The organism is Paraburkholderia sp. UCT70 (genome assembly GCF_050434085.1).
GTDB lineage: Bacteria > Pseudomonadota > Gammaproteobacteria > Burkholderiales > Burkholderiaceae > Paraburkholderia > Paraburkholderia tuberum.
The window spans coordinates 171,872-229,205 of the sequence record NZ_JBNPVZ010000004.1 but is presented as its reverse complement, the minus strand read 5'-3'; the positions used below and the strand labels follow the sequence as shown (position 1 = coordinate 229,205).

Annotated in this window: 48 protein-coding genes, 2 tRNA genes, 3 rRNA genes, 6 pseudogenes and 1 other annotated feature (2 of these 60 cut by a window edge); of the genes and pseudogenes, 21 read left to right on the top strand and 38 right to left on the bottom strand. The window is 61.3% G+C overall.

The window, feature by feature from the left end:
* A protein-coding gene (locus tag OKW41_RS26670) for an iron transporter (RefSeq protein ID WP_429454306.1) crosses the window boundary here: on the bottom strand, positions 1-483 show its 5' portion. It extends 66 nt beyond the left edge of the window; only the first 483 of its 549 coding nucleotides appear in the window; the start codon lies at positions 481-483; its stop codon lies off the left edge, out of view.
* Between the two features lie 336 nt (positions 484-819).
* Positions 820-2,913 carry an excinuclease ABC subunit UvrB gene (gene uvrB / locus OKW41_RS26665; protein ID WP_429574488.1) on the bottom strand — a complete coding sequence of 698 codons (2,094 nt, stop codon included), beginning with the start codon at positions 2,911-2,913 and terminating at the stop codon, positions 820-822.
* Between the two features lie 510 nt (positions 2,914-3,423).
* Between uvrB and OKW41_RS26660 the strand changes: the two genes are divergently transcribed.
* Positions 3,424-4,623: an amino acid aminotransferase gene (locus OKW41_RS26660; protein ID WP_429574487.1), complete on the top strand. Its 1,200-nt coding sequence runs from the start codon at positions 3,424-3,426 to the stop codon at positions 4,621-4,623.
* A 153-nt stretch (positions 4,624-4,776) separates the two neighbouring features.
* On the opposite strand, the gene OKW41_RS26655 is transcribed toward OKW41_RS26660, so the two are convergent.
* A complete protein-coding gene (locus tag OKW41_RS26655) occupies positions 4,777-6,009 on the bottom strand; it encodes a patatin-like phospholipase family protein (protein WP_429574486.1) in 1,233 nt (410 codons plus the stop codon).
* A gap of 10 nt (positions 6,010-6,019) precedes the next feature.
* On the bottom strand, positions 6,020-6,817 hold the full coding sequence (locus OKW41_RS26650; protein ID WP_429574485.1) for a 3-hydroxybutyrate dehydrogenase: 798 nt from the start codon (positions 6,815-6,817) through the stop codon (positions 6,020-6,022).
* Between the two features lie 235 nt (positions 6,818-7,052).
* Between OKW41_RS26650 and OKW41_RS26645 the strand changes: the two genes are divergently transcribed.
* Both OKW41_RS26645 and OKW41_RS26640 read left to right on the top strand, forming a co-directional pair.
* Positions 7,053-8,024 (top strand): potassium channel beta subunit family protein, encoded by a 972-nt coding sequence (locus OKW41_RS26645; protein ID WP_429574484.1) that lies wholly within the window; start codon positions 7,053-7,055, stop codon positions 8,022-8,024.
* A 119-nt stretch (positions 8,025-8,143) separates the two neighbouring features.
* The gene (locus tag OKW41_RS26640) at positions 8,144-8,989 is read left to right on the top strand and encodes a 23S rRNA (adenine(2030)-N(6))-methyltransferase RlmJ (protein ID WP_184032566.1); all 846 of its coding nucleotides are present in this window, start codon (positions 8,144-8,146) and stop codon (positions 8,987-8,989) included.
* A 72-nt stretch (positions 8,990-9,061) separates the two neighbouring features.
* On the opposite strand, the gene OKW41_RS26635 is transcribed toward OKW41_RS26640, so the two are convergent.
* Together OKW41_RS26635 and OKW41_RS26630 are read right to left on the bottom strand one after the other, a co-directional pair.
* The gene (locus tag OKW41_RS26635; protein ID WP_429361808.1) at positions 9,062-10,102 is read right to left on the bottom strand and encodes an ABC transporter substrate-binding protein; all 1,041 of its coding nucleotides are present in this window, start codon (positions 10,100-10,102) and stop codon (positions 9,062-9,064) included.
* Positions 10,103-10,323: 221 nt separating this feature from the next.
* Positions 10,324-10,635, bottom strand: coding sequence for a hypothetical protein (locus OKW41_RS26630; RefSeq protein WP_429574483.1), 312 nt, complete (start codon positions 10,633-10,635; stop codon positions 10,324-10,326).
* A 37-nt stretch (positions 10,636-10,672) separates the two neighbouring features.
* On the opposite strand from OKW41_RS26630, the gene OKW41_RS26625 reads away from it, so the two are divergent.
* Positions 10,673-10,936: a hypothetical protein gene (locus tag OKW41_RS26625; RefSeq protein WP_429574482.1), complete on the top strand. Its 264-nt coding sequence runs from the start codon at positions 10,673-10,675 to the stop codon at positions 10,934-10,936.
* Here OKW41_RS26625 and OKW41_RS26620 read toward each other — a convergent pair.
* Together OKW41_RS26620 and cueR are read right to left on the bottom strand one after the other, a co-directional pair.
* Positions 10,924-11,070, bottom strand: coding sequence for a DUF3563 family protein (locus OKW41_RS26620; RefSeq protein WP_429454292.1), 147 nt, complete (start codon positions 11,068-11,070; stop codon positions 10,924-10,926). The two genes, OKW41_RS26625 and OKW41_RS26620, sit on opposite strands and share 13 nt — an antisense overlap.
* Positions 11,071-11,364: 294 nt before the next feature.
* Positions 11,365-11,787, bottom strand: coding sequence for a Cu(I)-responsive transcriptional regulator (gene cueR / locus OKW41_RS26615; RefSeq protein WP_018418651.1), 423 nt, complete (start codon positions 11,785-11,787; stop codon positions 11,365-11,367).
* Between the two features lie 134 nt (positions 11,788-11,921).
* On the opposite strand from cueR, the gene OKW41_RS26610 reads away from it, so the two are divergent.
* Both OKW41_RS26610 and OKW41_RS26605 read left to right on the top strand, forming a co-directional pair.
* A complete protein-coding gene (locus tag OKW41_RS26610; RefSeq protein ID WP_429574481.1) occupies positions 11,922-12,125 on the top strand; it encodes a heavy-metal-associated domain-containing protein in 204 nt (67 codons plus the stop codon).
* 11 nt (positions 12,126-12,136) lie between these two features.
* Positions 12,137-13,060 (top strand): dTDP-4-dehydrorhamnose reductase family protein, encoded by a 924-nt coding sequence (locus OKW41_RS26605; protein ID WP_429574480.1) that lies wholly within the window; start codon positions 12,137-12,139, stop codon positions 13,058-13,060.
* Positions 13,061-13,119: 59 nt separating this feature from the next.
* On the opposite strand, the pseudogene OKW41_RS26600 reads toward OKW41_RS26605, so the two are convergent.
* The 3 genes and pseudogenes from OKW41_RS26600 to OKW41_RS26590 form a co-directional block, all read right to left on the bottom strand.
* A pseudogene (locus OKW41_RS26600) lies at positions 13,120-13,290 on the bottom strand (transposase domain-containing protein); the annotation flags it as partial.
* Positions 13,291-13,438: 148 nt separating this feature from the next.
* On the bottom strand, positions 13,439-14,818 hold the full coding sequence (locus OKW41_RS26595; protein WP_429443705.1) for an IS4 family transposase: 1,380 nt from the start codon (positions 14,816-14,818) through the stop codon (positions 13,439-13,441).
* A 139-nt stretch (positions 14,819-14,957) separates the two neighbouring features.
* A protein-coding gene (locus tag OKW41_RS26590; protein ID WP_429574479.1) for an IS3 family transposase occupies positions 14,958-16,195 on the bottom strand; the annotation gives its coding sequence in 2 pieces (ribosomal slippage) (positions 14,958-15,892 and positions 15,892-16,195; 1,239 coding nt in all).
* Positions 15,789-15,905 (bottom strand) — a sequence feature (AL1L pseudoknot). It overlaps the preceding gene by 117 nt.
* A gap of 47 nt (positions 16,196-16,242) precedes the next feature.
* On the opposite strand from OKW41_RS26590, the pseudogene OKW41_RS26585 reads away from it, so the two are divergent.
* A pseudogene (locus tag OKW41_RS26585) lies at positions 16,243-16,497 on the top strand (transposase); the annotation flags it as partial.
* A 334-nt stretch (positions 16,498-16,831) separates the two neighbouring features.
* Here OKW41_RS26585 and OKW41_RS26580 read toward each other — a convergent pair.
* Positions 16,832-17,925: pseudogene (locus OKW41_RS26580) on the bottom strand (IS110 family transposase).
* 78 nt (positions 17,926-18,003) lie between these two features.
* Here OKW41_RS26580 and OKW41_RS26575 point away from each other — a divergent pair.
* Positions 18,004-18,237, top strand: a pseudogene (locus OKW41_RS26575) (IS3 family transposase); the annotation flags it as partial.
* A 70-nt stretch (positions 18,238-18,307) separates the two neighbouring features.
* On the opposite strand, the pseudogene OKW41_RS26570 reads toward OKW41_RS26575, so the two are convergent.
* Positions 18,308-18,547: pseudogene (locus OKW41_RS26570) on the bottom strand (transposase domain-containing protein); the annotation flags it as partial.
* An 88-nt stretch (positions 18,548-18,635) separates the two neighbouring features.
* Here OKW41_RS26570 and OKW41_RS26565 point away from each other — a divergent pair.
* Positions 18,636-19,681: pseudogene (locus tag OKW41_RS26565) on the top strand (IS3 family transposase); the annotation flags it as partial.
* A 27-nt stretch (positions 19,682-19,708) separates the two neighbouring features.
* Here OKW41_RS26565 and OKW41_RS26560 read toward each other — a convergent pair.
* The 8 genes from OKW41_RS26560 to OKW41_RS26525 form a co-directional block, all read right to left on the bottom strand.
* Positions 19,709-21,778: a recombinase family protein gene (locus OKW41_RS26560; RefSeq protein ID WP_429574478.1), complete on the bottom strand. Its 2,070-nt coding sequence runs from the start codon at positions 21,776-21,778 to the stop codon at positions 19,709-19,711.
* Positions 21,771-21,962, bottom strand: coding sequence for a hypothetical protein (locus tag OKW41_RS26555; protein ID WP_187639681.1), 192 nt, complete (start codon positions 21,960-21,962; stop codon positions 21,771-21,773). The genes OKW41_RS26560 and OKW41_RS26555 overlap by 8 nt, the downstream gene beginning before the upstream one ends.
* A gap of 740 nt (positions 21,963-22,702) precedes the next feature.
* Positions 22,703-22,816, bottom strand: a 5S ribosomal RNA gene (gene rrf, locus OKW41_RS26550).
* 252 nt (positions 22,817-23,068) lie between these two features.
* Positions 23,069-25,950 (bottom strand): 23S ribosomal RNA (locus tag OKW41_RS26545).
* A 366-nt stretch (positions 25,951-26,316) separates the two neighbouring features.
* Positions 26,317-26,392: transfer RNA gene (locus OKW41_RS26540), tRNA-Ala, on the bottom strand.
* A 53-nt stretch (positions 26,393-26,445) separates the two neighbouring features.
* A tRNA-Ile gene (locus OKW41_RS26535) sits at positions 26,446-26,522 on the bottom strand.
* Positions 26,523-26,601: 79 nt separating this feature from the next.
* Positions 26,602-28,132, bottom strand: a 16S ribosomal RNA gene (locus tag OKW41_RS26530).
* Together the 16S, 23S and 5S rRNA genes with 2 tRNA genes alongside form the textbook arrangement of a ribosomal RNA operon.
* 470 nt (positions 28,133-28,602) lie before the next feature.
* Positions 28,603-29,718: an AI-2E family transporter gene (locus OKW41_RS26525; protein ID WP_429574477.1), complete on the bottom strand. Its 1,116-nt coding sequence runs from the start codon at positions 29,716-29,718 to the stop codon at positions 28,603-28,605.
* Positions 29,719-29,990: 272 nt separating this feature from the next.
* On the opposite strand from OKW41_RS26525, the gene OKW41_RS26520 reads away from it, so the two are divergent.
* The 4 genes from OKW41_RS26520 to OKW41_RS26505 all read left to right on the top strand — a co-directional run bounded on the left by OKW41_RS26520 (position 29,991) and on the right by OKW41_RS26505 (position 33,887).
* Complete coding sequence (locus tag OKW41_RS26520) at positions 29,991-31,205, top strand: DUF2863 family protein (RefSeq protein ID WP_429452032.1); 1,215 nt, start codon at positions 29,991-29,993, stop codon at positions 31,203-31,205.
* Positions 31,206-31,418: 213 nt separating this feature from the next.
* A complete protein-coding gene (locus OKW41_RS26515) occupies positions 31,419-32,300 on the top strand; it encodes a LuxR C-terminal-related transcriptional regulator (protein WP_429452033.1) in 882 nt (293 codons plus the stop codon).
* 120 nt (positions 32,301-32,420) lie between these two features.
* Complete coding sequence (locus tag OKW41_RS26510) at positions 32,421-33,095, top strand: energy-coupling factor ABC transporter permease (protein ID WP_429576483.1); 675 nt, start codon at positions 32,421-32,423, stop codon at positions 33,093-33,095.
* Positions 33,096-33,269: 174 nt separating this feature from the next.
* A complete protein-coding gene (locus OKW41_RS26505; protein WP_429574476.1) occupies positions 33,270-33,887 on the top strand; it encodes a BspC domain-containing protein in 618 nt (205 codons plus the stop codon).
* Between the two features lie 111 nt (positions 33,888-33,998).
* Here the strand turns inward: OKW41_RS26505 and OKW41_RS26500 are convergent, their stop codons facing one another.
* Entirely contained in the window at positions 33,999-35,165 is a 1,167-nt protein-coding gene (locus tag OKW41_RS26500) for a M14 family metallopeptidase (protein ID WP_429574475.1), read from the bottom strand.
* 52 nt (positions 35,166-35,217) lie between these two features.
* Positions 35,218-36,000 carry a peroxide stress protein YaaA gene (gene yaaA / locus OKW41_RS26495; protein WP_184072133.1) on the bottom strand — a complete coding sequence of 261 codons (783 nt, stop codon included), beginning with the start codon at positions 35,998-36,000 and terminating at the stop codon, positions 35,218-35,220.
* A gap of 57 nt (positions 36,001-36,057) precedes the next feature.
* Here yaaA and OKW41_RS26490 point away from each other — a divergent pair, with 57 nt between their 5' ends.
* Together OKW41_RS26490 and OKW41_RS26485 are read left to right on the top strand one after the other, a co-directional pair.
* Positions 36,058-36,564: a putative toxin-antitoxin system toxin component, PIN family gene (locus OKW41_RS26490; protein ID WP_429574474.1), complete on the top strand. Its 507-nt coding sequence runs from the start codon at positions 36,058-36,060 to the stop codon at positions 36,562-36,564.
* A gap of 185 nt (positions 36,565-36,749) precedes the next feature.
* Positions 36,750-37,922 carry a pyridoxal phosphate-dependent aminotransferase gene (locus OKW41_RS26485; RefSeq protein WP_429574473.1) on the top strand — a complete coding sequence of 391 codons (1,173 nt, stop codon included), beginning with the start codon at positions 36,750-36,752 and terminating at the stop codon, positions 37,920-37,922.
* A 109-nt stretch (positions 37,923-38,031) separates the two neighbouring features.
* Here the strand turns inward: OKW41_RS26485 and OKW41_RS26480 are convergent, their stop codons facing one another.
* Entirely contained in the window at positions 38,032-38,679 is a 648-nt protein-coding gene (locus OKW41_RS26480) for a glutathione S-transferase family protein (RefSeq protein WP_429574472.1), read from the bottom strand.
* Positions 38,680-38,806: 127 nt separating this feature from the next.
* On the opposite strand from OKW41_RS26480, the gene OKW41_RS26475 reads away from it, so the two are divergent.
* The 6 genes from OKW41_RS26475 (at position 38,807) to OKW41_RS26450 (ending at position 45,159) form a co-directional block, all read left to right on the top strand.
* Positions 38,807-40,363, top strand: coding sequence for a 3-hydroxyacyl-CoA dehydrogenase (locus OKW41_RS26475; protein WP_429574471.1), 1,557 nt, complete (start codon positions 38,807-38,809; stop codon positions 40,361-40,363).
* A complete protein-coding gene (locus OKW41_RS26470; protein ID WP_429452048.1) occupies positions 40,360-41,148 on the top strand; it encodes an oxepin-CoA hydrolase, alternative type in 789 nt (262 codons plus the stop codon). Before OKW41_RS26475 ends, OKW41_RS26470 begins: the two co-directional genes overlap by 4 nt.
* A gap of 21 nt (positions 41,149-41,169) precedes the next feature.
* On the top strand, positions 41,170-41,886 hold the full coding sequence (locus OKW41_RS26465; RefSeq protein WP_429452050.1) for a histidine phosphatase family protein: 717 nt from the start codon (positions 41,170-41,172) through the stop codon (positions 41,884-41,886).
* Positions 41,887-41,906: 20 nt separating this feature from the next.
* Positions 41,907-43,013 (top strand): phosphotransferase, encoded by a 1,107-nt coding sequence (locus tag OKW41_RS26460; RefSeq protein WP_429574470.1) that lies wholly within the window; start codon positions 41,907-41,909, stop codon positions 43,011-43,013.
* 57 nt (positions 43,014-43,070) lie between these two features.
* Positions 43,071-44,330, top strand: a complete 1,260-nt coding sequence (locus OKW41_RS26455) for an acyl-CoA dehydrogenase family protein (protein WP_429452054.1) — start codon at positions 43,071-43,073, stop codon at positions 44,328-44,330.
* Positions 44,331-44,457: 127 nt separating this feature from the next.
* Positions 44,458-45,159, top strand: coding sequence for a glutathione binding-like protein (locus OKW41_RS26450; protein WP_018420032.1), 702 nt, complete (start codon positions 44,458-44,460; stop codon positions 45,157-45,159).
* 98 nt (positions 45,160-45,257) lie between these two features.
* Here the strand turns inward: OKW41_RS26450 and OKW41_RS26445 are convergent, their stop codons facing one another.
* The 14 genes from OKW41_RS26445 to OKW41_RS26380 all read right to left on the bottom strand — a co-directional run.
* Positions 45,258-45,734, bottom strand: a complete 477-nt coding sequence (locus OKW41_RS26445) for a MaoC family dehydratase (protein WP_429574469.1) — start codon at positions 45,732-45,734, stop codon at positions 45,258-45,260.
* Positions 45,731-46,189 carry a MaoC family dehydratase gene (locus tag OKW41_RS26440; RefSeq protein ID WP_090803790.1) on the bottom strand — a complete coding sequence of 153 codons (459 nt, stop codon included), beginning with the start codon at positions 46,187-46,189 and terminating at the stop codon, positions 45,731-45,733. The genes OKW41_RS26445 and OKW41_RS26440 overlap by 4 nt, the downstream gene beginning before the upstream one ends.
* 33 nt (positions 46,190-46,222) lie before the next feature.
* Positions 46,223-47,350 (bottom strand): acyl-CoA dehydrogenase family protein, encoded by a 1,128-nt coding sequence (locus OKW41_RS26435; protein WP_429574468.1) that lies wholly within the window; start codon positions 47,348-47,350, stop codon positions 46,223-46,225.
* A 10-nt stretch (positions 47,351-47,360) separates the two neighbouring features.
* Positions 47,361-48,557 (bottom strand): acyl-CoA dehydrogenase family protein, encoded by a 1,197-nt coding sequence (locus OKW41_RS26430; RefSeq protein WP_429574467.1) that lies wholly within the window; start codon positions 48,555-48,557, stop codon positions 47,361-47,363.
* A gap of 49 nt (positions 48,558-48,606) precedes the next feature.
* Positions 48,607-49,032: a DUF1178 family protein gene (locus OKW41_RS26425; protein ID WP_429574466.1), complete on the bottom strand. Its 426-nt coding sequence runs from the start codon at positions 49,030-49,032 to the stop codon at positions 48,607-48,609.
* A 216-nt stretch (positions 49,033-49,248) separates the two neighbouring features.
* Entirely contained in the window at positions 49,249-49,773 is a 525-nt protein-coding gene (locus OKW41_RS26420; protein WP_429574465.1) for a helix-turn-helix transcriptional regulator, read from the bottom strand.
* A 74-nt stretch (positions 49,774-49,847) separates the two neighbouring features.
* On the bottom strand, positions 49,848-50,093 hold the full coding sequence (locus tag OKW41_RS26415) for a hypothetical protein (RefSeq protein WP_429454550.1): 246 nt from the start codon (positions 50,091-50,093) through the stop codon (positions 49,848-49,850).
* A gap of 305 nt (positions 50,094-50,398) precedes the next feature.
* Positions 50,399-50,989, bottom strand: coding sequence for an NUDIX domain-containing protein (locus OKW41_RS26410; protein ID WP_429452070.1), 591 nt, complete (start codon positions 50,987-50,989; stop codon positions 50,399-50,401).
* Between the two features lie 45 nt (positions 50,990-51,034).
* On the bottom strand, positions 51,035-51,331 hold the full coding sequence (locus tag OKW41_RS26405) for a DUF2818 family protein (protein WP_429452072.1): 297 nt from the start codon (positions 51,329-51,331) through the stop codon (positions 51,035-51,037).
* Positions 51,331-52,803, bottom strand: coding sequence for an NADH-quinone oxidoreductase subunit NuoN (gene nuoN, locus OKW41_RS26400; protein ID WP_035470481.1), 1,473 nt, complete (start codon positions 52,801-52,803; stop codon positions 51,331-51,333). The genes OKW41_RS26405 and nuoN overlap by 1 nt, the downstream gene beginning before the upstream one ends.
* 24 nt (positions 52,804-52,827) lie before the next feature.
* Positions 52,828-54,318 carry an NADH-quinone oxidoreductase subunit M gene (locus tag OKW41_RS26395; protein ID WP_090803779.1) on the bottom strand — a complete coding sequence of 497 codons (1,491 nt, stop codon included), beginning with the start codon at positions 54,316-54,318 and terminating at the stop codon, positions 52,828-52,830.
* Positions 54,319-54,332: 14 nt separating this feature from the next.
* The gene (nuoL, locus tag OKW41_RS26390; protein WP_429452074.1) at positions 54,333-56,378 is read right to left on the bottom strand and encodes an NADH-quinone oxidoreductase subunit L; all 2,046 of its coding nucleotides are present in this window, start codon (positions 56,376-56,378) and stop codon (positions 54,333-54,335) included.
* Between the two features lie 17 nt (positions 56,379-56,395).
* Complete coding sequence (gene nuoK, locus OKW41_RS26385; protein WP_006052894.1) at positions 56,396-56,701, bottom strand: NADH-quinone oxidoreductase subunit NuoK; 306 nt, start codon at positions 56,699-56,701, stop codon at positions 56,396-56,398.
* A 20-nt stretch (positions 56,702-56,721) separates the two neighbouring features.
* A protein-coding gene (locus OKW41_RS26380; protein ID WP_184010205.1) for an NADH-quinone oxidoreductase subunit J crosses the window boundary here: on the bottom strand, positions 56,722-57,334 show its 3' portion. Its footprint extends 80 nt past the window's final position; 613 of the gene's 693 nt are visible here — the last part of the coding sequence; its start codon lies off the right edge, out of view; its stop codon occupies positions 56,722-56,724.

Sequence of the window (57,334 nt, the reverse complement as noted above, 5' to 3'; positions counted from 1 at the left end):
CCACGGACCCACGCCGGTTTCCTTGTCGACGTGACGACCGAACGCCATGTGGCCCATTTGCATCGGCGGTTCGACGATCAGCTTCAGGTGATACTTGCCCGGGCCTTGCAGCTTGACGTTGTCGCCGTAGTGCGGACCATCGTTCGCGACCATCGGCATCAGGTCGCCCTTCAACGGCTGGTTCGAGCCGGCCTTCGTCAGTTCGTAGCGCACCTGCAGATACGGCATCCAGTCGCCTTCGGCGAAACCGGTCGGATTGTTCTTGACCGCGTGGATGTCGGACTCGAGGTGAATGTCCGAATCCGACGCCTTGCGCATCATGCCTTCAGGTTCCATCGTGATCGGCTGCAGGTAGACCGCGCCGATTTCCATGCCGCCCTGGATCTGCTGCTTGCCGATCGGATATTCGGCGGCCGAGACCGACAGCGCCGCGACAGCAGCTACCGCTGCCGCGCCACCGCGCACAAAGGAAGAAATCCGCATTGAAGCTCCTGTTTCTATCAGACTGGATCGATTTCATTGAAACACTGCGGTCGCAAGTCAGGTGTAAATTTAAATGCGAACCATTCTCAATATTGAACGAGTTTATCATCGATCGCTGATGAGAACAAACCTGTCAGTACGCTCTGCCTGATGTCAGCAGGGTCTTAAGGCTCGCTTAAGAAACCTTCGTGCGGCGGGGAAACAGGGACGGAATTCGTCACGGCCAAGTTGGCCGCGCCGACGGCTGCAGCGGGAGCTTAAGCGCCGGCCGATGTGAACAGGCGCGGCGATGGCCGCGCCCTTTCGTGGTGGACAAAAGCGGTGGAGGGACGCTAGCTATTCGACGCCCGACACGTGGTCGCCGACGTTCGCGCCGAACACGCGCTGACGCAGCAGCGCTAGCTGGTCGCGGGTCTGCGCGGCCTTCTCGAATTCGAGATTCTTCGCGTGCTCCATCATCTGCTTTTCGAGACGCTTGATCTCCTTGGCGAGCTGCTTCTCGGACATGTCCTCGAACTTCGCACGGGCTTGCTGTTCCTTCAACTCGGCACGCGCTTCGTCGATGTTGTACACGCCATCGATGATGTCGCGAATCCGTTTCACGACGCCGCGCGGCGTAATGCCGTGCGCGGCGTTGAACGCGATCTGCTTCGTACGGCGCCGCTCGGTTTCGTCGATCGCGCGACGCATCGAGTCCGTGATGTTGTCTCCGTACAGAATCGCCTTGCCGTTCACGTTACGCGCCGCCCGGCCGATGGTCTGGATCAGCGAACGCTCGGCGCGCAGGAAGCCTTCCTTGTCCGCGTCGAGAATCGCGACGAGCGACACCTCGGGAATATCGAGCCCCTCGCGCAGCAGGTTGATCCCGACCAGCACGTCGAACGCGCCGAGACGCAGATCGCGGATGATTTCGACGCGCTCGACCGTGTCGATGTCGCTATGCAGATAGCGCACTTTGATGCCGTGGTCGGCCAGGAACTCGGTGAGCTGCTCGGCCATCCGCTTGGTCAGCGTCGTGACCAGCACGCGGTCGCCGGCCTTGATGCGCTCGTTGATCTCGCCAAGCACGTCGTCGACCTGGCTGCGCGCCGGCCGCACCTCGATTTCAGGGTCGACGAGGCCGGTCGGACGCACAAGCTGTTCGGCGACCTGCCCCGCGGTCCTCTTCTCGTAATCGGCGGGCGTCGCCGACACGAACACGACCTGGCGCATCTTGCGCTCGAACTCGTTGAACTTGAGCGGCCGGTTGTCGAGCGCCGACGGCAGCCGGAAGCCGTAGTCGACGAGGTTTTCCTTGCGCGCGCGGTCGCCGTTGTACATGCCGTTCAGCTGGCCAATCAGCACGTGCGATTCGTCGAGCATCATGATCGCGTCGGCCGGCAGGTAATCGACGAGCGTCGGCGGCGGCTCGCCCGGCGCCGCGCCCGAGAAGTGCCGCGAATAGTTCTCGATGCCCTTGCAGAAACCGAGCTCCTGCAGCATTTCGAGGTCAAAGCGGGTGCGCTGCTCGAGGCGCTGCGCCTCGACGAGCTTGCCTTGGCTATAGAAGAATTCGAGGCGCTCGCGCAGCTCGGCCTTGATCGTTTCGACGGCGCGCAGCACGGTATCGCGCGGCGTCACGTAGTGCGACGACGGATACACGGTAAAGCGCGGAATTTTCTGTCGCACGCGGCCGGTGAGCGGATCGAATAGCTGCAGGGTTTCGATTTCGTCGTCGAACAGCTCGACGCGCACCGCCATCTCGGCGTGCTCGGCCGGGAAGATATCGATCGTGTCGCCGCGCACGCGGAACGAGCCGCGCTGGAAGTCGGCTTCGTTGCGGCTGTACTGCATCGCGATCAGCCGCGCGATGACGTCGCGCTGGCCGAGCCGGTCGCCGGTGCGCAGCGTCAGGATCATCTGGTGGTATTCGGACGGATTGCCGATACCGTAAATCGCCGACACCGTCGCGACGATCACCACGTCGCGCCGCTCCATCAGGCTCTTGGTCGCCGACAGCCGCATCTGCTCGATATGCTCGTTGATCGACGAGTCTTTCTCGATGAACAGATCGCGCTGCGGCACATACGCTTCCGGCTGGTAGTAGTCGTAGTACGAAACGAAGTACTCGACCGCGTTGCGCGGAAAGAACTCGCGGAACTCCGAATACAGCTGCGCGGCGAGCGTCTTGTTCGGCGCGAACACGATCGCCGGGCGGCCGAGCCGCGCGATCGTGTTGGCCATCGTGAAAGTCTTGCCGGAGCCGGTCACGCCGAGCAGCGTCTGGAACGCGAGACCGTCGCCGACGCCTTCGACGAGCGTGTTGATGGCCGTGGGCTGGTCGCCGGCGGGCGGATACGGCTGGTAGAGCTTGAACGGTGAACCTTCGAACGTGATGAATTTTGATTCGTCGAGCGTATCGTCGGCTTCAGTCAGATGGTGTTCGGACATGAGGGGCGGCACCGGGCCTTGGGCAAAGAACCATTCTAACGGGTTGCGGAAAGCGAAGATCGAGCGGGCTTACGTAGGGTGGCCCTGGGCGCCGGTGTGTTATGGCCCTTTGCGGACTTGCGCGCCCTGACGGGCTTTACCGCGAACTCCCATGCCGGGCTGTGTCCTCCACGCCACGCGTCATCGCGGCGCAGTCAGCGCCAATGGACAGCGCACCTCGGCCTGTTCGCGCCGTCGACATCGCCACGCCCGCTCGAATTCCTTACTGCCACGTGGCTCTCCAGTGCTTGTTTTTCAAGCAAATGATCGCCTCTTGCCCGTCTGGTCGTCCGAAAAAAGCGCCCGGATTCGTTACAATGCGAAGTTGCGCTCGCTCGCCGCTGTCCATAGGACGCCCCCGATTTTCGCGTTTCGTCGAACTCACGCCCACCCGCGAAACGCCGCAGACGCCCCAGATGAGGCCGCTCGCGCGCGAAGCCGCCCTCTTTTCACTACTGCTGCCCACCCATCATGTCTCTGTTCTCCGCCGTCGAACTTGCTCCCCGCGACCCGATTCTGGGCCTGAACGAAGCTTTCAACGCCGATACGCGCGCCACCAAGGTCAACCTCGGCGTTGGCGTGTACTTCAATGAAGAAGGCAAGATTCCGCTGCTGCGCGCCGTGCGCGAGGCGGAAAAGGCCCGCGTCGAAGCCGCGCTGCCGCGTGGCTATCTGCCGATCGAAGGTATCGCCGCTTACGATGCCGCCGTGCAAAAGCTGCTGCTCGGCAACGACTCGCCGCTGATCGCGGCCGCCCGCGTCGTCACGGCGCAGGCGCTGGGCGGCACGGGCGCGCTGAAGATCGGCGCGGACTTCCTGAAGCGCGTGAATCCGAATAGCAAGGTCGCGATCAGCGATCCGAGCTGGGAAAATCACCGCGCGCTGTTCGAAGGCGCGGGCTTCGTCGTCGAATCGTATCCGTACTATGACGCGCAGACGCACGGCGTGAACTTCGATGGCATGTTGAGCGCGCTGAACAGCTATGAGGCGGGCACGATCGTCGTGCTGCACGCGTGCTGCCATAACCCGACCGGCGTCGACCTGAGCGTCGAGCAGTGGAAGCAGGTCGTCGAGGTCGTCAAGGCGCGCAACCTCGTGCCGTTCCTCGATATCGCCTACCAGGGCTTCGGCGACAACATCGAAGCGGACGCGGCAGCCGTGCGTCTGTTCGCGGCGCAGGAACTGAACGTGTTCGTGTCTTCGTCGTTCTCGAAGTCGTTCTCGCTGTACGGCGAGCGCGTCGGCGCACTGTCGATCATCACCGCGAGCAAGGAAGAAGCGGCGCGCGTGCTGTCGCAACTGAAACGCGTGATCCGCACCAACTACTCGAACCCGCCGACGCACGGCGGCTCGGTGGTCGCGGCCGTGCTCGCATCGCCGGAACTGCGCGCGACGTGGGAAAGCGAACTGGGCGAAATGCGCGACCGCATCCGCGCGATGCGCAATGGTCTCGTCGAGCGTCTGAAGGCAAGCGGCGTTGATCGTGACTTCAGCTTCGTGAACGCACAGCGCGGCATGTTCTCGTACTCGGGTCTGACGGCACCGCAAGTGGACCGTCTGCGCGAAGAGTTCGGTATCTATGCGGTCAGCACGGGCCGCATCTGCGTGGCTGCGCTCAATACACGCAACCTCGACGTCGTCGCCACCGCAATTGCTCACGTGCTGAAGTAAGGCGATTCACAGCGCAGAGGTTTGCCGTGCAAGTGCAGCAGGTTCGCCGCTGCCACCGCCTGTAAAAACGGCGCCCTTTTCTGAAAGGGCGCCATTTTTATTTTCTGACGGTTCGGCCTTGGTTGGCGCAGCGTCGGGGCTCTCCGCGAGGAATCAGCGCGAATCCCGATGAATATCGTGCGTGACGAACCCGGCATCGTTTTCCGGCATATCGAGCCAGTCGGGCTGCTCGAGAGAACGGAGAATATCTTCGAGACCGCTTCGCCAATGCTCGCGCATCGTCGACAGACCGAATTGAAAGTCCTTGTAGTGTCCTTCGTATTCCTTGTGCCGGTAGATCAGATGAATCACGTTGTAGCGCTTTGAACACGACAGATCTTCGGCCAGCTTGCACCACGGATCGTCGCGTTGGTCTTCTGGCACACGGTCCAGCACCTCGCGCAGTACGTGGCGGAAACGCTGCGAGCGCTGCAGCATGTCGGTCACGAGACGCGTACGGCTCGAATACTGGATGTCTTTCATGCGGCCCTGCACGTCGGTGAGGTTGTCCGGCACCGGCCCGATCGCACTCCATAGGTCGACCTGAAACGCGAGCGTGTCGCGACGCGGCGTGGACTGGAGCACCTCGTAGAGCGGCGTATTCGACATCAGGCCGCCGTCCCAGTAGAACTGACCGTCGATCTCGACGGCCGCGAAGCCCGGCGGCAACGCGCCAGACGCTATGAAATGCTCGGGCCTGAGCGTGGTGTGGGTATTGTCGAAGTACGCGAAATTGCCCGTGCCGCAATTCACCGCGCCCACCGACACGCGTATTTCGCCGGAATTAATCCGGTCGAAATCACACAGCGACTCAAGCGTGGCCTTCAGCGGCGTGGTGTCGTAGTAGCTCGCCAATTGCGGCGGACCGGACACAGTGGGCAACGGCGGTGGGAAACGCGGCACGAAAAAGCCCTTTTGCCCTTCGACGATCGCGCTCATTGCCTGCGCTGCCGTAAATGCCTTGCGCACCGCTTCGCTCGAATTGCACAGCAGGTGTTCGATCGGAGCCGGCAAGGGCACCCCGAACGCCGGCTGGCAAATCGTCTCCCAGAATTGCAGCAGACGCTCGACGCGTCGTTCCGGTGGATTGCCCGCAATGATCGCCGTATTCAGTGCACCGATCGAGATGCCCGCGATCCAGTTCGGTTCGATGCCGGCTTCGTAAAGTCCCTGAAAGACGCCGGCCTGATAGGCGCCGAGCGCGCCGCCGCCTTGCAGCATCAGCGCGACGGTTTCGTAGTTGGGCAACCGGAGATGCCGGCGCGGGCGGGCGGCGACCGACGGACCCGCGCCCTCCCCGTCGCCCGACACGCCCACCCGCGCCCGCTTCAGATTGCGTTGCGCCATGGGCCGCCCCTTAGTGCATGTACCAGCCGTGGCTCACGACGAACGACTGGCCGGTCAGCGCCGCGCTCGGGAATGTCGACAGGAACAGCACGGTCTGCGCGACGTCTTCGACCGTCGTGAAGATACCGTCGACGGTACCGCCCAGCATCACGCGCTTGATCACTTCCTCTTCGCTGATGCCGAATTCTTTCGCCTGCTCGGGAATCTGCTTGTCGACGAGCGGCGTGCGCACGAAGCCCGGACACACGACGTGCGAACGCACGTTATGCGCAGCGCCCTCCTTGGCAAGCACGCGCGACAGGCCCAGCAGAGCGTGCTTCGCGGTCACGTACGCCGACTTCAGCGGCGAGGCGACATGCGAGTGGACCGAGCCCATGTAAATCACGACGCCGCCGCGATTGTCCTTGTACATGTGCTTGAGCGCGGCCTTGGTGGTCAGGAACGCGCCGTCCACGTGAATGGCCTGCATCTTCTTCCAGTCCGGGAACGAATAGTTTTCGATCGGATTGACGATCTGGATGCCGGCGTTGGAAACGAGAATGTCGATCGAACCGAATTCCTCGGCGACCTTGTCGATCCCCTGGTTGACGGCCTCTTCGTTCGTCACGTCCATTGCCACGCCGATTGCCTTACCGCCGCCCTTTCTGATTTCTTCAGCCACGGCGTTCGCGCCGTCCTGGTTCAGGTCGGCGATCGCGACCGCAGCACCCGCGGCCGACAGAGTCAACGCGATCTGTTTGCCGATGCCGCTCGCGGCGCCAGTGACGACGGCAACCTTGCCGTTCAGATTCGAGTTCAGAGACGACATCCAGAACCTCCATGCAGTTGATGAGCAATGAGACCACGAGACCGCGCGCGGCGAGAAGTCGGCCAAACGGTATAGACCGTTCGGCGGATGCAGCGCGGCGGCCGACTTTGCTATTGTGCATGAACCCTGTGAACGACATAGGTAAAACGCACATCGAACCGTATCTCTTTAAACTGGACGCTTTCGGGCTGAATCCGGGCTCCATTCCCGTAGCATCACCAACCAGGAGACATGCATGAATTATCGACGTCTGGGCCGCTCGGGCCTGCAAGTGAGCGAGTTGTCCATCGGCTCATGGGTCACGTACGGCAACCAGGTGGATCACCGCGCCGCGCGCGAATCGCTTGCCGCGGCGCGTGACGCGGGCGTCAATTTCTTCGACAACGCCGAAGTCTACGCGGGCGGCAAATCCGAGGAGATCATGGGCCATGCGTTGAAGGAGCTCGCGTGGCCGCGCGTGAGCTACGTCGTGTCGACGAAATTCTTCTGGGGACTCAACGAAGCGCCGAACCAGTACCACACGCTGAACCGCAAGTACCTGATGAACGCGATCGACGCGTCGCTGAAGCGCCTGCAGCTCGACTATGTGGATCTCGTGTTCTGTCATCGTCCGGACCCGAACACGCCGGTCGAGGAAACGGTGTGGGCAATGAGCGACATGATCGCGCGCGGCAAGGCGCTCTATTGGGGCACCTCGGAATGGAGCGCCGACGAGATTCGCGCCGCCTATGAAATCGCCGAGCGGCATCATCTGCACAAGCCGGTCATGGAGCAGCCGCAATACAACCTGTTTCACCGCAAACGCGTCGAGCAGGAATACAAACGGCTCTACGAGGACATCGGCCTCGGCCTGACCACGTGGAGCCCACTCGCATCGGGTCTGCTCACCGGCAAATATCGTGACGGCGTGCCAACCGACAGTCGCGCGCAGTTGCAGGGCTATGACTGGCTGCGTCAGCAGCTCACGGACCCGACCCGGAACAACGTGGTCGGCCAGCTCGGCGCGGTCGCCGACGAGCTCGGCTGCACGGTCGGTCAGCTCGCGATCGCGTGGATTCTGAAGAATCCGAATGTCAGCACGGTGATCACCGGCGCCTCGCGGGTCGAACAGATCGGCGAAAACATGCAGTCCGCCGAGGTGGCCGAGCGCATCACACCGGAGATAAAGCAGCGGATCGAGGAGATCATCGGCGACGCGCACGAGTAATCGCGCGCGCAGCGCCACGCACCGGGTGGCTAACCGGGCACGCGCGGTCGCGTACAATACGCGACCGCGCGTCGCCGGCTCCTTCGGGCCAGCCTGCGCTCTCTCAGCGTCCTCTCATCATGCTCAGCTACCGCCACGCCTTTCATGCCGGCAATCACGCCGACGTTCTGAAACACGCCGTCGTGTTGCAGCTCCTGCGCTACCTTGGCCAGAAGGACAAGGCCTACTGGTATATCGACACGCACGCGGGCGCCGGCGTTTACTCGTTGAAGGAAGGCTACGCGACGAAGACCGGCGAGTTCGAGACGGGTATTGCGAAACTGTGGGGCCGCAACGATCTCCCGCCGCTGTTCGCCGAATACGTCGATGAAGTCAGCGCGCTCAACGCCGATGGCCAGTTGCATTTTTATCCGGGCTCGCCATATCTTGCGTGGCGACAACTGCGCGCGCAGGATCGTATGCGGCTCTTCGAATTGCACAGCACCGAAATCGACGTGCTGCGCCACAATTTTCGCGACGCGGGCCGACGCGCAATGCTGTATGCGGGCGACGGCTTCGACGGGATTCTCACGCTGTTGCCGCCCGCGCCGCGCCGCGCGCTGATCCTGCTCGACCCGTCGTATGAAGACAAGCGCGATTACGGGCGCACGCTGCGCTGTGTCGAGGAAAGTCTGAAGCGGTTTCCGACCGGCACGTATGCGGTCTGGTATCCGCAGGTCAAGCGCCCTGAGTCGCAGCGCTTTCCCGATCAACTGAAGCAGTTGCAGAAGGACAACTGGCTGCACGTCAGCCTGACCGTCAGCAATCCGCCGGAAGACGGCTATGGGCTGTTCGGTAGCGGCATGTTCATCCTGAATCCGCCGTATACGCTCGCCAAGACGCTGAAGGATCAGATGCCATGGCTCGTCAAAACGCTCGGCGAGGACAAGGCTGCGACGTTCAAGGTCGAATATCGCGGCAATTGAACGTGATGAGCGGCGCGTGAGCGTGCCGCGCGCGGTTCCCCGTCACCTGCGCAACCCGATCTCCGCATACGCTCACTTGAACTGCGCGGCCGCCTTGCTCGCGAACTGGTTCGTATAGGTAGCACTCAGATCGATCTTCTTCGGATCGAGCCGGCTATCGAACGACGACAACGCGCGCAGCGACGTCGCCGGGCCATCAGCGGGCATCAGTCCGTCCGGCGAATACGCGTCGCGCACGTTGTGAAAGGCGTCGAGATAGAGCGTCGGGTCGCCCAATAGATAGGCTTGCGGCACCATCTTCAGCAGATCCGCGTCGCTCGCAGTCTGCAGCCAATGATTCGCACGCACGATCGCGTTGGTCAGCGCCTGCGTTGTCTTCGGATTTTTCTGGATGAAGCTTTCGGCCGCGTAAAGCGTCGCCGCGGGCATCATGCCGCCGAACACCTCCTGCGTGCCTTTCACCGTGCGCGTATCGACAAGCACCTTGATGGCGCCGCTACGCGTGAGCTTGGTCATCATTGGATCGACATTGGACAGCGCGTCGATCTGCCCACTGCCCACCGCGGCCAGCACCGTCGCGCCGCTGCCGACGCCGATCGCCGAAATGTCGCTGCGCTGCACGCCGGCCTTGCGCAACGCAACGGTGAGCACGAGATCCGTCGACGAACCCGGTGCGCTCACGCCGACCTTCGCGCCTTTGAAGTCCGCGAGCGACTTGATCTGATCGGCCTTCGACTTCACCACGCCGATCACGATCTGCGGTGCGCGGCCCATCAACACGAACGCGCGATAGTGCTGACCCTTCGCCTGCATGAACAACGTGTGCTCGAACGCGCCCGCGCCGACTTCGGCGCTGCCGCCCACCACTGCTTCGAGCGCTTTCGAGCCGCCCGCGAAATCTTCGAGCGTGACGTTCAGGCCTTCGTCCTTGAAGTAGCCGAGCTGCTGTGCGGCGAGGACCGGCAGATAGTAGAGGCCTGGTAGGCCGCCGACGGCCATCGTCAGTGTCGGCATTTCCGGCGTGTCCTTCGCGAACCCAGCGCCGGGCAACGCAGCCAGTGCGAGCAGCATCACGCAGGCGCGCGTCGCACGCTGCATCCATTGATTGAGCATGGTGACGTCTCCTTGTTGTGTTTTCCGTTCGAAGCAGTGACGCAGGCGCACATGCCGAGATCGAAGCTCACGGCGGCGAGGCGCGCAACGATTGTCGTCGGACGGTTTCACGGACGCCATGCGCCCAAACCCGAATGAGATTGTCGGGTGCGAGGCAAGCTGGCGTATGGGGGAAAAACGGGACCGTGCAGAAGCACCGCCGACGATCTCTCCGTCGGTACCTATTGCGGAAGGGTCACCGCTTGAGGCATCGGCCGCGGCGGCGCGCCACCACCCGCCGGCAATTGGATATACGGCGCGACCACGAACGTCGGCGACGATTCCGGAGCCAGCTCGACCGGTGCCGCGATCGGCGGCGCGGCGACGATCGGCTCCGGCGCAGGCGGCGAGCTCAGCAGTACGGTACCGCTCTGGCCATTATTGACGCCGCCGAGCGTATCGAGGATCACGGGGGGACGCCCGTTATCGGACACCGCGAATGCGTCCGACGCGACGCAGAGGGCGGCGAGCGTCGCCATGGCGGCGGCAGCCATCACGGCTCGGAAAGTTTGCAGCGAACGGACGGAGGACATGGACAGCCCGATTGGTTATGAATGCCGTCTTGCGCGAAAAACGCCCTACATTACCGCGGGCCGCGTTACGAAGCTAGTCGATATTCGCCATCAGCAGCCTTCTTGCGCCGTTCACTCGAAAAAAACGTCGAAGGCACACGCGGATTTCGATGCCCAGATACGACAAAGCCCCGCTTTGACGGGGCTCGACATTGGTACTGCACGGCCGCGCAAAAGCAGGCGCCGCCAGGTCAAACTCAAAGCGGAAACTTACAGCGAATAGCCGGTGGTTTCGAGTGAACGGATGCGCTGTTCGAGCTGAACGATATCCGACGACGAGGCGAGATATGCCTCACGACGGCTACGTTCCGCGGTTTCGAACCAGGTGCTGAGCTTCTCAAGAATGAATGCAAACATGTTGTTCTCCAAGGATCAGATCAAATCCCCGGTGATTTGACGTCAGGGATTTCCCGCAAAAGGGTTAACCCGTATTATAGCCTCGAGGTGCAACCTGAACAGTGAAATGCCCGCATGGTGTGCATTCCGATTTGGAATAGCGCACTGGAAAGGTGCAAGGCAGTTCCTGATTTTATTGGGATTCGTCCAGGCGTCCTTTAAGTGGACGTCATTTTCGCAATTTTTATGCGCACTTTCGGTGCATGAATCGCTCGACCTTAGAATCGGCAGGCTGGGTTGCACTTCGATCAGCCGCTAAAGCGGACGGCAACCTTGTCCAGATACAAGATCGGTGTCCGCCAGTCGCTCGATAATCGGACAATCTGGCCGGTCATCACCATGGCAATGATCGGCCAGATGCGCGAGAGTGTCGCGCATGTCCGTCAGTTCGGCGATGCGGCGATCGAGTTCGGCGACATGTTCGAGCGCGATCCGCTTTACTTCGGCACTTGCACGCGAGCGGTCGTGCCATAGAGCAAGCAGCCGCCGGATATCCTCGACCAGAAATCCGAGCCGGCGAGCCTGGCGAATAAAGCGCAAGGAATGCACTTCCTGCGGGCCATACACGCGATAACCGGCACTCGTGCGCGCCTTCGCAGTCAATAGGCCGACACTTTCGTAGTAGCGGATCATTTTTGCCGTAACGCCCGATACGCGGGCCGCTTCGCCTATGTTCATGACTGTTTCCCCAAGGTTGCGGCTGAACTCCAATCGATCCTACACCTTCCCATGGTGGGAAGGTCAGCTACCCAAACAAGGTACGGCAGGCATAATTCGACTATCCGCAATCTGATTCCGCCGAGGTCTTTGCAATGACAATCGAACTCCATGTAGAAGGCATGAGCTGCCAGCACTGTGTTGCCGCTGTCACGAGCGCGATTCGCGAGCACGACGCCGCCGCGCAGGTTCAGGTGGATCTCGCGACCGGCCGCGTGCTCGTGGAGTCGGCGCAACCCGTCGATGCGCTGAAGGCCGCGATTGACGAGGCCGGATACATGGTCACGTCTGTGCGCTGAGGGTGCCGCGCATGTTCAAGGTTGCCGTAATAGGTGGTTCCGGATTGCTCGGCCGCGCGCTCAACGACGAACTCGCGCGCCAGACCGGCTGGAAGACCGTCTCCACCGCATATAGCCGAACGTTCCCGCGAATGGTCGCGTTGGATGTTCGCGATAGCGTTGCGGTCGAGCGTTTCATCGACCGCGTAGCGCCTGATGCCGTCGTGATTGCCGCGGCGGAGCGCCGTCCCGATGTATGCGAGCGCGATCCGGCGCTTGCTCGCGCGCTGAACGTCGATGCCGTGCGAATGATCGCCGGGGCGGCGAACCGACACGGCGCGTGGACACTGTCGATCTCGACTGACTACGTGTTCGACGGCACGCACCCGCCCTATCGTCACGACAGCACACCTGCGCCACTGAACGCGTACGGACAGAGCAAGCTCGAAGGCGAGCGAGCGCTGACCGACACGGCCGAGGGCGGATGCGTGCTGCGTCTGCCGCTGCTATATGGTCCGATCGTCAGTTGGTCGGAATCGGCCGTGACTAGCCTCGTGCCGGCGATTGCAGCGGCGGCGGCGCCGGGGGCCCAGGCTGCCAAGATGGACGCTTGGGCGATCCGCTATCCTACGTTCACGCCCGATGTCGCTTTCGTGATCCGACAGATGCTCGAGCGGCACGCGCGCGGCGAAACGGTCTCTGGCATCGTGCAATGGTCGGGCGACGAACCGATGAACAAGTACGAGATCGCCGTGCGCCTGGCAGAAGCGTTGCAACTCGACGCGCGTCTGACGCCCCAGCGCACACCAACCGACGCGACGCCGCGCCCGCACAACTGTCATCTGGCATCGAGCCGTTTAGAGGTACTCGGAATCGGCCGACGCACGCCCTTCGATATGGCGATGCGGCAGGTGCTGGCCGCGTTTCCGTGGCAGGGACAGGCAACTTCCGTATGATCCGGCACCTTGCGTGCGTGCGGTAAGCGGCTGGCGAACCCACGTTGACGAACGGTGAATCAGGCGACAGCGGTAAGAGGTTGCCAGTTATGTGGCAGCAATGCGGCGATGTCGCTTGCCCTGTGGGTGGGCGGCCGTGTCCCGATGTCTTTCAAATATGCGTGGGGTTCGTGACCGTTGAGTTGCGCTGGGCGGATGAGGCTCATGATTGCGGCCGCACGTTGGCCAGAGAAGTGGCGCCGAGAATTCGGACAGGTCGGTAAGTGGAAAAGCTGGGACGTGAGTCGGTCATAATGGCCGGCCACAAGGAACCAGAAGATGACGAAATGAACCGCCCCGGGTTTCCCCTCAGGATTACCCACAAGTAATGTGATGGTGCTATTCGTTTTGCCTGAATATTCGGTACATCATCGTGATTTCGTGCAGGACAAGAAATCCACGCCAGATGACGGTAGGACCAGGTGGACGATCATGCTTTCGAGCGAGATATCCGCCGAGTCTGGCGATCCACAAGATGACCTGCGCGAGTGACGGCGGTTTATCAGGTATTTCGGTACTGCCATGCGTACGACAGTAGAGGGCTCGCCACTCGATTGGCTGCAGCAATACTTCGCATGGCAGGTTGCCATCAAGCCTGGCAAGCAACATGGAGTACAGGATCCTCCAGCTTACGACGGCGAACAATGCGGTGGCGCGGACGAATCGATCGAGATTGCCAAATTGGCGGGCTTCAATGCGACAGCCACTTTTAAGCACACGATGCCACGATTCAATCGTCCATCGGCGCGCATACCATGCAAGACGCTCGAGGGCCTCTGCGTGTGTTTGCGTAGGCACCGAAGTCAGTAGAAGCCATTCCAATGGCTCTGCTCCTTCGTCCAAGTTCGTTTCCTGTGCATGAATTGCAAACACTTCAATTTCGGGAAGCTTCTCGCGACGACGATTTTGCGGCGGACGAAGGCGTACGGGCATGCAGCGCACAACCAGCCGTGCGGTGCGTGCCTGGCGGTTTTCGCGTGCAGGCACCTGCAGTTGCGCCTCTCCAAGCACTGGCGAGGCCAGCACGGTTTCCCACAAATATCGATCGGGGTGAGCAACGCGTCGGTTCCACGACGCGCGCACCAACCAGTCGACACCGGCAGGCCGCTGCGCCAGGAACACGTCATAGACATCGCCTTCACGGTCGCTCACGCCGATGACATGCGTGCACGGACAGTGCGTCTTGAGTACGCCCAGTTGCTCGATGCCTTCGAGCCATTTCGCGCTCTCTTTCTGTTGTACGGTTCGTTGCCCACGCAGATGTTTCTTGCCCAACTCCTCGTGCCTGCGTATCCAGGTCTTCATCCCGATCACCCCGAGTGGCAGCCCCTCTGGCGTGAGCGCAAGCAGACTGTGTATCAGGAAACCACGCACATGTGGATCGGAGCCATATCCCAGACCTTCGGTTGCCCGCAGATGAGACAAATTGAACTCGGTGGTGTCCTGAACAGCAAGGACGACTGGCACCTGTTGCATCCGACACAGCGTTTGACCGATGTGCCCACCCAGCACGCCATCGACATCCACGTGCGGGTTGTCGAAAAAACGATATGCCGCCTTCAGCTCCGAACCATTGAACGACTGCGGAAAAGAGCAATGTGGGCCCAACGAAAGCTTGCGTGCCAGCGTCACGAGCCGTCTGGTCAGGCGAGCGTCGCCGAGCTCGGCGGCGCCAAACTCTTCATTTGCCCAATCATCAAGGTCAGATGTGTCCGACAATGCCCGACATCACAGATCACGAACCGGATCAAAGTTAACATCGGTCGTCACCGTTTACAAGCCATCGCCCTTCAATCGCACAGTCGCGAGCGACTTATGGGTAATCCTGAGGGGTTTCCCGGAGGCTGTTTTGCTTGAGTCACGCCGCGATGGCGGACCCAGCGAGTTTTGAATAATAAGCGGCTTCTGCCTCAGCAGGTGGAATGTTGCCGATGGGGCCGAAGAGCCGACGATTGTTGAACCAGTCGACCCATTCGAGCGTCGCAATTTCAACGGCCTGCGGATTGCGCCACGGTCCGAGGCGATGGATCACCTCTGCCTTGTACAAGCCGTTGATCGTTTCCGCCAGTGCGTTATCGTAGGAGTCGCCCACGCTGCCCACTGACGGCTCAATGCCAGCCTCGACCAGCCGATCCGTATAGCGGATCGATACGTATTGCACGCCGCGGTCGCTGTGATGTATCAACCCGTCCTGCTGCGCCGGCTGTCGCTCGTACAAGGCCTGCTCCAGTGCGTCCAGAACGAAGTCCGTGCGCGCCGAGCTCGACACACGCCAGCCGACAATGCGTCGGGCGAACACGTCAATGATGAACGCGACATAGACGAAGCCCTGCCAGCTCGATACATAGGTAAAATCTGACACCCACAGCGCATTGGGCCGTTCGGCCGTGAATTGCCGGTTCACGAGATCCTTCGGGCACGGCGTCGAACCATCGCTCACTGTCGTGCGTACCGTCTTGCCCCGCACCACACCGCGCAGGCCCATCTGCTTCATCAGCCGCTCGACCGTGCAGCGCGCCGCGACAATGCCTTCCCGCTTCAATTGCGTCCAGACCTTGTCTGCGCCATACACCTGGAAATTTTCTTCCCACACGCGCCGGATCTCATCCTTGAGCATCCTGTCGCGCTGGGCCCGCGGCGGCACCAGGCCTGGATTGACGCGGCGGGCCACATGCGTGTAGTACGTCGACGGGGCAATTGGCAGCACCCTGCAGATCGGCTCGACCCCGTAGACGTGCCGGTGATCATCGATGAACGTGATCATCACTTCGGTCGGCGGTCGAGCTCCGCCTGTGCGAAATATGCTGACGCCTTGCGCAGGATTTCATTAACCTGGCGCAGCTCACGGTTCTCCCGCTCCAGTTCCTTGAGCCGATCCTGCTCCTGCGTGCTTGTGCCCGGGCGCAAACCCCGATCCCGCTCTTCCTTGCGCACCCAGCTACGCAGCGTTTCACCCGAGCAGCCAAATTTCGCTGCGATCGACGCGATCACTTTCCATTGCGATTCGCGGTCGCCCTGGTGTTCCAGCACCATTCGCACAGCCCGCTCACGAGCTTCCGGCGAGTACCTTGGGGACTTCTTCTTGGTGTTTTCCATAGCTCCATTTTCTCAAGAAGTGGAGCCTCCGGAAATCCCGGGCCGGTTCAAAACGCAACCGACGGACACACTCACCGGCGTTGAAGGCAAAGGTGGCACTCGCGGCGCTCAAGGGCGACAAGACGCTGGCCGAGCTGGGCCAGCAGTTTGATGTGCATCCAAACCGGATCACGGACTGGAAGAAGCAACTGCAGGAGCGTGTTGCCGAAGTGTTCGAGACGGGCCAGACATCGGCCGAGCCCCCGGTCGATGTGAAAGTGTTGCACGCGAAGATCGGGCAATTGACTCTGGAGAACGATTTTTCATATGGCCTGTTTTTGCAAGCACGACAAGCGCCGCTCTCGCTGGCGCGATCTCGAACGTCAACGTATCCGACCTGATGGGTAACGCGGTACACGGGCTGTTTGTCGACGATGGATCAAGCTCATATCCGCGGGCTGGTTACCGCATTTCATCTTTCCGCCACGGGGCTGCCTCGCTCTTGGAAACGGAGATCACGCAGTCGCGTGCTCACAAAAGAATCCCGAGGGTTCGCCTCATCGCGCCCGGTGCCGCGTTACCGATCAGGTGGAAAATACAGATTCTGCGATAGTGACTCCTGACTAAAATAGCGGGGTGGAGAACTTGCTGGAGTGTTCAGGCCGGCTGCAGTCGCGTTCCGATGTCCCAGATGAATCCACATAGTTCACGAGCGATGGCCGCACACGTCTTGTTCTGGTGAAGGCCTCGCACCCGAAGCCGGCGGAATCTGTGGCAGAGCCGAAGATGTGCTTTCCAGGCGATGTCGATGATGTGCTGGAGTTGTCCTTCCAGGCGAGGCTGAAGTGATTCACCGATTCTCGCCGGCAACCGGTAGTTCCATGCTGCCTCGACGAGTATCCTGCGCACGTGCGTGTTGCCCGTCTTGGTCAACTTTCCTCGTTGCTTCGAGTTTCCGCTGGAGTGCTCCGATGGCACGAGACCAAGGTAGCCCATGAATTCGCGTGGGTGTGGGAATCGACGTAAATCGCCGAGTTCAGCGACGATCGTGAGCGCAGAGATGTAATCAATACTGCGTAGCGTCATCAGGCCTTTAACCATTGGCAGCCACCGCCAGGTTTCGGCGTGGGCGCGCAGAGATTGCGTGAGGCGCTCGACGAGCTCGGTGGCAAAGCGCACCGCCATCCGGTACTCGGTGAAGACGATATGCTGCGCGGAATCCTCGAACTTTATCTTTGAGAGGAAGAGCTCGTGCTTCGGCCCCCAGCGCGTGCCGGTATAGGAATGACCATGACGAAGCAGGAATGATTTAAGCCTCGGTCGCACTCTGCGCTGATCGTTCACGGCATCCTCGCGTGCACGAACCAGATCGCGGATGGCTTCATCCTGGGGCTCGGGAACCGCAACCGACACCAGCTCGCCAGCCCAGTGGAGTCTGGCTAGCAGTAACGCGTCACGACGGTCAGTCTTGATTCTGTCGGCCGGCCGCCGGGCGACCCGAGACGGAGCAACGACTTCGCAGTGATAGCCTTGTTTGCGCAACGCTCGCACGAGTCCGTAGCCGCAGGGCCCCGCTTCATGGCAGATGCTCAGTTCCGATGGTTTGCCAAGCCTCGAAAGAGCTTTGGTCAGGGAAATGACGCTGTAGCCCGTAGTACCGACGAATTAGGGATCATCGCGGGAGTGTGCGCGTGCACTCGCATCGAGTCCTTGTGAACATCGAGCCCAACGTAAAGCTTGACTTCGTCCATGACGGCCTCTGCCTGGTTGCGAGGGACATCCGATTATCGATCGAGCGCTGACTCGGGGTTCACTCCGCAAGGCCATCATTTCTTGGAAAGCGCGCTCGGCAAGGCGGGATTGCTGAGCGTAAAGCGATGATTGATCGCGAGCACGCATTGCCGGTGAGCCGGCAGGTGCGGCTGGTGGGCATTGCCCGTTCAAGCGCCTACTACCAGCCGCACCCGGTCAGCGAGGCCGATCAGAAGCTGATGCGGCGGCTCGATGAATTGCATCTGGAGTTGCCGTTTGCCGGTGCACGCATGTTGGTTCGCCTGCTCAAACGGTATGCGGTCCACGAACGACGCCACTCAGAGGTGCTCTGAGGCGTAAATTGTGTGGCCGGGAGAAGGGTCAGCGGAGATTGGCGGGCATCTTCCACGGCAACAGCGCGTCGTAGTCGTCGACGGTCTTCGCCAGTGGCAGACGTTGGAACAGCCAGGTGAGGTAGCAGTACGGGTCGATGCCGTTGGCTTTTGCTGACTCGACCAGCGAATAAAGATTCGCACTCGCATGTGCGCCAGCAACTGTATCGGCAAACAGGAAGCTTTTGCGTGCGACGACAAACGGGCGAATGGAATTTTCGCAGGGATTGAGAGGTGGGCGCGCAAATTCGGACAGTCGGATAAGTGGAACGCTCGGGGCCTGAGCCGGCGATAATGCCGACAAAGGAACCAGGAAGATGACGAAGAGAACCCGACGGACGCACTCAGCCGCGTTCAAAGCGAAAGTGGCGATGGCGGCGGTCAAGGGCGAGCGGACGCTAGCCGAACTGGCGCAGCAGTTCGATGTGCACCCGAACCAGATCACCGAATGGAAGCGGCAGTTGCAGGAACGTGCCGCCGACGTGTTTGGCGCAGGCGGCACGGCGTCGAGCGAGCCGCAAGTCGATTTGAAGGAGCTACATGCGAAGATCGGCCAGCTCACGCTGGAGAACGATTTTTTAAGCGGCGCGCTCAACAAGGCGGGATTGCTGAGCGCAAAGCGATGATCGATCGTACGCACGCATTGCCGGTCTCGCAGCAGGCGCGACTCGTTGGTATCGCAAGATCGAGCGTGTATTACCGGGCGCAACCGGTGAGCAACGCAGACCAGTTGCTGATGCGCCGGATCGACGAACTGCACATGGAGTTTCCGTTTGCCGGAGCGCGGATGCTGGCGCGACTGCTGCGTCGCGAGGCACACGAGATTGGCCGTCGGCACGTGCGCACGCTGATGAAGCGCATGGGTATCGAGGCGCTGTATTGCAAGCCGAATACGAGCCGACGCAATGCGCAGCACAAGATCTGGCCGTATCTGCTACGGGGCATGACGATCAGTCGGGCAAACCAGGTCTGGGCACTGGATACCAGTTATATCCCGATGGCGCGCGGCTTCGTGTATCTGACCGCCGTGGTGGACTGGGCCAGCCGGAAGGTACTGGCCCACCGCGTAGCGATCACGATGGAGGCGATGCACGCTGTCGAGGCGTTGGAAGAAGCGTTCGCGAAGTACGGGCAACCTGAGATCGTCAATACCGACCAGGGCAGCCAGTTCACCGCGATAGCGTTCACCGAGGCCGTGCTCAGCCGGGGCATCCGCCTGTCGATGGACGGCAAAGGTGCCTGGCGAGACAACGTGTTCGTCGAGCGCGTGTGGCGAAGCGTGAAATATGAAGAGGTGTATCTGAAAGCCTATGAATCGGTAGGCCACGCCCGGCGCTCAATCGGCGATTACATCAATCTGTACAAGTGCGTTTCATACTGCCCAACCTCGCTATGTTGTTGATAAATCTAGAGAGCCCTGTTGTGTCGTTGGTATTGTGGGGTGTCCACGCCGTGCGCGAGCCCGTCCGACGAGTTCGGTAACTGCGTCCCCGGTCAGCGAATTGCGATTGAAGATCCATGGCCCGTCGGGTAACGGATGTTCGGCTGGGATCTTGTTGCGCTCAACTGCGAGCCTGAGCGTTCCGAGGCTCACACCGATGAACGCCGATGCCTCGGTCAACGTCATCCATCCTTCAGCAGCACGTCGTTCGCTCGAATAGACCGGGATCTGATGGTGGCTGCGCAACGCGGTGACTCGCTCCTGGGTCCAGAAGTTACCCCGGCCGGTTCGCAGGTCATTGCGATTGAGTACGCCGGCGATCACCAGATCCGGACAGATACGGACAAGCTGGCGCACGGCATCAATTGCTTCACGTGACGTATGCGTAGTGTTCTCTCCGCGGCGCCGCCGCGGCACGCGAATCTCGGTATGTACTCCGCCCTTCCAGTGAATGACGAGCACGATTTCGCTCGTTGCGTCGTCAACGTCAACGACGACTTCGTGGATCAGGGTGCGCACTATGCGCTTCTTCAGGCGGGCGTCGGCCTGCGGCCAGATCGATTCCAATGCAGTGGCAAGATCGGCAAACTCCTCTGGCTGGGTAGGCGGTATCTGGCCGGATGTGCGCGACTGTTGCTCGATACGCGATTCCAGTTCCTCTACGCGTAGTAGCGCATGATTCCAGCGCCGCTCCAGTTCGTCGGCGACGAGCCGGTTCTCGGGGTCAGCAGCATCGTACTGTTTCTGCGCGCGTTGCGCGGCGTAGCGTGCAGCCTGAAGATCCCGCTGCAACGCGGCCAGCACTTCGTCCTGCTTCAGGGTCTCTTCTTCGCGCGCCACGATTGCTGCCTCAATTGCCGCCGGTTGAACGACCTGCAAGACCGCCTCGGCGATGGCCGCGTCCGCGCGTGTGCCACCGAACGCAATACAACGCGGTTGCCCCTTGTCCATCCAGCCGCGATGACAGCTATAGCGCAAGGCGTCGTGCCTGTTACCCGTGTAGTGTAGCGTCAGCTTGCTCGCGCAGCGCCTGCAGCGCAATAGTCCCGCCAGCAGGGCCTCACCGTTCTTCGGGGCGCCAGCGTGTCCGGCCAGACGCAGGTTGCCGCTAATGGCACACTGGATCCGTTCGAATTCGTCCCAGTCAACGTACCCTTCGTGGGCATTCGGAATGAGCGCAAGCCACTGATCCCGTGGTTTGCGGCGATCACGTTTGCGTGGTTCCCCAGCCTCGTAATGGATCGCGCATTCGGTTTTGCCATAGGCATACGTGCCACCGTAGATCGGGTTGGTCAGGATCCGGTACACCGTGCCGTAGCTCGGCCGTTTCCATTGGATTTCGCCGCGCGGCATGCATGCCGGCAACTGCAGGCCGTGCTCCAGGAACCATAACAACGTCTGACGCACCGAACCAATCGCGCCGAACTGGCGGAATACTGAGCGGATGGCGTCCTGCACGCGCAAATCCGGATCCTTCTCCAGGCGCTGGTCTTCGGTCTTGCAGTAACCCACCGGCGCCGCGACAATGAGTTCGCCGCGTTTGGCCTTCTCCCGACGAGCTTCGAGCGAACGCTGACGCAACAGATCCAGCTCGTATTCGTTCAGGCTGCCCTTCAAGCCGAGCAGCAAACGATCGTTGCTCTGCCGCGGTGAGTAGACGGTCTCCTGATCGACGAGCACCGTGTCGACGACGCGGCACACCTCAACCAGTTGCTGCCACTCGCGACTGTTGCGCGCGAATCGTGAAACCTCGCGAGCGGCAACTGCGCCGACGTGCCCAAGACAGACCTCTGCGACCATCCGTTCGAAGCCCGTGCGCGTTTGCGTTCCGGCCGCAGAGCGTCCCAGATCCTCGTCGATCACCTCGATCTCGTTCCAGCCCAACTGATGCAGACGATCCTGCATCGCATACTGCAGCTTCTGGCTCTCCAGATTGTGGCTGACCTGGTAGGCCGACGACTGGCGCACGTACAGCATGGCCTTGCGCGCCAGATGCTGCGCCCGAATCTTGTCACTCATCGCGCACCTCCGGCTCGTGTACGGCGGCGAGCAGCCCGCGACGGTGTTGCCGCAGCAGCTGCGCCAGCAAACGCACCGTCTGCTGCCGGACCTCTTGCGGCAGGTGCTCCCATTGTGGTGTCTTCGGAAAGAGACGGAACAGGTCGAGTTGACCGCCCGGTTGGGGGTTTGTCTGGCGTCGCATCAGCACCTCCTGTACGGAGCAAAGGATGGTGCTCGGCTTGTACCATACCGCGCGGCGTGGCAGCAGGCGCCTGCGCCAACAGGTACTTCAGTTCCCTCAATGCTTCACAGCTGACGGCGGGAGACGTTGCCGAGGTAATGCGACAGCAGGCAACGGGATCGAACATCCATTGCGGCACCTCCAGCAAGCCCGCCGTGTCGAACGGCTCTCGCCCACAGCGCAGCACTGACTCGGCGTTCTTCCTCTCTATCGTGGTGAAAATCCATACCGTGTGCCCGTACCACGGGTGCCAGCGGTAGAGAACCTCCTTTGATTCGCCGATATGGGCGTTGTGTTGACGGCTTGTACAACCAGAGACGGCCTCATTCGAGTCTGGAAGACCGCACGCCGGATGAGGCATACTTCGCAACACTGCCTGCGATCAAATTGGCAGCATGACTGCCCCGGACGTTCCACTTAAAAATATCGAGAACCTGTCCGAACAAGCGAGGCCACCTCTATCTTCCTGGTTCCTTTGTCGGCATTATCGCCGGCTCAGGCCCCGAGCGTTCCACTTATCCGACTGTCCGAATTTGCGCGCCCACCTCTAAGCGTCGATCAACAGGCTACTTTTGGCAGTGGCTGGCAACGGCGTCCGGCCACGCTTATTGTTCGTGCTCGGTCGAGCATGTTGCTGTTGATTTGGGCCGTGTAAACGCAAAAACCCCACCGCGGCGGGTGGGGTTTCTGACTGGGGAGGAGCCTGACGATTACCTACTTTCACACGGGCAATCCGCACTATCATCGGCGTGGAGTCGTTTCACGGTCCTGTTCGGGATGGGAAGGGGTGGGACCGACTCGCTATGGTCATCAGGCATGACGGGTTGCTGCGTCGCAGGGTTGGAGTCAACCGGTTGCGCCACAGCCAATCGGGAAGAAGCGTAAAGGATTCGGGTGGGGGTTGTGTTGTTTCTGGCACAACACCGATCTCAACCGTGTGCGTGTTCCTGCCCCCTTCGGGGGTGGGGTCCGGGTAAGCGCTTTGCATGGGCCCGGAGTAAGTGCTGAAGCACTAACTCCGGCCGACAGCTGAAGCGCTCACGCTGACCGCAAAACACACCGGTTATAGGATCAAGCCTTACGGGCAATTAGTATCAGTTAGCTCAGTACATTACTGTACGTGCACACCTGACCTATCAACGTCCTGGTCTTGAACGACCCTTCAAGGGGCTCGAAGCCCCGGGGATATCTCATCTTAAGGCGAGTTTCCCGCTTAGATGCTTTCAGCGGTTATCTCTTCCGAACATAGCTACCCGGCGATGCCACTGGCGTGACAACCGGTACACCAGAGGTTCGTCCACTCCGGTCCTCTCGTACTAGGAGCAGCCCCCTTCAAATATCCAGCGCCCACGGCAGATAGGGACCAAACTGTCTCACGACGTTTTAAACCCAGCTCACGTACCTCTTTAAATGGCGAACAGCCATACCCTTGGGACCGGCTACAGCCCCAGGATGAGATGAGCCGACATCGAGGTGCCAAACACCGCCGTCGATATGAACTCTTGGGCGGTATCAGCCTGTTATCCCCAGAGTACCTTTTATCCGTTGAGCGATGGCCCTTCCATACAGAACCACCGGATCACTATGACCTGCTTTCGCACCTGTTCGACTTGTCAGTCTCACAGTCAAGCACGCTTATGCCATTGCACTATCAGCACGATTTCCGACCGTACCTAGCGTACCTTCGTACTCCTCCGTTACACTTTGGGAGGAGACCGCCCCAGTCAAACTGCCTACCATGCACTGTCCCCGACCCGGATCACGGGCCAAGGTTAGAACCTCAAACAGATCAGGGTGGTATTTCAAGGACGGCTCCACGCAGACTGGCGTCCACGCTTCATAGCCTCCCACCTATCCTACACAGACCGGTTCAAAGTCCAATGCAAAGCTACAGTAAAGGTTCATGGGGTCTTTCCGTCTAGCCGCGGGGAGATTGCATCATCACAAACACTTCAACTTCGCTGAGTCTCGGGAGGAGACAGTGTGGCCATCGTTACGCCATTCGTGCAGGTCGGAACTTACCCGACAAGGAATTTCGCTACCTTAGGACCGTTATAGTTACGGCCGCCGTTTACCGGGACTTCAATCAGGAGCTTGCACCCCATCATTTAATCTTCCGGCACCGGGCAGGCGTCACACCCTATACGTCCACTTTCGTGTTTGCAGAGTGCTGTGTTTTTATTAAACAGTCGCAGCCACCAGTTTATTGCAACCCTTTCACCCTTCTGGCGCAGGCCAGTCAGGCTATGAGGGCGTACCTTATCCCGAAGTTACGGTACCAATTTGCCGAGTTCCTTCTCCCGAGTTCTCTCAAGCGCCTTAGAATACTCATCTCGCCCACCTGTGTCGGTTTGCGGTACGGTCACTGTGAAACTGAAGCTTAGAGGCTTTTCCTGGAACCCCTTCCAGTTGCTTCGTCGCCTGAGCGACTCGCCTCGCACCCTTGAATTCCGCGCCCGGATTTGCCAAAGCGCCTTCTCCAATGCAAGGACCGGGACTTCCAACACCCGGACAACCTTCCGCGATCCGTCCCCCCATCGCATTTCACAATGGTGCAGAAATATTAATCTGCTTCCCATCAGCTACGCATTTCTGCCTCGCCTTAGGGGCCGACTCACCCTACGCCGATGAACGTTGCGTAGGAAACCTTGGGCTTACGGCGAGGGGGCCTTTCACCCCCTTTATCGCTACTCATGTCAGCATTCGCACTTCCGATACCTCCAGCACACTTTCCAGTGCACCTTCGCAGGCTTACGGAACGCTCTCCTACCATGCACATTGCTGTGCATCCGCAGCTTCGGTATATGGCTTAGCCCCGTTACATCTTCCGCGCAGGACGACTCGATCAGTGAGCTATTACGCTTTCTTTAAAGGGTGGCTGCTTCTAAGCCAACCTCCTGACTGTTTTAGCCTTCCCACTTCGTTTCCCACTTAGCCATATTTGGGGACCTTAGCTGGCGGTCTGGGTTGTTTCCCTCTTGACACCGGACGTTAGCACCCGATGTCTGTCTCCCGTGATTGCACTCTTCGGTATTCGGAGTTTGCTATGGCGTAGTAATCCGCAATGGACCCCACAACCATGACAGTGCTCTACCCCCGAAGGTGATACACGAGGCACTACCTAAATAGTTTTCGGAGAGAACCAGCTATTTCCAGGTTTGTTTAGCCTTTCACCCCTATCCACAGCTCATCCCCTAACTTTTCAACGTTAGTGGGTTCGGTCCTCCAGCACGTGTTACCGTGCCTTCAACCTGGCCATGGATAGATCACCTGGTTTCGGGTCTACACCCAGCGACTGGACGCCCTGTTCGGACTCGCTTTCGCTACGCCTGCCCTAATCGGTTAAGCTCGCCACTGAATGTAAGTCGCTGACCCATTATACAAAAGGTACGCCGTCACCCCTTCGCAGAGGCTCCGACTGTTTGTATGCATGCGGTTTCAGGATCTGTTTCACTCCCCTCCCGGGGTTCTTTTCGCCTTTCCCTCACGGTACTGGTTCACTATCGGTCGATCACGAGTATTTAGCCTTGGAGGATGGTCCCCCCATCTTCAGACAGGATTTCACGTGTCCCGCCCTACTTCTCGTACACCCAGTTCTTCCATGCTGTTTTCGTCTACAGGGCTATCACCTGCTATGGCCGCACTTTCCAGAGCGTTCGACTAACAATACAGATAACGTGTACAGGCTGATCCCATTTCGCTCGCCACTACTCTGGGAATCTCGGTTGATTTCTTTTCCTGCGGTTACTTAGATGTTTCAGTTCACCGCGTTCGCTTCACGCAGCCTATGGATTCAGCTACGGATACTCCATTAGGAGTGGGTTTCCCCATTCGGACATCTCCGGATCAATGCTCGTTTGCCAGCTCCCCGGAGCTTTTCGCAGGCTACCGCGTCCTTCATCGCCTGTGATCGCCAAGGCATCCACCACATGCACTTGTTCGCTTGACCCTATAACGGGTGTGTCTCTGTCGACCAGTGTTAGCGCTTTAGCGCTTACTCTGGTCCCATCCCCGGAGGGGACAGGTTCCCAAAGGAGTCGACCATTCACGTTCCGTTACAGGTTGAGTATTCGTGTTGCGCCGTATTCCAAGGCAATCTTTCGATCACCTTTAAAATACATCGATACAATCACAACCCTGATTCACCTACTCACACACCCATCTCCAGGTATGCTTTCGTGAATCTCTTTACTACTTCTTCCTGATTGTTAAAGAACGGCAGCCGGTATGAAGCCTGTGCCTCATACCGCCCTGACTGGCTCAATCGCCAATGCGCAACGCTCTGCCTTCAGGCAGAACCCTGCGCATTGAGGATTGGTGGAGGATGACGGGATCGAACCGACGACCCCCTGCTTGCAAAGCAGGTGCTCTCCCAGCTGAGCTAATCCCCCAGTCCCACAGCTATTCCAGCGGCCCCAGCCCTTCAGCTCACCAGACAAGACCGTGGTGGGTCTGGATGGATTCGAACCATCGACCCCCGCCTTATCAAGACGGTGCTCTAACCGGCTGAGCTACAGACCCCTGATGTCTGTCTGCGTTGCTTCCATTAACCACAGCCGATAAGCGTGAGCACTTGAGTGCAGTGAATGCACAGCTCTGGAAAGGAGGTGATCCAGCCGCACCTTCCGATACGGCTACCTTGTTACGACTTCACCCCAGTCATGAATCCTACCGTGGTGACCGTCCTCCTTGCGGTTAGACTAGCCACTTCTGGTAAAACCCACTCCCATGGTGTGACGGGCGGTGTGTACAAGACCCGGGAACGTATTCACCGCGGCATGCTGATCCGCGATTACTAGCGATTCCAGCTTCACGCACCCGAGTTGCAGAGTGCGATCCGGACTACGATCGGTTTTCCGGGATTGGCTCCACCTCGCGGCTTGGCAACCCTCTGTTCCGACCATTGTATGACGTGTGAAGCCCTACCCATAAGGGCCATGAGGACTTGACGTCATCCCCACCTTCCTCCGGTTTGTCACCGGCAGTCTCCCTGGAGTGCTCTTGCGTAGCAACTAGGGACAAGGGTTGCGCTCGTTGCGGGACTTAACCCAACATCTCACGACACGAGCTGACGACAGCCATGCAGCACCTGTGTTACGGCTCCCTTTCGGGCACTCCCGCCTCTCGGCAGGATTCCATACATGTCAAGGGTAGGTAAGGTTTTTCGCGTTGCATCGAATTAATCCACATCATCCACCGCTTGTGCGGGTCCCCGTCAATTCCTTTGAGTTTTAATCTTGCGACCGTACTCCCCAGGCGGTCAACTTCACGCGTTAGCTACGTTACCAAGCCAATGAAGGCCCGACAACCAGTTGACATCGTTTAGGGCGTGGACTACCAGGGTATCTAATCCTGTTTGCTCCCCACGCTTTCGTGCATGAGCGTCAGTATTGGCCCAGGGGGCTGCCTTCGCCATCGGTGTTCCTCCACATCTCTACGCATTTCACTGCTACACGTGGAATTCCACCCCCCTCTGCCATACTCCAGCGCTGCAGTCACCAATGCAGTTCCCAGGTTAAGCCCGGGGATTTCACATCGGTCTTACAGCACCGCCTGCGCACGCTTTACGCCCAGTAATTCCGATTAACGCTCGCACCCTACGTATTACCGCGGCTGCTGGCACGTAGTTAGCCGGTGCTTATTCTTCCGGTACCGTCATCCCTCACGGATATTAGCCACGAGGTTTTCTTTCCGGACAAAAGTGCTTTACAACCCGAAGGCCTTCTTCACACACGCGGCATTGCTGGATCAGGCTTGCGCCCATTGTCCAAAATTCCCCACTGCTGCCTCCCGTAGGAGTCTGGGCCGTGTCTCAGTCCCAGTGTGGCTGGTCGTCCTCTCAGACCAGCTACAGATCGTCGGCTTGGTAGGCCTTTACCCCACCAACTACCTAATCTGCCATCGGCCGCCCCTTGAGCGCGAGGTCTTGCGATCCCCCGCTTTCCTCTCCCGAGCGTATGCGGTATTAATCCGGCTTTCGCCGGGCTATCCCCCACTCCAGGACACGTTCCGATGTATTACTCACCCGTTCGCCACTCGCCACCAGACCGAAGTCCGTGCTGCCGTTCGACTTGCATGTGTAAGGCATGCCGCCAGCGTTCAATCTGAGCCAGGATCAAACTCTTCAGTTCAAACCTGTTACTGTTTTCGGGCTCTCTCGAACCCGGTCGCTCACTCAACGTACTGACGATGATTGATCCGTCTTCCGACAGACAAACCTTCCTCCAATACTGTGTGAGGCTTCTGATACTTCTGCCTGACAGCAGATTCCACAGAATCCGCCGCCGCATTCCGCATCAAGCGCCCACACTTATCGACTGTTAGTTTTTAAAGATCGGTCCGCCAGACCCGCAGCGCCTGAACCACCACTACCCGGCACTGCTTCGTTTGCGTCGCTGCGTCTGCAGCAGAGAAACGGGATTATGGAGAACTTCCGTCGGATCGTCAACAGGTTTTTATCACTCCGCTTAACCTGCCCACGCCGCTGAAGCCCTCGCCCTCAAAGGCTTCCCGCTTCTCCGCACCCCGGCGTCCGGAGCGCGAAAGAGCGGAATTCTAGTCACCGCAGCCAGAACTTGCAAGCGAAATCTTGGGGTTTTCCTTAGGGGATCTTTCCCATACGGTCCGGATCGTCTATCGTTGGGGTTTTCACTTCGGGCGCCAGCGTCTGGGCGGCGGATGCGCCGATCGTCCAATCATGTAACACGGTATAAGCGACCGCCAGCAACGTCGGGCCGATGAAAACACCAAGAAAACCAAACGCAAACGCGCCGCCGAGGATGCCGAGCATTACCAGAATCAACGGCATGTCACTGTTTTTGCCAATCAGGATCGGCTTGATGACGTTGTCGGCCATGCCGACAACCAGCAGGCCCCATATGACCACAAAAATCGCCCATCCAGTCGACCCGCCCTGATACAGCCAGATCGCTGCCGGCAACCAGACAATGACCGGACCGCCCGGCACCACCGACAGAAAAAACGTCACGAGCCCGAGCAACGCCGGCGCCGGTACGCCCGCCATCCAGAAACCGAATCCCGCGAGAACCGCCTGTACGAGGGCCGTACCAAGAATCCCGTAGACCACCCCCTTCACCGTGCTGCCCGCCAGCGCCAGCAGATAGTCGGCGCGCTCACCGGCTACTCGACGCATGCCGGCGTTCAGCCAGGCGGCCGCCCCCTCGCCACCGGTATAAAAGAAGAACGCGAGCACGATGCTCAACGCCAGCAGCCCCAGCCCATGCGTCACCGCAAGCGCCGCCGCCAGAATCCACTTCCCAGCCGGCGCGGCGAGCGTGCGCAATTGCGCGATCAACTCGGAATTGCTGCTGGTCAAGCGCTCCCAAAAGGCCTCGATGCTCGAACCAACCAGCGGGATCCGCTGCACCCACGGCGGCAGATCGGGCAACCCCGACTCGAGAAGTCTTTGCACCAGCGCAACGATGTCGTGAACATGCGCGCCGAACGCGAAACCCGCATAGACGAACGGCCCGAGCACCACGACCAGAATAATCAGCACGATCAAGGTCGCGGCCAGCTTGCGCCGCCCGCCGACCACGCCAGTGAGTCGCCGGTAGAGTCCCCAGGAACTGTAGCTGAGGATGGCGCCCCACAGCAGCGCGGTCGTAAATGGCGCCAGCACCAGCAACGACCCACCCACGAGCACAATCAATGCGAATACCGCGGCAAGTCGCTCGATCAGTTGGTCAGATTTCACGATGAATCTCCTATTGCGCCAGACCGTGGCAATGACATGACACACGCCCGTCAGGCGCCCGCTGAACGCCGTCAGTATAGAAGCGAGTCGGGCGTCCGGGGTGTCTTATACCATCCCGCCAGGGTGTTGCGAGTCGCTTGCGACTGTGCCGGTGGCGACCGCATTTTTTGAGATGAAAGGGCCCAAATTGCCCGGAGATTGCTGGCCAATCCATATAGCTGCCTGGAAAAGACTAGAATATAAGGTTCCGTGCCCCCAATTTTTCTGGATTTATGCGCTCGCGAATCGCCAAACGTCTCCCTCCCGACGCCGACAAGCTCGTCGGTCTCTCGCTCGCGCTTTTCGCGTCGGGCAGCCGTACCGAAGATCGCTTCTGGGAAGCGAAGCTCGACGCGCTGCTGGCCAAAGTCGTGCGCAACGCCAACCAGACTACGCTGGACGCCGCGCTCGACCATCTGCAGCAAAACCATCCGGATGCCTACGGCGCGCTGGCCGACATGGCGGAAACGCACAGCGAATCGTTCGTGATCGAACATGAAGGCGTGTCTTATGAAGCGCTGCTGATCGCCGCGCCTGTGCTCGCCTGGACCCGCTACGTGATTCCGTCCGGCCCGCTCAAGTCCGACGCCGCCGACGCCCTGCGCGCACACCTGCAAGCGCACGTGCTCGCTGCCGACACGCGCGTGGCAATGGCTCCATTCCTGTTCAGCATCGACCAGTTGCCGCGCCATCACGTCGAAACGTGGCGCATCGCCCAGCAACTTGCGCAAGCCGCGGTCAGCGGCGGCAACGCGAAGCTCAATTTCGGCGAACTGCCGGAGACCTCGCCGATTCTGGCGGACCCGCGCTTTCTGCTCGCCGTAGTCGCCGCTCCCGTCGGCGGCGCGACGTTCCGCTGGCAGGAAGAAGAGCACGGCACTCGCATCGAGCGCGGCCAATGTCTCGAGCAATGGGCCACCCAAGGCGGCGCGAATCTGTCGGTCGTGCTGCCGGGCTGCGAATTCGAATGTCTGCTGCCGGATGCGTACTACTCGGCGTGCCGCGACGCCGATGAAAGTGTGCGTCCGCACACCGTGCGTACCGCCGTGCGTTATCTTTTCGACACTATTGGCGCGGCGCCGCAGGATCTGCGCGCGGTGGTCGCCGGCTTCGGCGAACGGCGCATCGACGAGTACCGCGTCGGCTTCACGCGCAAGGGCAGCAACGACGTGATCTACGGTGTCGTGTGGCCACTCTACGGCCGCGAAAACGGCGAGGCGGGCATCGACGAGGAGCCGGAGGAAATCACCGGCTCGGACGAACCGCTCGAGGAAATCGTCGCGCTGCTCAAGGAAACCGGCATCACGGATGTGCGCCGCCACGCGGGCCGCTTCGAGCCGGAATATTGCGACGACTGCGGCGTGCCGCTGTATGCGGACCCGCTCGGCGAAATCGTCCACGCGGAAATGCCCGAAGACGCCGAGCCCGCGCAACCCCATTTCCATTGACACCGAAGTCGACATCCCTGCCTTATCGCAAAAAAGCCCCGTATATCCGGGGCTTTTTTGTTGATTGTCCGCATTTCTTATGCCTTTTGGACAGCCGTCAAAACGAAGGGAATTTGTCATCATAGGCACCGTGACGCATCGCCGTGATCGAGTCAGCTCCACGAGTCCCACAGATGCGTCGCGCCATTTCGCCCGATACATCTGGAGACATGCATGCGCTTCGCGATTCTCAGTTCAAACGCAGAACGACGTGATGGACTCAAAGCCTTGCTGCGGCAGATCGACCGGCTGGCGCGCTTCACAGAAGCCGATGAATGGCGTCTGCTCGAACGTCCGTTCAAGCGTTATCGGCCTGATCTCGTCGTGATCGACTGGGAGGACTGGATGTCGGTTGCGCAGGTGCGCGCGCTGCTCAGCTACTTTCCGGACCTGCGCATCAGCGTGCTCACCGACGGGACTTTGCCCGCGCTCGTGCGCGCGCTGATGGACGAAGGTGTGCTCGGCGTTGTTCCACGCGACACCGATCCCTGCCTGATCGTGCGCGCATTGGAAATGGTGCTGCTCGGCGGTCACTACGTGCCGCCCGGCGCGCTGGCGATCGATCCGCCGCTGCCGACCGACACCGCGATCCGTACGTTCGACGAAGAAAGTCCGCCGCCCCGCCGCAACAAACTCTCGGGCGGGCTGTCACCGCGGCAGGAGCAGATCATGCGCTGCGTGCACATGGGCAGCACCAACAAGATGATCGCGCGCACGCTCGGCATTAGCGAAGGTACGGTCAAGATCCACCTGACGAGCATATTCCAGCAACTTGGTGCGCCCAATCGCGCCGCGGCGGTCGCGCTTTACAACGGATGGCTCACGAATCATTTGCAAGTGCTGCGCAACAACGGCGAGCACAACGCGCGGCCGGTCATACGCGGGCAGCCTGGCCCAGTTCCGCTCCGGCGCCGCACACGTGCGCGCTCCCAGTATCCGTTGCCGGGCAGCGACACCAGTAGCGCGCTACCGATGGCCGCGGAACCCGCCACGTCGTACGGTGAGGCCCCACAAGGCCGGCCCGCGCGGAAGTCGGTCGGGCCGGGTTCCGCATGACGCGGGGCGCGGGGCACGCCGCGCGCATGGGTTGGAACGTCCGCATGCGCGCAGCGTCGAGGGTGGGCTGGCATGGAATCCGCTCACACCTTTTGTCGTCCAACGAGTAATATGAGACACATGGGTTTCCTCTACACACCGCTTCCGTTTTGGGTCGCTGTCGGTGGCTGGATTGCCACTGCGATAGTGGTCGCGCTCGCGCTGTGGAAAAAACCTTTCAAAAGACTTCAGGACGGCACGCTCCAGCATGTCTGGCTCGCGATAATCGTCGCGGTGTCGGTGCTGTGGTCGAGCAACGCCTGGCTCGACGACGGCACCGTGATGCACCTGCTCGGCGCCACGCTCGTCGTCACGCTGTTCGACTGGGGGCTCGCCCTGATCGCGATGGCGGTGGTCGCGGGTCTGGCCGCTGTCGTCTTCGATGCGCCGTGGCAGGGCATCGCGCTGACGTTCCTTGTGTACGGAGCCCTGCCCGTCGCCATCTCGACCTTGCTCCAGCGAATCTGCACCGCGTGGCTACCGCGCAATCTTTTCATGTTCATCTTCGGCCAGGGCTTCGTTTCGCCCGCCATTGCCGTGTCGTTGACGGCCGCGGCAGCGCTCGGCATCCATATCGCGGTGTCCGGCGGTTCGATGACCGTGGTGCCGATCGGCTACGCGCTCAGCGTGCTGCTGCTCGCCACCGGCGAAGCATGGTTCACTGGCATGGCGACCGCGCTGATCGCGGTCTACCGTCCCGCATGGGTGACCACCAACGACGTGCGGCGCTATCGTCTGGGCGGCCCGCGCACCTGAGAATGCGCGCTTTGACGTCGCGTGCGGCGCATCTGTGATAATCAGCGCCTCGTCACTGGAGACTTTTCGGGCGCCCCCATCAGGACAAGGCAGAATATTTGCAGCAACATTGAACTCAACCCTTGCGCGCGGCATCTTATTTGCCTCATCTCCCATTTGCGTCTACAGAACTAGATGGATCGCACCAATGTACCGAGCCGGTTGCTGCGGGTGATCGGCCGGTTGGCAGCCTGCGCAGCGAGTCTCTCGCTCATCTGCGCGGCTCCCGCATTCGCTGATCAGCTCGAACAGCACAACGACCTCGTCAAAAGATTTATCACCGAAATGCACGCGGATCCGCTCGTCGCGGACTGCGCCGCGCATGGCGACTTCGTCGCGAGCACGTCGACCGCTTTCGACCACGTCGAATTCCCGTCCAGTTCGTTCGACAGTGCGCACTCGTCGGTCACGCCATGGAACGACTCGTTCGACGAAGGCAAGCAGCGTGTCAAGGTGGACAGCATTGTCACCGTCGAGGGCGTCGGCGTGCGCCAGGACAACTCGGGCGAGCCGGCCGATCTGAAATTCCGCTGCGGCTACGTCGGCTCGCAGATGCTCGCGTTCAGCTGGAACGATCCGGTACCGCCAAACCGCGCGCATAGCGCGGGATCGGGCAAGCACAAAGGCGGCAAAGGCAAGCACGCGGTCGGCGGCAAGACGTCGAACAAGTCGTCGAAGACAGGCTCGGGCCAATCGTCGCGCACGACGTCGAGCAAATCGGCAAACAAGAGCTCGAAGAAGAAGAGCCAATGACATCTGGCGCTGATCGAGCAGCGCCACCGTCCGATCAGTCGCCCCAATAAAAAACGAGGCACGCACTTTTGCCGTGCGTGCCTCGTTTTTTGTGTCCATCCGTCCGCTTCTTCAGGCGAACGCCTCCACGTGTCGGAGGATCGCTTGCAACATTGCGGCGCCAAGCGATGCGCTGCGCTCGCCGTTCCAGCCGACCCGCTCGTCGGGCAGATTTGCGTTGTCCTTGAACGGCATTTCCAACGTCAACGACAGACAGCCGAATTCGTTGCCGATGTACTTCGACGCGAGCTTCAACGCATCCTCTCGATACTTGCTCGCCGCATAACCATACTTGTCCTGAAAATCCGGACTCGCGTGCTTGAACGCCTCGATGAACGCCGCCTGCTCGCGGCCCTGCCGCTCGGTGAAGCCCGGCAACATTTCGGAGCCCGCGACGAACACATACGGCAATGCCTCGTCGCCATGAATATCGAAGAACAGGTCGCAGCCTATCGCATGAATCGCGTCGCGCACCACCAGCACCTCGGGACTGCGCGCGGCATCCGGCTCCATCCATTCGCGATTCAGGTTCGCGCCGGCCGCGTTGGTGCGCAGATTGCCGCGCACGCTGCCGTCCGGATTCATGTTCGGCACGATGTGAAACACCGCATGATCGTAGAGTTTGCGCGCGACCGGGTCGCCCGCCCAATCGCCCCAACCGACGAGGCGCTTCACGAACCCCTCGATGAACCATTCGGACATCGTCTCGCCCGGATGCTGCCGGGCAATCAGCCAGATGTTCTTTTTGGGCGCGGCGTTGGCGGCATCGTTGGCGGACGGCGTGCCGAGCGTGAGCAGCGAAATCGGTCGCCCTTCGACTGTCTTGCCGAGTTCGGTCAGCGACGCGTGCGGCATCTGCTGCACGGCGCCGAGAAACTCGGCATGACGCTCCTCGCTGTACGGTTCGAAGTAAGCGTAGTAGATGCTGTCGAAATCGGGCGTATGGTCGATCGTCAGCACGCGGCCGTCGTACGACGTCGGCACGCGAAACCAGTTCACGCGGTCGTAGCTCGCGACCGCCCGATAGTCGCGCCAGCCCTCCGCGAACGCGCACGCGGCGGCGTTCTCGAAGGTCATCACGCAGCGCTCGCCCGCCGCGCCCGACAGGCGGAAATAGAACCACTGCGCGAACTCGGCGTGGCTGTCGGGCCGTACGCGCAGGCGAATATTGCCGGCGTCCTCGCAGGACAACACATCAACTGCGCCTGCGTCGAAATTGCTCGTAATCGATAACGTCATCGGAGTCTTCCCTGCCTGAATTCAAGCTGCCTTTTTTAGCGCAGCGGCACGCTTATTCCGCAACGCGGCGGCGAAATACGAAAGTGGAGTCGTTCGAGGCTTCGGCACAGAACGCGTAGCCTTCGGTCTCGAAGTCCTTCAACTGCTCGGGACGATCGAGGCGATTTTCCACCGCGAAGCGCGCCATCAAGCCGCGCGCGCGTTTTGCATGGAAGCTGATGATCTTGTAGCGGCCGCCCTTCCAGTCTTCGAACACCGGCGTGACGACCGGCGCGTCGAGCAGCTTCGGCTTGACCGACTTGAAGTATTCGCCCGATGCGCAATTGACCAGCACGCGCGAGGTGGCCGCATTCTTCTTCAACTGCGCGTTCAACGCGTGCGTGATCCGCTCGCCCCAGAACGCGTACAGATCCTTGCCGCGCGGGTTGACGAAACGCGTGCCCATTTCGAGCCGGTACGGCTGCAGCAGATCGAGCGGACGCAGCAGGCCGTAGAGGCCCGACAGCACCCGCACGTGATTCTGCGCATAGTCCAGATCGGCCGACGACAACGTCTTCGCATCGAAACCTTCGTACACGTCGCCGTTGAAAGCGAGCACCGCCTGCTTGGCGTTGTGCGTGCCGAATTGCGGCGACCAATCCGCGTAACGCTGGAAATTGAGGTGCGCGAGCTGATCGGAAATGCTCATCAGCGAAGCGATCTGTTGCGGCGACAAACGGCGCAGGCCGCTGATCAGTTCGGCGGCGTCATCGACGAAATCGGGGATCGTGTGCTTTTTGACGTGCGGCGGGGTGTCGTAGTCGAGCGATTTCGCCGGCGACAGAACGATTATCATAGAGGCTTGCAGGCACGCCGTGCCTGGCGGTCAAAGACGAAAGCCCGATTGTAACGAATGCCCGGTTCCCTCGCCTCAAGCGACGCGTTGCGCGTCGTACTCGATTCCAATGTCTGGATCGACATACTCGTATTCGACGACCCTCACACGCGGCCGATCGCCGCCGCGCTCGAAAGCGGCGCGCTCGCCGCGCTGATCGACGCGCGCTGCCTCGCCGAGCTCGCCTACGTGCTCGACTATCCGCAGTTCGTGCACCGCAATGTCGACAAAGCCGCTGCGCTCGCGGTCGTCGCGCGGCTGGCACAACTGGTCGAGCCGTGTGAGCCGACCGAGTCCGCCGCCGACGCGCGGCCGCTGCCCCAATGCAAGGATCGCGACGATCAGAAGTTTCTCGAGCTTGCGCATGCGGCGCAGGCCGACTGGCTCGTGTCGAAAGACCGTGCGGTGCTGAAGCTCGCGAAACGGATCGCGCGCGACTTCGGCTTCAGGATCGCGCAGCCGGCACCGTTCGTCGCGGAAATCGGCATCGCGCAGAATGCTGGGGGCGACCCCGTCAACGCGTGAATCCGACCGTCCGTGTGGCGCGTTAAGCCGAGCGCATGTTGAAGGTTATCGTCAGGCGGCTTCTGACGATCAACGTGAAACCCGCGGCACGCACAGCGTGTCGCGATTCCCTACAATCAGGCTTCGCCCTTCGCAACGACAGTTCGAGAACCGGCCCACCTTATCGCCCTGCTACCCACGACGCCATGAACGCACCGCACGACACGCCCACGAGCCCCACGTTTCCGTCTCGCCTGCCGAACGTCGGCACGACGATTTTCACCGTGATGAGCGCGCTCGCCGCGGAAAAAGGCGCGGTGAATCTGGGTCAGGGCTTTCCCGACTTCGCCTGCGATCCGCGCATCGTCGACGCGGTCGCGAACGCGATGCGCGACGGTCACAACCAGTATCCGCCGATGGCCGGTGTGCTGCCGCTGCGTCAGGCGATTTCGGACAAAATCGCGAATCTGTACGGCCGCCACTACGACGCCAATCGCGAAATCACCGTGACCGCGGGCGCCACACAGGCGTTGCTGACCGCGATTCTTTGCACTGTCCATCCCGGCGACGAAGTGATCGTGATCGAACCGACCTACGACAGCTATCTGCCGTCGATCGAACTCGCGGGCGGCAAGCCGGTTTTCGTCACGCTCGACGCACCCGACTACGCGATCCCGTTCGACAAGCTCGCCGCCGCGATCACGCCGAGGACGCGGCTCATCATGATCAACACGCCGCACAATCCGACCGGCACCGTGTGGCGCGAACAGGACATGCGCAAGCTCGAGGAGATCGTGCGCGGCACCAACGTGCTGATCCTGTCCGACGAGGTGTACGAGCACATGGTCTACGACGGCGCGCCGCATGAAAGCGTCGCGCGTTATCCGGAACTCGCGCAGCGCAGCTTCGTCGTGTCGAGCTTCGGCAAGACCTACCACGTGACGGGCTGGAAAGTCGGCTATGTGGCCGCGCCCGCCGCCCTGACCGCCGAGTTCCGCAAAGTGCACCAGTTCAACGTGTTCACCGTCAACACGCCGATGCAGATCGGCCTCGCCGATTACATGAAGGATCCGGCCCCGTACGTGGAGCTACCGGCGTTCTATCAGCGCAAGCGCGATTTCTTCCACGCGGGCCTCGCGAATTCGCGCTTCAGGCTGCTGCCGTGCACGGGCACGTATTTTCAATGCGTCGACTATTCGGCGATCAGCGACCTGCCCGAAGCCGAATTCGCGCAATGGCTGACCGGCGAAATCGGCGTCGCGGCGATTCCGGTCTCGGCGTTCTATCACGAGGCGCACGAGTCGGGCGTGGTGCGCTTCTGCTTCGCCAAGCAGGAAGGCACGCTCGCTACCGCGCTCGAACGGCTCGCGCGGCTCTAGGATGCCTTGCGCGATGCCACGAACGAAGCCACGTTACTTGCCATCGCGCTGCGCGGCACGGGTGTGCGCTTCGCACCCATGCGCGCTTCATGGCACTGCGCTCATTCCCTCAGGACGCACGCGACGCCGCGACACAGGCCTTGCGATCCTCAGTCACGCGCTGCGCAGCCGGCCGCGGGTTGATCGTCTTCACGTAGCGCTTCCAGTCGATCCCCGCTTCGAGCAGAAGATCGCGGCCGTAAATGGTCTGTGTCGCCATACCGACGAGCGGCAGGCTCACGTAGCCGGCGGTATCCGCCACGCTGAATTGCTCGCCGCACAGATACGGCGAGAACTTCGCGATCCGTTTGAAACCGGCGATGTGATGCGTGAGCAGCTTCTCGACGCGCCCTTTCGTCGCGTCGCTGACCGTGCCGCCGAAAAACGCTTCCTTGTACAGATTGCGCACTGTCAGCTCGAGATGTACATCGACGAAAAAGATCATTTCGCGTTCCTTGGCGGCCTGCCAAGGATCGGCGCAGAAGATCCGCTTGTCGGGAAAACGCGCAGCCAGATATTCGACGATGCACTGCGACTCGCAGAGGTCGCCGTGCTCGGTCTGCAGATATGGCACCTTGCCGAGCGGCGAATGCTCGAGCAGCGCTTCTTCCTGACTCGGCTTCACGACCTGCTCCTCGAACTCGATGCCATGTTCGAGCAGCACGAACTTGACCTTGTTGTAGTAGTTGGACAGCGCAAAACCGCACAGCTTGATCATGGGGTGTCTCCTTGTGTCATGGTGTGTGAGACCGCGCGTCGAGGTTGAAGCAGCGGCTTTCCATCGAATCATCCACGAAATTGCACGATCGTGCTATTCTAAAATAACCATGGAGTCGAGCATCACAATGAACTCTCGCAATTTCAGCATCGAGACCATCGGCATCGTCGGCACCGGCGCGATGGGCCGCGGTATTGCGCAGATCGCGGCGCTCGCGGGCCTGCGCGTGCGGCTCTACGACACCAACGCGGCCGCCGTCGGCGCCGCGCGCGACTATCTCGCGGAAACTTTCGCCAAATTGACGGCCAAAGGCAAGCTGGAGCAGTCGCGCTCGCTCGCCGCGCTCGCCAACGTGAGCGGCGTGCAGGCGATCAGCGAGCTGGTCGGCTGCGATCTCGTCATCGAGGCGATCGTCGAAAAGCTCGAGGTGAAGCAGGCGCTGTTTCGCGAGCTCGAAACCGTGGTCAGCGGCCGCTGCATCCTCGCGTCGAATACGTCGTCGCTGTCGATCACCGCGATAGCCGCGGGCTGCACCGATCCGTCGCGCGTGGTCGGCTATCACTTCTTCAATCCGGTGCCACTGATGAAGGTCGTCGAAGTGATCGACGGCCTGCGCAGCGACCCCGAAGCCGGCGACGCGCTGATGGATCTCGCCCGCCGCATGGGCCACACGCCGGTGCGCGCGAACGACATGCCGGGCTTCATCGTCAATCACGCGGGCCGCGGCATGAATACCGAGGGCTTGCGCGTGGCGGGCGAAGGCGTCGCGAGCTTTGCGGACATCGACCGAATCATGCGCGAGCAGGCCGGCTTTCGCCTCGGGCCGTTCGAGCTGCTGGACCTGACCGCGCTCGACGTGTCGCATCCGGTGATGGAGTCGATCTATCACCAGTTCTACGAAGAACCGCGTTACACACCGTCGCCGATCACGGGCACCCGGCTATCGGGCGGACTGCTCGGCCGCAAGAGCGGCGAAGGTTTCTATCGCTACGTGGACGGCAAGCAGCAGGTTCCCGCCGAAGCGCCCGCGCCGACCACGCTGCCGCAAAGCGTGTGGGTCAGCCAACGCTACCGCGACGCGTATGAGCCCGTCGTGCAACTGGTCGGCAAAGCGGGCGTAAAGCTCGACGAAGGCGCGACGCCCGCCCCTGCTTCGCTGATCGTCGTCACGCCGTTCGGCCACGACGCGACCACGGCCGCGGTCGACGAAGCGCTCGACGCGAGCCGCGTCGTCGCCGTCGATGCCCTGTTCCCGCTCGTCGGCGCGCAACGCCGCACGCTGATGACCACGCCGGCCACGACACGCGCCGCGCGCGATAGCGCGCATGCGCTGTTCGCCGCCGACGGCATCCCCGTCACCGTGATCCGCGATTCGACCGGCTTCGTCGCGCAGCGGGTGGTCGCGACGATCGTCAACATCGGCTGCGACATCGCGCAGAAGCAGATCGCGACGCCGGAGGACATCGACCTCGCCGTCATGCTCGGCCTCGGCTATCCGCGCGGACCGCTCGCGCTCGGCGACGCGCTCGGCGCCAACACCATTCTCACGATCCTGCGCAACATGCACAGCGTGCTCGGCGAACCGCGCTATCGTCCGTCGCCGTGGCTCGCAAGACGCGCGCAACTCGGCCTCGCGCTCACGCAGCGCGACGCCACCGACATCCCAACGGAGACCCAATCATGAGCGCCGCCCTGCTCGCTTCACGCCCGGCCAGCAGCGAATCCACGCTGGTCCTCACGCTGTCGAACCCCGGTGCGCGCAACGCGCTGCACCCGGACATGTACGCCGCGGGCATCGAGGCATTCGATACCGTCGAGCGCGATCCGTCGATTCGCGCCGTCGTGATCACCGGCGCCGATAACTTCTTTTGCGCAGGCGGCAACCTGAACCGCCTGCTCGAAAATCGCGCGAAAGATCCCTCCGTGCAAGCCGATAGCATCGACATGCTCGCTCAATGGATTTCGGCACTGCGGCTATCGTCGAAGCCGGTCATTGCCGCGGTGGAAGGTGCGGCGGCAGGTGCGGGATTTTCGCTCGCGCTCGCCTGCGATCTGATCGTCGCCGCGGACAACGCCAAATTCGCGATGTCTTACGCGCGCGTCGGCCTGACGCCCGACGGCGGCGGCTCGTGGTTTCTCGCAGAGGCGCTGCCGCGCCAGCTGGCCACCGAGGTACTGATCGAAGCCAAGCCGATCGGCGCCGCGCGTCTGCACGAACTCGGCGTCGTCAACCGGCTCACCAAAGCCGGCACCACGCTCGATAATGCGCTCGCGTGGGCCGACGAGCTCGGCGCGGTTTCGCCCAATTCGGTCGCGCGCATCAAGGGGCTGATCGCCGCGGCCGGTACGCAGCCGCTCGCGGATCATCTGGTCGTCGAGCGCGATAACTTCGTCGCGTCACTGCATCATCGCGACGGTCTCGAAGGCATCACCGCGTTCCTCGAAAAACGCGCACCGATCTACAAATAAGCGACAAGAGAGCCGCCCGACATGCCCGACTACCAACTGCCGAAACGGCGCCGCATCTTCCTGATGCGTCACGGCGACGTCACCTACTTCGACGACACCGGCCGCGCGATCGATCCCGAAACCGTGCCGCTGAACGCGAACGGCCGCGAGCAGGCGAGCGCGGCGGGCCGCGTGTTCGCCGGTCAGCAGGTGCGCTTTGACCGCGTGATCGTCAGCGGCTTGCCGCGCACGATCGAAACCGCGCGGCGCGTGCTCGTCGAAACGGGTCAGCAGATTGAGCCCGAAATCGAGCCCGCGTGGCAGGAAATTCGCGGCGGACGGCTCGGCGGCATTCCGCCGAGCGATATCGAGGCGGCGTTTCTCGGCGTGTTCGACGGCATCGTGCCGGAGAGCATGCGCTTTCTCGACGGCGAAACGATCGGCGAACTGTTCGATCGCGTGCTGCCGGCCGTCACGGCGCTGCGCGAAGACACGTCGTGGGACACCGTGTTGCTGGTGCTGCACGGCGGCGTCAATCGCGCGATCCTGTCGCACGCGCTGACGGCCGGCGGGCGCACGTTCTTCGGTCATCTGTCGCAGGCGACCGGCTGCATCAACGCGCTCGACGTCGGCGCCGCGCCGCGCGACTGGGTGCTGCGCATGCTCAACTATTCACCGCCGTCGCCGTTGCATCGCGACGTCCGCAACACCACGATGGAAATACTCTACGCACAATTCATCCGATGCCAGCGTAGCTGACACCGAACTGGAGAAGACACATGGCGCAAGCCACGCAGACCGGCGAACCCGCACGCGGACAGGACTACTCGGCTTTCGAGGGCACCCGCCCGGTCAACGAGCGGCAACGCTTCGACAACGACGCGCTCGCCGCGTGGCTGGCCGGACATGTCGACGGATTCGAGGGGCCGCTCACGCTCGAGCAATTCGCGGGCGGACAATCCAATCCCACGTTCAAGCTGATCACGCCATCTCGCTCCTACGTGATGCGCGCGAAACCCGGGCCCGCCGCGAAGCTGCTGCCGTCCGCCCATGCGATCGAACGCGAATATCGCGTGATGCACGCGCTCGCCGACACCGACGTGCCGGTCGCACACATGCTCGCGCTGTGCGAGGACGAAAGCGTGATCGGCCGCGCGTTCTACGTGATGGAGTTCGTGGAAGGTCGCGTGCTGTGGGATCAATCGCTGCCCGGCATGACGCCCACCGAGCGCGCGGCGATCTATGACGAAACGAACCGCGTCATCGCGGCCTTGCACAGCGTCGACGTCGCCGCCGCCGGCCTCGCCGATTACGGCAAGCCCGGCAATTACTTCGCGCGCCAGATCGGTCGCTGGAGCAAGCAGTATCTGGCGTCCGAGACCGAGCCGATCGACGCGATGCACCGGCTGATCGAATGGCTGCCGCAGCATATGCCCGCAGAGACGAGCGGCCGTACCTCGATCGTGCATGGCGACTACCGGCTCGACAATCTCATCTTCGATCGCGACGAGCCGCGCGTGCTCGCGGTGCTCGACTGGGAACTGTCGACGCTCGGCGATCCGCTCGCCGATTTGGCGTATCACTGCATGGCGTGGCATGTCGATCCGGCGCAGTTCCGCGGCATCGCCGGACTCGATTGGGCCGTGCTCGGCATTCCCGATGAAGCTCAGTACGTCGAGCGTTATTGCCAACGCACCGGCTTCGAGATTCATGGCGACTGGAATTTCTATCTCGCGTACAACATGTTCCGCATCGCCGCGATTCTGCAGGGGATCATGAAGCGCGTCGTCGACGGTACCGCGTCGAGCGCGCAGGCGCTCGACGCCGGCCGGCGCGCGAAGCCGATGGCCGAACTCGCCTGGCACTATGCGCAGAAGGTTCTCTAGACACAAGGGCGCGCCCTGCTCCCCATCATTCGCAGTCCGTTACCCGCGAGGTCCAAGATGAATTTCGATTACACCCCGAAGGTCCAGGCGTTGCGCGAAAAGCTGCTCGCCTTTTTTGACGAGCACATTTACCCGAACGAACATGCGTTCTATGCGGAGATCGCGCGCAACCGCCAGAACGGCAACGCATGGGTGCCGACCGAACTGGTCGAGCAACTCAAGCAGAAGGCGCGCGACGCCGGTCTGTGGAATCTGTTCCTGCCGCAATCGGAGCGCGGCGCGGGCCTGACGAATCTCGAATACGCACCGCTGTGCGAGATCATGGGCCGTGTGCCGTGGGCGCCGGAAGTGTTCAACTGCAACGCGCCGGACACCGGCAACATGGAGACGATCGAGCGCTACGGCAGCGAAGAGAACAAGCGCGAGTGGCTCGAACCGCTGCTGCAAGGACAGATCCGTTCGGCGTTTCTGATGACGGAGCCGGAGGTCGCGTCGTCGGATGCGACGAACATCCAGACCAGCATCGTGCGCGATGGCGACCATTACGTGATCAACGGCCACAAGTGGTGGTCGTCGGGCGCGGGCGATCCGCGCTGCAAGGTCTATATCGTGATGGGCAAGACCGATCCCGACGCGCCGCGCCATCAGCAGCAGTCGATGATCCTCGTGCCCGCCGACGCCACCGGCATCACCGTGCATCGCCCGCTCACGGTGTTCGGTTACGACGACGCGCCGCACGGCCACATGGAGATCACACTCGACAACGTGCGCGTGCCCGCTACCAACATGCTGCTCGGCGAAGGCCGCGGCTTCGAGATCGCGCAAGGCCGTCTCGGCCCGGGACGCATCCACCACTGCATGCGCCTGATCGGTCTCGCCGAACGCGCGCTCGAATTGATGGCGAAGCGCTCGCTGCAGCGTGTCGCGTTCGGCAAGCCGGTCGCGTCGCAAGGGGTCACGCAGGAGCGTCTTGCCGAGGCGCGCTGCATGATCGAGCAGGCGCGTCTGCTCACGCTGAAGACCGCGTACATGATGGATACCGTCGGCAACAAGGGCGCGCGCGGCGAGATCGCGATGATCAAGGTGGTCGCGCCGAACATGGCGTGTCAGGTGATCGATTGGGCGATTCAGACGCATGGCGGCGGCGGCGTCAGCGACGATTTTCCGCTCGCGTATGCCTATGCGTCGGCGCGCACGCTGCGTTTCGCCGACGGCCCCGACGAAGTGCATCGCAACGCGATCGCCAAGCTCGAACTTGCGCGTCATATGGATGCGGGCGCGGCGGCTCGCGTTGAGATGCCGGTCACACGCGTTTGAGTGCTGCGGCTCGGTGTGAGCGTGGAGCCTGAGCCCGCGGCAAGCAGCGTCGCGCGATCTATGCTCTAATTTTCGGCAACGGCGGCGCCCTCTTTGCGGCGCCGCTTCGACGAACAAAGGAGCCAGGATGATCGACGTCTATAGCTGGGCGACCCCGAACGGCCACAAGATTCATATCATGCTCGAGGAAACGGGCCTACCCTACAACGTGCATGCCGTGAACATCGGTGCCGGCGACCAGTTCAAGCCGGAATTTCTCGCCATCAGTCCCAACAACAAGATTCCCGCGATCGTCGATTCCGAAGGTCCGAAAGGCGCCGACGGCCGGCCCTTCGCGCTATTCGAATCGGGCGCGATCCTGATTTATCTGGCCGAGAAAACCGGCAAGTTTCTACCGAGCGATCCGGCCGCGCGCTACGCGGCACTGCAATGGCTGATGTTCCAGATGGGCGGCCTCGGTCCGATGCTGGGGCAAACGCATCACTTCCGCGTGTATGCACCCGAGCAGATCGAATACGCGGTCAATCGCTACACCAATGAGGCGCGACGTCTGTACGGCGTGATGGACACGCAACTCGGCAAGACGCGTTACCTGGCCGGCAACGACTATACGATCGCGGACATCGCCGCGTTTCCGTGGACCCGTTCGTGGAAAAATCAGGGCATCGAGCTCGATACCTTGCCGAACGTGAAGCGCTGGCATGAAGAGATCGCTGCGCGGCCGGCGGTGGTGCGCGGCGTCGACGTGCTGGCGTCGGCGCGCGCGCCGCTGATGGACGACAAGGCGAAAGAGATCCTGTTTGGCGCGACGCAGTACGCGAAACACTAGTTTCGGCCGTCTCGCTGACGCGGCTCGACACAAGCTGAAAGCGCGAGCGGCATGCCTGCCGGCTCGCGCTTTTTCATTTCGTCTGCGAAGGGAAAACGCTAGAAATAATGCCGCGTGATGAACTCCGCGACGCACACCGGTCGTTCGCTGCCCTGACGCTCCAGCGTCACGTTCCACGCGAGTTGCACGCCGCTGTTGTCGACGTCGGTCACCGACTCGACGGCGAACTTCCCGCGCAGCGACGATCCCACGAGTACCGGCGACATGAAACGCACGCGGTTCAAGCCATAGTTGACACCCATGCGCTGCTCGATCTTCACCGTTTTGCCGAGCAAAGCCGGAATCAGCGACAGCGTCAAAAACCCATGCGCGACCGGGCCGCCAAACGGCGATTCGCGTTTGGCCCGCTCGGGATCGATGTGAATCCACTGATGATCGCCGGTTGCCTCGGCGAAACGGTTGACCCTCTCCTGATCGACGCTCAGCCATTCGCTGACGAGCGGCTCGGCGCCGGTGAGCGCGCGCAAAGCACCCGCATTGTCGAAAGCGACTAGCGTCGCCGCGCTCGCCGTCATGCCGCCGCTCCCGGATTGCGCAGGCCGAACATGCCGTTCGAGCGCACCGTGATCACCGTTTCGCCGTGCTGATTGATGCCCTCCCAGCGTGTCGACACGATGCCGCGATCCGGCTTGCTCTGCGACACGCGCTTGTCGACGATGACGTTCATCATCGTGATCGTGTCGCCGACTCGTACCGGCTTGAGCCAGCGGATCTCGTCGATCCCGGGCGAACCCATCGATGTCGAATCCGCCAGTACCTTGCGCACGAGCATGCCCATCATTACCGAGCAGGTGTGCCAACCACTCGCGACAAGGCCGCGGAACGGCGATTCGGCCGCGGCGGCTTCGTCGAGATGAAACGGCTGCGGATCGAACTTCTGCGCGAACTCGACAATCTCCTCGCGCGTGAACATGTGCTTGCCGATTTCGCGGCTCGAGCCCACTTCCATGTCTTCGAAACTGATTTTCATCGTGCACCTCCTTTGTCCTGTGGAACGGCCCGATCAGTCTTCGGCGACGGCAAATCCGGGCAGCGTGGCAAACCGCGCGAGATGATGATCGACGTCGCCGAGCGTGGTCTCGATGATCGCGAGGCGCTTGAACAGATGCGCGGCCGCCACTTCGTTCGTGACACCCATGCCGCCGTGCAACTGCACCGCCTGTTGACCAACGAAACGCGCGGCCTGGCCGACCCGAACTTTTGCCGCGGAGATCGCTCGACGGCGCTCGTTCGCGTCTTCACTCGCGTAGCGCATCGCGGCCAGATACGTGATCGAGCGCGCCTGCTCCGCGTGGATCAGCATCTCGACCATGCGATGCTGCAACGCCTGGAAACGCGCGATCGGCTGGCCGAACTGCTGGCGCGTTTTGGTGTACTCGACGGTGGCGTGATTGAGCGCGTCGAGCGCGCCGATCGCTTCTGCGCACAGCAGCAGCGTGCCGTAGTCGGCGATCTGCTCGAGGGTTGCCGCCCCCGCTTGTTCGCCGGCGAGCCGGCGCGCGGGCGTGCCATTGAATTCGAGCGTCGCGGCGCGTTGACCGTCGATCGTGCGGTACTCGGTGAGCGTGACGCCGGCCGCGTCACGCGCGACGACAAAGAGTGCGATCTCGCCATAGAGGCGCGCCGGCACGATCCAGTGGTCCGCCTGCGCGCCGTGCAGCACGACCGATTTGGTGCCGCTCAGCGTGTGCTGCGCACCCTGCCCGCTCGCGGTCGTCGCGAGTTCGAACAGATCGTACCGCGCATGCGGCTCGTGAAACGCCACGGCCAGCCTGGCTTCGCCCTGGGCCGCCCGTTCGAGCAGCGCGGCATCTTCGCCGTCGCCGGTGCCGGCAAGGCGCAGCGCTTCGATGCCGACCGCGGTCGCCCAAAACGGCTCGACGACGAGCGCGCGGCCGAGCTCCTGCATGACCACGAGCATGTCGATCGGACCACCGTTGAAGCCGCCCTGCGTTTCGGGCACCGGCAACCCGGTCAGCCCCAGTTCGGTGAACGCGGCCCAGTGCACAGCCGATACGCCCGCCTTCGAGCGCACGATCTGCTGGCGCGCTTCGAAGCCGTAGCTCCTGTCGAGATAGCGGCGCAGCGCATCGGCAAATTGCTGTTGTTCGTCGTTGAAAGTGAAGTCCATGCGCCGCTCCTCAAAGTCCGAGAATCATCTGTGCGATGATGTTCTTTTGAATTTCGTTCGAGCCGCCGTAAATCGACGTCTTGCGGAAGTTGAAGTAGTACGCGGCAAGCGGAGCGGCATCGTCGTCGCCGGCAAGACTGTGCTCGCGTTCGCCTTCGAGGAACGGCACGTCGAACGGGGCGGCCAGCGGGCCGATTGCTTCGAACATCAGCTCGGTGAGCCCCTGTTGCACTTCCGTGCCCTTGATCTTCAGCATCGACGCTTCCGGGCCCGGGCCGCGACCGCCCGCCTCGTTGGCTACCACCCGTTGCACGGTGACTTCCAGCGCCATCAACTCGATTTCGAGACTCGCTACCTTCGCCGCAAACACCGGATCCTGCAGCAGCGGCTTGCCGTTCTTTTTCTGATTCAGCGCGACACGCTTCAGAAACGCCAGCTCACGCTTCGACGCTCCGACTCGCGCAATGCCGGTACGCTCGTGGCCGAGCAGATATTTCGCATACGTCCAGCCGCGATTTTCTTCGCCGACGAGATTGTCGACCGGCACTTTGACGTCCTCGAAGAACACCTCGTTGACTTCGTGATCTTCGTCGAGCGTGATGATGGGCCGCACCGTCATGCCCGGGGTTTTCATATCGATCAGCAGGAACGAGATACCCTCCTGCTTTTTGGCGCCGCTGTCGGTGCGCACGAGGCAGAACATCATGTCGGCGTGCTGGCCGAGCGTGGTCCAGGTCTTCTGGCCGTTGACCACGTAATGATCACCGACGCGCTCTGCGCGGGTGCGCAGCGACGCAAGGTCGGAGCCCGATCCCGGTTCCGAGTAGCCCTGACACCACCAGTCCGTGCCGTCGAGAATACGCGGCAGATAGTGGCGCTTTTGCGCCTCGTTACCGTATTTCATCAGCACCGGCGCAACCATCGACACACCGAAAGGCAGCACGGAAGGTGCGCCGATACGCGCGCACTCTTCTTCCCAGATATGTCGTTGCGTCGCGTCCCAGCCGGGGCCGCCGTATTCGCGCGGCCACGCGACTGCCGACCAGCCTCGCGTGCCGAGCAGCCTGTGCCAGCTTGCGAAGTCTTCGCGGGAAAGCCGTTTGTGATTGAGAACCTTGTCGCTCAGCTCGCGAGGCAGATTCGCTTCGAGCCAGGCGCGGATGTCAGCGCGGAACGCGTCTTCAGCGGGGGAATAGTCCAGATTCATGCGTAGTGTCTCCTGGCCGCCACCGCCCGGCCGCCTGGAGCCCACCGCGCTATTGCAGCGGTTCCTTCAGCGCAGCTGGGACCGGCAGCGGCATCACTTCGATGCCTTCCTCGACCAAGGCACGCGCATCCTCCGGTGTCGTGACACCGCGAATACTGCGCACGGGCGCTTCGTTGTAGTGAATGCGTCGTGCTTCCTCGGCGAAGCGGTCGCCCACGTTCTCCGTCTTCTCCAGCACCTCGCGCAGCGCGCGCATCATGTGCGCCTGCATTTGCTCCACGCCCGCCGGCGCCTTGGAGTCGGTCGCGCCCGACAGATTCAGACGCGGTGCCGAAGGCAAACGGCTCACCTTGTTCGCACCGCAGAACGGACATTCGACGAGATTGCGGGACTGCTGCGACTCGAAGTCATCGGTCGAAGCGAACCAGCCTTCAAACCGATGGCCATGCGGACACTGTAAATCGAGGACCTTCATGTGGAATCAGGGCTTGCGTGCCAGTTTAGCGCAAAATGGAAATTTGTGAACGATCGTTCGCAAAACTTTAGGGCCGACGCGCAACCGCCAGCAGCCGCAAGGGAATATGACGCGGGTGCGCGATTTTAACGCTTTACGGCAGGTGCTGCCGAAGGCGGCCCGGCTAGTAAGCGGTGCCACATCTGCTCCGCTCTACGGACCGCTTGCGGCGCCCTGCTACGCCACGAGATTGCTCAATTGACGGCTCACACGCGGTTCAATCTGACGGGCCTCCTTCGTCAGATTGATCTGCTTCGCGAGTTTTGCGACATCCGCCACACCGATCTCAATCTCGTACCCGCCGCGCGCGGTCAGCCATTCGAGCACGTCCGCCAGATGCCACACCGATGCACTGCCTTCGTGGACCGGTGACGGGAAGTCGATTGCGTTGTTCAGCATCAGCTTGCGCATGTTTTGCCGCGACACGCCGGCCACCTCGGCCACGTCGGTCAGCCCTACGAAGTCAGGTCCCGCCTCGACCAGCTGCGCGGACGGCACCGCACCTTTCACGTCCTTGAGCGCGCTGGTGACAGCCGCGAGTGCGCTCGCGCCTTCACGGGTGAAAAGCAGCCCGAGGCGGCCGGGTTGCCCGACGCCAATCGTGGCGTCGTCGCACCCCGCTTCGCCCAACCGCTCGACGATTGCGTCTGCATCGCAATCTTCCGCGGCGAGGCGGTATTTCAACGTGAACACATATTCCATACGTTACTCCTGTCTTCGTTGAGCCCAGGTTGTTGCGATTCCTGCTTGACCCCTGTGTGATACCTACGAACCCACTAGCGCCGTGCCGCGCAGTTGCCGACGATGCGCCGCAAGTGCCTGGCGTGATTGCCGGCATTCTTCGGCGTACTCCAGACGCTCGATATACAGAACTCCCCGCAACGACATTCGGCGTCTCTGTACGGGCAATGGATTTTTCCCCACGCATGACCTCTTCCGCCGTCCTGAACGCGCCAGCCGTGCTGCTCCGCGTATGCCAATGCGGCCTCGATCTCTTTCTTCATGTGCCTTGCTCGAACCATCGAGACCTCCAATTTAATCGCTCCAGCACAGGTTGTCAATTGACAACCTGTGCTGGAGCTGAAATGAGATCACTCCGATCTTTAACGTCAGTCATCCAAAACAAAATCGACGACGAATTCGGTGATCGAGAGGTTCATATTAGCCGGCCGCCGGCGCCACGACGAGCCAGCCAGATGGCATAGGAGACGGCTTATCTTTCGAGCCAGAAAGAAACCGCGAAACCAATGAAAAGCCCCTGCCGGTCATCGACCAACAGGGGCTCCGTTCACCTGCAACGCGGATCAGCTATCGGGCAGACGCGAACTTATACCGTTTCGGGCGCCTCGGTCGGCCACGTACCCGACAGCACTTTCTCGAGCCAGAAGGTACCGATGATCGTCTTCACATCGGTGATCTTGCCCGTGCGCACCCACTCGGATACCTGCTCCACGGTCGCGGTGAAAAGTTCGAGAAACTCGCCTTCATCGAGGTTGCGCTCACCCGCGGTCAAGCCCCGCGCGAGATAGATATCAATGAATTCGGTCGAGTAAGAAATGATCGGGTGAATCCGAGTCAGGTACACGTACTCGCGCGCGGTATAGCCGGTTTCCTCGCGCAGTTCCCGGACCGCGCAGGCCAGCGCGCCCTCGTTCGGGTCGAGCTTGCCGGCCGGATATTCGACCATCACCTTGCCCATCGGATAGCGATACTGACTTTCGAGCAGCACGCGACCGTCGTCGAACAAGGGGATCACCATGACGGCGCCCGGATGCTGAACGTATTCGCGCGTCGCCTGTTTGCCGTCGGGCAGTCGGACCCTATCGTACTTGACCGTCATGAACGGTCCTTGATGGACCGTCTTGCTGTCGATACAAGTCTCGGTTAGCGCAGCGTCGTGATTGGGAAGCTCAGCCATGTGCGGACCTCAGAACAGCCAGGCGCGCGCGACGGCGGGACGCCGTCAGCGGCGTTTGACCAGATATTGGAAGGAAAAGCCGGGGAAAGCGAACACGACGAACAGCGCGAACGTGATCGCGTAGAACTGCCAGCCCTGCTCGAAGCGATTTCCCGCGCGCGCTTCGAGCAAAAAGCCCAGCGCGCCGACCACGAAATACAGCACGATCAATTCGGCAATCCGGAGCCAGGCGCTTTTCTTCGCCGCTTTCAACGGCACCGCGGCGAAGAGGCGCTGATTCAGGAACGGCAGGTTGGCGCCGACCAGCGCCAACAGCACGATAAACCAGCCCGCAGCGGACATCAGAGCAGCAGCGTGTGCTGGATCGCCTGCAGGCAGGCGCGCAACAGCGGATCCGGCACGATACCGAGCACCAGCACGGCGACGCCGTTCAACGCGAGCAACGCGCGCGTGCTCGTGTCCGCCACGATCGGCGACTTGTCTTGCGGCTCGTCGAAGTACATCAGCTTGACGATACGCAGGTAGTAGAACGCGCCGAACAGCGACGTGATCACGGCGAGCACGGTGAGCCAGGTCAGGCCGGCGTTCATCGTCGCTTGCAGCACGGCGAGCTTCGCATAGAAACCGACTGCCGGCGGAATACCCGCGAGCGAGAACATCATGATCATCATCACGAACGCGAATACCGCGCTGCGCTGATTGAGGCCCTTGAAGTCCTCCAGCGTGTCCGCTTCGAAGTCGCGGCGCGCGAGCAGCATGATGACGCCGAAGGTGCCGAGCGTCGTGATCAGGTAGACGATGCTGTAGAACATCGCCGAGCCGTACGCGTTCGCGGCGCCCGTGGTCTTCTGGTCGACCACGCCGGCGAGCAGGCCGAGCAGCACGAAGCCCATGTTCGAGATCGCCGAATACGCGAGCATCCGCTTGACGTTGCGCTGCACGATCCCGGTGATGTTGCCGACGATCAGCGACAGCGCCGCCAGAATCACCAGCATCTGCTGCCATTCGACCGCCAGCGGCAGCAGGCCCATCACGAGGAAACGCAGACCCCACGCGAACGCCGCGACCTTCGGGCCGCCGCCGACGATGAGCGTCATCGCCGTCGGTGCGCCCTGGTACACGTCAGGCACCCACATATGGAATGGCACCGCACCCATCTTGAACGCCACGCCCGCCACGATGAAGATGACGCCGAACAGCAGCACGGTCGGATCGTAGTGGCTCGTGCTGATCGCCTTGAACACTTCGTTCAGGTCGAGCGAGCCGGTCGCGCCATACAGCATCGAAACACCGTACAGCAGGAAGCCGGAAGCCAGCGCGCCGAGCACGTAGTACTTCATCGCCGCTTCGTTCGACGACGCCACTTCGCGACGCAGCGCGATCACCGCGTACAGCGACAGCGACATCAGTTCCAGACCGAGATACAGCGTCAGGAAGTTATTGCCCGAGATCATCACGATCTGGCCGAGCAGCGAGAACATGCCGAGCAGGAAGAAGTCGCCGCGGAACAGGCTACGGTCTTCGAGGTAGCGACGCGAATAAACGATCGTCACCGCATAGCCGAGCGACACCACTGCCTTCATCACATTGGCGAACGGATCGACCACGTACATGTGATCGAAGAAGTAATGCACTTGGGGGTCGAACGCATTGATCGCGAACCAGATCCCGGCGACGAGCGTCGAGAAGAACGCGATGAAATACGTGGTACGGCGACCCTCCTGGCCAACGAACGTGTCGTTGAGCCACGCGATGACAATGGCGAACATCACCAGTGCATCGGGCAACAGAGCAGTCATAGGGGCGTTTTGCATGGTCTTAAATTCCTCCGCTCGTCGTTACTGAGGCAACGGCAGCTTCGATTGGGCAACGTGGGAGAGGAGGTTTTCCACGGATACGTGCATCACATCGGTAAAGGGCTTCGGATACAGGCCCATGAACAGCGTCAGTGCGGCGAGCACAGCCAGCATGAAAAATTCGCGACGGTCGATGTCGAGCAGGTTCTTCACGTGGTCGTTCGCGACCGCGCCGAAGTACACGCGCTTGTACATCCACAGCGTGTAGGCCGCGCCGAGAATCAACGTGACTGCCGCGCCACTCGCGATCCAGAAGTTGTACTGGACGGAAGCCAGAATCACCATGAATTCGCCGACGAAACCGGAAGTGCCCGGCAAGCCGCAATTCGCCATCGCGAATAGCATCACGAACGCCGCGAACTTCGGCATCACGTTGACGACGCCGCCGTAATCGGCGATCTGACGCGAGTGCATGCGGTCGTACAGTACGCCGATGCACAGGAACATCGCGCCCGACACGAAACCGTGCGAGATCATCTGCACGATCGCGCCTTCCGCGCCGAGCTGATTGAAGATAAAGAAGCCGAGCGTGACAAAGCCCATGTGCGCGATCGACGAATACGCGACCAGTTTCTTCATGTCGGCCTGCACCATCGCGACGAGACCGATGTAGATCACCGCGATCAGCGACAGCGTGATGACGACCGGTGCGAGGAAATGGCTTGCATCAGGCGTGATCGGCAGCGAGAAGCGCAGGAAACCGTACGCACCGAGCTTCAGCATGATCGCGGCCAGCACGACCGAGCCGCCGGTCGGCGCTTCCACGTGCGCGTCCGGCAACCACGTGTGCACCGGCCACATCGGCACCTTCACCGCGAAGGCCAGGAAGAACGCGATAAACAGCAGCACCTGCGGCGTCATCGCGATCTGCGCGTGCTGCCACGTGGCGATGTCGAACGAGCCGGTCTGGTTGTACAGATAGATCAGCGCAACCAGCATCAGCAGCGAGCCCGCCAGCGTGTACAGGAAGAACTTGAATGCCGCGTACACGCGGTTCGCCCCGCCCCACACGCCGATGATGATGTACATCGGGATCAGCGTCGCTTCGAAGAACACGTAGAACAACAGGCCATCGGCCGCGCTGAACACGCCGACCATGATGCCCGACAGGATCAGGAAGGCCGCGAGGTACTGGCCGACGTTCTTCGTGATCACTTCCCACGCTGCGATCACGACGATCACCGTGATCAACGCGGTCAACGCAACGAACCACATCGAAATGCCGTCCACGCCGAGGTGATACGTGATGTGGAAGCGCTCGATCCAGTTCGCCTGCTCGACGAACTGCAGCTCGGCGGTGCTCGAATCGAAGCTGGTGATCAGTGGCAGCGTGACGAGGAAGCTCAGAACCGAGCCGATCAGTGAAATCCAGCGCGCGGGGGCGGGGTTCTCGTCGTTGCCGATCGCGAGGACCAGCAGACCGAAGAAGATCGGCAACCAGATCGCGATGCTCAGAATCGGATAAGCGTGCATGAGTGTCCCTCGCCTTATTTGCCGCCGAGCGTTACGAACAGGGTCAGGAGCCCCAGCATGCCGATGATCATGGCGAACGCGTAGTGGTAGATGTAGCCGGATTGGAGGAAGCGGATCACGCTCGCGAACCAGCCGATAAAGCGTGCGCTGCCGTTGACGATGCCGTCGATCACGACCACGTCGCCTTCCTTCCACAGACCCCGGCCAATGGCCACCGCGCCTCGCGCAAACACGACTTCGTTGATCTTGTCCATGTAGTATTTGTTATCGAGCAACGTGTAGATCGGGCCGAATGCGCGCTTGATGACAGCGGGCAGATCCGGACGGACCAGATACAGGAACCATGCGACCACCACGCCTGCGAGCGCGAGCCACACAGGCAGGCCCGACACCGAGTGCAGACCCATCGATGCCCAGCCCTGGAATTCTTCGGTCATCTCATGCAGCGCCGGATGGTTCTCGCTGATGTAGATCACCCTGTCGAACGCGACGCCGTGCTGGAAGAAGTCGCCGAACAGCATCGGACCAACGCCGATCGCGCCGATCACGATCGACGGAATCGCCAGCAGCACGAGCGGCACCCACACGACCCACGGCGTTTCGTGCGGCTCGTGAGCGTGGTCGTCGTGGCCGTGCGCGTCATGCCCATGCGACTCTGCTTCTGCGCCCATCGGCGATTCCGGGTGCTTCGGATTGCGGAAGCGCTCCTCACCGTGGAACACCATGAAATACATACGGAACGAATACAACGCGGTCACGAACACGCTTGCGACCACCGCGAAGTACGCGAAACCCGAGCCCGGCAGATGCGACAGTTTCACCGCGTCGATGATCGAGTCTTTCGAGTAGAAGCCCGAGAAGAACGGCGTGCCGATCAGCGCGAGCGAACCGATCAGCGACGTGATCCACGTAATCGGCATGTACTTGCGCAAGCCGCCCATGTTGCGCATGTCCTGATCGTGATGCATGCCGATGATCACCGAACCCGCGCCGAGGAACAGCAGCGCCTTGAAGAACGCGTGCGTCATCAGGTGAAACACGGCGACCGAATATGCCGACGCGCCGAGCGCGACCGTCATGTAACCGAGCTGCGACAGCGTGGAATAAGCGACCACACGCTTGATGTCGTTCTGGACGATCCCGAGGAAACCCATGAACAGCGCGGTAATCGCACCGATTACCATGACGAACGACAGCGCCGTATCCGACAGTTCGAAGAGCGGCGACATGCGCGTGACCATGAAGATACCGGCCGTCACCATGGTCGCCGCGTGAATCAGCGCGGAGATCGGCGTCGGGCCTTCCATCGAGTCCGGCAGCCACACGTGCAGCGGGAACTGAGCCGACTTACCCATCGCGCCGATGAACAGGCAGATGCAAGCCACCGTCAGCAGGCCCCAGTCGGTACCCGGGAAGTTCAGCGCCGCGAGTTCGGTACGCTTCGCGAAGACTTCGCCGTAGTTCATCGAGCCGGCGAACGCGAACAGCAAACCGATGCCGAGCAGGAAACCGAAATCGCCGACGCGGTTCACGATGAACGCCTTCATGTTCGCGTAGATCGCGCTCTCACGCTTGAAGTAGAAGCCGATCAGCAGGTACGAAACGAGACCCACCGCTTCCCAGCCGAAGAACAGCTGCAGGAAGTTGTTGCTCATCACGAGCATCAGCATCGAGAACGTGAACAGCGAGATGTACGAGAAGAAGCGCTGGTAGCCGTCGTCGTCGGCCATGTAGCCGATCGTGTAGATATGCACCATCAGCGACACGAAGTTCACCACGCAGATCATCATCGCGGTCAGCGAGTCGACCAGGAAACCGACTTCGAGCTGGGTCTTGCCGATTGACATCCATTGATAAACGGTAGCGTTGAAGCTCGCGCCGTCCATCACCTGGAAAAAGACCATGACCGACAGGATGAACGAAATCGCGACGCCGAGGATCGTGACCGAATGCGCACCCGCCCGCCCTATCGCCTTGCCGAACAGCCCCGCAATCAGGGAACCAGCGAGCGGTGCCAGCGGAATTGCCAACAGCAGGTTTTCATTGAGTATCGTGGACATAACCGCTTTTCCTGAAATTAACCTTTGAGCTGATCGAGATCCTCGACATTGATCGTGTCGAGACTACGGAACAGGGTCACCAGAATTGCGAGACCGATCGCCGCTTCGGCTGCCGCAACGGTCAGCACGAAGAAGACGAAAATCTGGCCATGCACGTCGCCGAGGTAGTGCGAGAACGCGACGAAATTGGTGTTCACCGCGAGCAGCATCAGTTCGATCGCCATCAGGATGATGATGACGTTGCGGCGGTTCAGGAAAATGCCGACGATGCTGATCGCAAACAGGATCGCGCCGAGGACAAGGTAATGGGCAAGGGTCAACATGATTTCTATCTCCTGTCCGCTCAGCTGTTCTTGGCCGGTGCCGAGTCGGCTGCTGCTGCCGCTGCCGCGGCAGCCGCTTGTTCCGCCGCGAGAGTCGCCGCGGTTTTCTCTGACGGCATCTTCACGACGCGCACGCGGTCCTGTGCGCGCACCTTGACCTGTGCGCTGACGTTTTGACGCTTGCTGTCCTTCTTGTGGCTCGTGGTCAGCGCGATCGCCGCGATGATGGCAACCAGCAGGATCAGGCCGGCAATTTCGAACGCGAAGATGTAGTCGGTATAGATGACCTTGCCGATCAGGCGCGTGTTCGACCAGTCGCCCATGCCAGCGGCGGCCGCGGCCGTGTCGTGCAGCGCCGTGGTGGTCGCGCCGTAGCCGTGCCACAGGATCAGCGCGGTTTCGATCACGATGATCGCGCCCACCGCCGAGGCCATCGGCACGAAGCGTTTGAAGTCCTTGCGCAGCACGTCGAGATTGACGTCCAGCATCATCACGACGAACAGGAACAGCACCATCACCGCGCCGACGTAGACCAGCACCAGCAGGATCGCGAGGAACTCAGCCTCCAGCAGCATCCAGATCGCGGCTGCGTTGAAGAACGCCAGCACCAGAAACAGTGCGGACGATACCGGG

Coding starts and splice junctions, on each gene's coding strand:
- uvrB (WP_429574488.1), bottom strand. CDS start 2,913: ATGTCCGAACACCATCTGACTGAAGCCGACGATACGCTCGACGAATCA.
- OKW41_RS26660 (WP_429574487.1), top strand. CDS start 3,424: ATGTCTCTGTTCTCCGCCGTCGAACTTGCTCCCCGCGACCCGATTCTG.
- OKW41_RS26655 (WP_429574486.1), bottom strand. CDS start 6,009: ATGGCGCAACGCAATCTGAAGCGGGCGCGGGTGGGCGTGTCGGGCGAC.
- OKW41_RS26650 (WP_429574485.1), bottom strand. CDS start 6,817: ATGTCGTCTCTGAACTCGAATCTGAACGGCAAGGTTGCCGTCGTCACT.
- OKW41_RS26645 (WP_429574484.1), top strand. CDS start 7,053: ATGAATTATCGACGTCTGGGCCGCTCGGGCCTGCAAGTGAGCGAGTTG.
- OKW41_RS26640 (WP_184032566.1), top strand. CDS start 8,144: ATGCTCAGCTACCGCCACGCCTTTCATGCCGGCAATCACGCCGACGTT.
- OKW41_RS26635 (WP_429361808.1), bottom strand. CDS start 10,102: ATGCTCAATCAATGGATGCAGCGTGCGACGCGCGCCTGCGTGATGCTG.
- OKW41_RS26630 (WP_429574483.1), bottom strand. CDS start 10,635: ATGGCTGCCGCCGCCATGGCGACGCTCGCCGCCCTCTGCGTCGCGTCG.
- OKW41_RS26625 (WP_429574482.1), top strand. CDS start 10,673: ATGGACAGCCCGATTGGTTATGAATGCCGTCTTGCGCGAAAAACGCCC.
- OKW41_RS26620 (WP_429454292.1), bottom strand. CDS start 11,070: ATGTTTGCATTCATTCTTGAGAAGCTCAGCACCTGGTTCGAAACCGCG.
- cueR (WP_018418651.1), bottom strand. CDS start 11,787: ATGAACATAGGCGAAGCGGCCCGCGTATCGGGCGTTACGGCAAAAATG.
- OKW41_RS26610 (WP_429574481.1), top strand. CDS start 11,922: ATGACAATCGAACTCCATGTAGAAGGCATGAGCTGCCAGCACTGTGTT.
- OKW41_RS26605 (WP_429574480.1), top strand. CDS start 12,137: ATGTTCAAGGTTGCCGTAATAGGTGGTTCCGGATTGCTCGGCCGCGCG.
- OKW41_RS26560 (WP_429574478.1), bottom strand. CDS start 21,778: ATGAGTGACAAGATTCGGGCGCAGCATCTGGCGCGCAAGGCCATGCTG.
- OKW41_RS26555 (WP_187639681.1), bottom strand. CDS start 21,962: ATGCGACGCCAGACAAACCCCCAACCGGGCGGTCAACTCGACCTGTTC.
- OKW41_RS26520 (WP_429452032.1), top strand. CDS start 29,991: ATGCGCTCGCGAATCGCCAAACGTCTCCCTCCCGACGCCGACAAGCTC.
- OKW41_RS26515 (WP_429452033.1), top strand. CDS start 31,419: ATGCGCTTCGCGATTCTCAGTTCAAACGCAGAACGACGTGATGGACTC.
- OKW41_RS26510 (WP_429576483.1), top strand. CDS start 32,421: ATGGGTTTCCTCTACACACCGCTTCCGTTTTGGGTCGCTGTCGGTGGC.
- OKW41_RS26505 (WP_429574476.1), top strand. CDS start 33,270: ATGGATCGCACCAATGTACCGAGCCGGTTGCTGCGGGTGATCGGCCGG.
- OKW41_RS26500 (WP_429574475.1), bottom strand. CDS start 35,165: ATGACGTTATCGATTACGAGCAATTTCGACGCAGGCGCAGTTGATGTG.
- yaaA (WP_184072133.1), bottom strand. CDS start 36,000: ATGATAATCGTTCTGTCGCCGGCGAAATCGCTCGACTACGACACCCCG.
- OKW41_RS26490 (WP_429574474.1), top strand. CDS start 36,058: ATGCCCGGTTCCCTCGCCTCAAGCGACGCGTTGCGCGTCGTACTCGAT.
- OKW41_RS26485 (WP_429574473.1), top strand. CDS start 36,750: ATGAACGCACCGCACGACACGCCCACGAGCCCCACGTTTCCGTCTCGC.
- OKW41_RS26480 (WP_429574472.1), bottom strand. CDS start 38,679: ATGATCAAGCTGTGCGGTTTTGCGCTGTCCAACTACTACAACAAGGTC.
- OKW41_RS26475 (WP_429574471.1), top strand. CDS start 38,807: ATGAACTCTCGCAATTTCAGCATCGAGACCATCGGCATCGTCGGCACC.
- OKW41_RS26470 (WP_429452048.1), top strand. CDS start 40,360: ATGAGCGCCGCCCTGCTCGCTTCACGCCCGGCCAGCAGCGAATCCACG.
- OKW41_RS26465 (WP_429452050.1), top strand. CDS start 41,170: ATGCCCGACTACCAACTGCCGAAACGGCGCCGCATCTTCCTGATGCGT.
- OKW41_RS26460 (WP_429574470.1), top strand. CDS start 41,907: ATGGCGCAAGCCACGCAGACCGGCGAACCCGCACGCGGACAGGACTAC.
- OKW41_RS26455 (WP_429452054.1), top strand. CDS start 43,071: ATGAATTTCGATTACACCCCGAAGGTCCAGGCGTTGCGCGAAAAGCTG.
- OKW41_RS26450 (WP_018420032.1), top strand. CDS start 44,458: ATGATCGACGTCTATAGCTGGGCGACCCCGAACGGCCACAAGATTCAT.
- OKW41_RS26445 (WP_429574469.1), bottom strand. CDS start 45,734: ATGACGGCGAGCGCGGCGACGCTAGTCGCTTTCGACAATGCGGGTGCT.
- OKW41_RS26440 (WP_090803790.1), bottom strand. CDS start 46,189: ATGAAAATCAGTTTCGAAGACATGGAAGTGGGCTCGAGCCGCGAAATC.
- OKW41_RS26435 (WP_429574468.1), bottom strand. CDS start 47,350: ATGGACTTCACTTTCAACGACGAACAACAGCAATTTGCCGATGCGCTG.
- OKW41_RS26430 (WP_429574467.1), bottom strand. CDS start 48,557: ATGAATCTGGACTATTCCCCCGCTGAAGACGCGTTCCGCGCTGACATC.
- OKW41_RS26425 (WP_429574466.1), bottom strand. CDS start 49,032: ATGAAGGTCCTCGATTTACAGTGTCCGCATGGCCATCGGTTTGAAGGC.
- OKW41_RS26420 (WP_429574465.1), bottom strand. CDS start 49,773: ATGGAATATGTGTTCACGTTGAAATACCGCCTCGCCGCGGAAGATTGC.
- OKW41_RS26415 (WP_429454550.1), bottom strand. CDS start 50,093: ATGGTTCGAGCAAGGCACATGAAGAAAGAGATCGAGGCCGCATTGGCA.
- OKW41_RS26410 (WP_429452070.1), bottom strand. CDS start 50,989: ATGGCTGAGCTTCCCAATCACGACGCTGCGCTAACCGAGACTTGTATC.
- OKW41_RS26405 (WP_429452072.1), bottom strand. CDS start 51,331: ATGTCCGCTGCGGGCTGGTTTATCGTGCTGTTGGCGCTGGTCGGCGCC.
- nuoN (WP_035470481.1), bottom strand. CDS start 52,803: ATGCAAAACGCCCCTATGACTGCTCTGTTGCCCGATGCACTGGTGATG.
- OKW41_RS26395 (WP_090803779.1), bottom strand. CDS start 54,318: ATGCACGCTTATCCGATTCTGAGCATCGCGATCTGGTTGCCGATCTTC.
- nuoL (WP_429452074.1), bottom strand. CDS start 56,378: ATGTCCACGATACTCAATGAAAACCTGCTGTTGGCAATTCCGCTGGCA.
- nuoK (WP_006052894.1), bottom strand. CDS start 56,701: ATGTTGACCCTTGCCCATTACCTTGTCCTCGGCGCGATCCTGTTTGCG.